The 57,671-nt window shown below is 45.5% G+C and carries 49 protein-coding genes, 1 tRNA gene and 2 pseudogenes (2 of these 52 cut by a window edge); 28 read left to right on the plus strand and 24 right to left on the minus strand.

All coding sequences use genetic code 11. The annotated features are described in order from the left end of the window. Nucleotides 1-1,057, plus strand: the 3' portion of a protein-coding gene (locus C942_RS20915; protein WP_007470019.1) for a SpoVR family protein. 473 nt of this gene lie to the left of the window's left edge; only the last 1,057 of its 1,530 coding nucleotides appear in the window; its start codon lies off the left edge, out of view; the stop codon is at nucleotides 1,055-1,057. Between the two features lie 158 nt (nucleotides 1,058-1,215). Here the strand turns inward: C942_RS20915 and fadR are convergent, their stop codons facing one another. After that, complete coding sequence (gene fadR, locus C942_RS20920; protein ID WP_007470021.1) at nucleotides 1,216-2,067, minus strand: fatty acid metabolism transcriptional regulator FadR; 852 nt, start codon at nucleotides 2,065-2,067, stop codon at nucleotides 1,216-1,218. A 461-nt stretch (nucleotides 2,068-2,528) separates the two neighbouring features. Between fadR and nhaB the strand changes: the two genes are divergently transcribed. Both nhaB and dsbB read left to right on the plus strand, forming a co-directional pair. Continuing rightward, nucleotides 2,529-4,121, plus strand: coding sequence for a Na(+)/H(+) antiporter NhaB (gene nhaB, locus C942_RS20925; protein WP_007470023.1), 1,593 nt, complete (start codon nucleotides 2,529-2,531; stop codon nucleotides 4,119-4,121). 122 nt (nucleotides 4,122-4,243) lie between these two features. After that, nucleotides 4,244-4,768, plus strand: coding sequence for a disulfide bond formation protein DsbB (dsbB, locus tag C942_RS20930; RefSeq protein WP_007470025.1), 525 nt, complete (start codon nucleotides 4,244-4,246; stop codon nucleotides 4,766-4,768). 93 nt (nucleotides 4,769-4,861) lie between these two features. On the opposite strand, the gene C942_RS20935 is transcribed toward dsbB, so the two are convergent. Continuing rightward, nucleotides 4,862-5,293, minus strand: coding sequence for a (deoxy)nucleoside triphosphate pyrophosphohydrolase (locus C942_RS20935; protein ID WP_007470027.1), 432 nt, complete (start codon nucleotides 5,291-5,293; stop codon nucleotides 4,862-4,864). After that, nucleotides 5,293-5,940: a YecA/YgfB family protein gene (locus C942_RS20940; RefSeq protein ID WP_036801364.1), complete on the minus strand. Its 648-nt coding sequence runs from the start codon at nucleotides 5,938-5,940 to the stop codon at nucleotides 5,293-5,295. Before C942_RS20940 ends, C942_RS20935 begins: the two co-directional genes overlap by 1 nt. A gap of 231 nt (nucleotides 5,941-6,171) precedes the next feature. Here C942_RS20940 and C942_RS20945 point away from each other — a divergent pair, with 231 nt between their 5' ends. Further along, nucleotides 6,172-6,870, plus strand: a complete 699-nt coding sequence (locus C942_RS20945) for an NAD(P)H-binding protein (RefSeq protein WP_007470030.1) — start codon at nucleotides 6,172-6,174, stop codon at nucleotides 6,868-6,870. A 100-nt stretch (nucleotides 6,871-6,970) separates the two neighbouring features. Next, on the plus strand, nucleotides 6,971-7,921 hold the full coding sequence (gene dusC, locus C942_RS20950) for a tRNA dihydrouridine(16) synthase DusC (RefSeq protein ID WP_036801366.1): 951 nt from the start codon (nucleotides 6,971-6,973) through the stop codon (nucleotides 7,919-7,921). A gap of 95 nt (nucleotides 7,922-8,016) precedes the next feature. Here dusC and C942_RS20955 read toward each other — a convergent pair whose 3' ends face one another. Further along, nucleotides 8,017-8,454 carry a YcgN family cysteine cluster protein gene (locus C942_RS20955; protein WP_036801368.1) on the minus strand — a complete coding sequence of 146 codons (438 nt, stop codon included), beginning with the start codon at nucleotides 8,452-8,454 and terminating at the stop codon, nucleotides 8,017-8,019. Between the two features lie 223 nt (nucleotides 8,455-8,677). On the opposite strand from C942_RS20955, the gene C942_RS20960 reads away from it, so the two are divergent. Then, nucleotides 8,678-8,926 carry a YkgJ family cysteine cluster protein gene (locus C942_RS20960; RefSeq protein WP_007470036.1) on the plus strand — a complete coding sequence of 83 codons (249 nt, stop codon included), beginning with the start codon at nucleotides 8,678-8,680 and terminating at the stop codon, nucleotides 8,924-8,926. A 44-nt stretch (nucleotides 8,927-8,970) separates the two neighbouring features. Here the strand turns inward: C942_RS20960 and C942_RS20965 are convergent, their stop codons facing one another. Next, nucleotides 8,971-9,216 (minus strand): TIGR02647 family protein, encoded by a 246-nt coding sequence (locus tag C942_RS20965; RefSeq protein ID WP_007470038.1) that lies wholly within the window; start codon nucleotides 9,214-9,216, stop codon nucleotides 8,971-8,973. Between the two features lie 193 nt (nucleotides 9,217-9,409). Beyond that, the gene (locus C942_RS20970) at nucleotides 9,410-10,279 is read right to left on the minus strand and encodes a Tim44 domain-containing protein (protein ID WP_007470041.1); all 870 of its coding nucleotides are present in this window, start codon (nucleotides 10,277-10,279) and stop codon (nucleotides 9,410-9,412) included. Between the two features lie 262 nt (nucleotides 10,280-10,541). Here C942_RS20970 and C942_RS20975 point away from each other — a divergent pair, with 262 nt between their 5' ends. The 3 genes from C942_RS20975 (at nucleotide 10,542) to C942_RS20985 (ending at nucleotide 13,714) form a co-directional block, all read left to right on the plus strand. Then, nucleotides 10,542-10,937, plus strand: coding sequence for an NINE protein (locus C942_RS20975; protein WP_007470043.1), 396 nt, complete (start codon nucleotides 10,542-10,544; stop codon nucleotides 10,935-10,937). A 288-nt stretch (nucleotides 10,938-11,225) separates the two neighbouring features. Beyond that, the gene (locus C942_RS20980; RefSeq protein WP_007470045.1) at nucleotides 11,226-11,822 is read left to right on the plus strand and encodes a TetR/AcrR family transcriptional regulator; all 597 of its coding nucleotides are present in this window, start codon (nucleotides 11,226-11,228) and stop codon (nucleotides 11,820-11,822) included. 17 nt (nucleotides 11,823-11,839) lie between these two features. Then, nucleotides 11,840-13,714 carry an MFS transporter gene (locus tag C942_RS20985; RefSeq protein ID WP_007470047.1) on the plus strand — a complete coding sequence of 625 codons (1,875 nt, stop codon included), beginning with the start codon at nucleotides 11,840-11,842 and terminating at the stop codon, nucleotides 13,712-13,714. Between the two features lie 80 nt (nucleotides 13,715-13,794). On the opposite strand, the gene menE is transcribed toward C942_RS20985, so the two are convergent. Genes menE through C942_RS21015 form a run of 6 tightly spaced genes read right to left on the minus strand, consistent with a single transcriptional unit; the run spans nucleotide 13,795 to nucleotide 20,897 of the window. Beyond that, nucleotides 13,795-15,198 (minus strand): o-succinylbenzoate--CoA ligase, encoded by a 1,404-nt coding sequence (gene menE / locus C942_RS20990; RefSeq protein ID WP_007470049.1) that lies wholly within the window; start codon nucleotides 15,196-15,198, stop codon nucleotides 13,795-13,797. Next, nucleotides 15,186-16,160, minus strand: a complete 975-nt coding sequence (menC, locus tag C942_RS20995) for an o-succinylbenzoate synthase (RefSeq protein ID WP_007470051.1) — start codon at nucleotides 16,158-16,160, stop codon at nucleotides 15,186-15,188. Before menC ends, menE begins: the two co-directional genes overlap by 13 nt. 15 nt (nucleotides 16,161-16,175) lie before the next feature. After that, nucleotides 16,176-17,042, minus strand: coding sequence for a 1,4-dihydroxy-2-naphthoyl-CoA synthase (menB, locus tag C942_RS21000; RefSeq protein WP_007470053.1), 867 nt, complete (start codon nucleotides 17,040-17,042; stop codon nucleotides 16,176-16,178). A 3-nt stretch (nucleotides 17,043-17,045) separates the two neighbouring features. Further along, on the minus strand, nucleotides 17,046-17,852 hold the full coding sequence (menH, locus tag C942_RS21005; RefSeq protein ID WP_007470055.1) for a 2-succinyl-6-hydroxy-2,4-cyclohexadiene-1-carboxylate synthase: 807 nt from the start codon (nucleotides 17,850-17,852) through the stop codon (nucleotides 17,046-17,048). Further along, nucleotides 17,836-19,587: a 2-succinyl-5-enolpyruvyl-6-hydroxy-3-cyclohexene-1-carboxylic-acid synthase gene (gene menD, locus C942_RS21010; RefSeq protein ID WP_007470057.1), complete on the minus strand. Its 1,752-nt coding sequence runs from the start codon at nucleotides 19,585-19,587 to the stop codon at nucleotides 17,836-17,838. The genes menH and menD overlap by 17 nt, the downstream gene beginning before the upstream one ends. Beyond that, entirely contained in the window at nucleotides 19,584-20,897 is a 1,314-nt protein-coding gene (locus C942_RS21015; protein WP_007470059.1) for an isochorismate synthase, read from the minus strand. The genes menD and C942_RS21015 overlap by 4 nt, the downstream gene beginning before the upstream one ends. A 436-nt stretch (nucleotides 20,898-21,333) precedes the next feature. On the opposite strand from C942_RS21015, the gene C942_RS21020 reads away from it, so the two are divergent. The 13 genes and pseudogenes from C942_RS21020 to C942_RS21080 all read left to right on the plus strand — a co-directional run bounded on the left by C942_RS21020 (nucleotide 21,334) and on the right by C942_RS21080 (nucleotide 38,459). Beyond that, nucleotides 21,334-22,548, plus strand: coding sequence for a pyridoxal phosphate-dependent aminotransferase (locus C942_RS21020; protein WP_007470061.1), 1,215 nt, complete (start codon nucleotides 21,334-21,336; stop codon nucleotides 22,546-22,548). A gap of 201 nt (nucleotides 22,549-22,749) precedes the next feature. Beyond that, nucleotides 22,750-22,980 (plus strand): annotated as a pseudogene (gene yfbR / locus C942_RS21025) (5'-deoxynucleotidase); the annotation flags it as partial. Nucleotides 22,981-23,079: 99 nt separating this feature from the next. Continuing rightward, nucleotides 23,080-23,676, plus strand: coding sequence for a 5'-deoxynucleotidase (gene yfbR / locus C942_RS21030; RefSeq protein WP_007470065.1), 597 nt, complete (start codon nucleotides 23,080-23,082; stop codon nucleotides 23,674-23,676). A 20-nt stretch (nucleotides 23,677-23,696) separates the two neighbouring features. Then, a complete protein-coding gene (locus tag C942_RS21035) occupies nucleotides 23,697-25,541 on the plus strand; it encodes a hypothetical protein (protein WP_007470067.1) in 1,845 nt (614 codons plus the stop codon). After that, complete coding sequence (locus C942_RS21040) at nucleotides 25,541-27,505, plus strand: tyrosine-type recombinase/integrase (protein ID WP_036801373.1); 1,965 nt, start codon at nucleotides 25,541-25,543, stop codon at nucleotides 27,503-27,505. Before C942_RS21035 ends, C942_RS21040 begins: the two co-directional genes overlap by 1 nt. Beyond that, nucleotides 27,505-28,605 carry a helix-turn-helix domain-containing protein gene (locus C942_RS21045; protein WP_007470071.1) on the plus strand — a complete coding sequence of 367 codons (1,101 nt, stop codon included), beginning with the start codon at nucleotides 27,505-27,507 and terminating at the stop codon, nucleotides 28,603-28,605. The genes C942_RS21040 and C942_RS21045 overlap by 1 nt, the downstream gene beginning before the upstream one ends. Before the next feature lies 1 nt (nucleotide 28,606). After that, entirely contained in the window at nucleotides 28,607-29,884 is a 1,278-nt protein-coding gene (locus C942_RS21050; protein ID WP_007470073.1) for a site-specific integrase, read from the plus strand. Then, nucleotides 29,877-30,356 carry a VPA1267 family protein gene (locus C942_RS21055; protein WP_007470075.1) on the plus strand — a complete coding sequence of 160 codons (480 nt, stop codon included), beginning with the start codon at nucleotides 29,877-29,879 and terminating at the stop codon, nucleotides 30,354-30,356. Before C942_RS21050 ends, C942_RS21055 begins: the two co-directional genes overlap by 8 nt. Beyond that, nucleotides 30,353-32,497 (plus strand): AAA family ATPase, encoded by a 2,145-nt coding sequence (locus C942_RS21060; RefSeq protein WP_007470077.1) that lies wholly within the window; start codon nucleotides 30,353-30,355, stop codon nucleotides 32,495-32,497. Before C942_RS21055 ends, C942_RS21060 begins: the two co-directional genes overlap by 4 nt. Nucleotides 32,498-32,767: 270 nt before the next feature. After that, entirely contained in the window at nucleotides 32,768-33,289 is a 522-nt protein-coding gene (locus tag C942_RS21065) for a hypothetical protein (RefSeq protein ID WP_157372670.1), read from the plus strand. A 166-nt stretch (nucleotides 33,290-33,455) separates the two neighbouring features. Then, nucleotides 33,456-36,179: a tetratricopeptide repeat protein gene (locus C942_RS21070; protein ID WP_007470079.1), complete on the plus strand. Its 2,724-nt coding sequence runs from the start codon at nucleotides 33,456-33,458 to the stop codon at nucleotides 36,177-36,179. 553 nt (nucleotides 36,180-36,732) lie between these two features. Then, nucleotides 36,733-37,092: pseudogene (gene yfbR / locus C942_RS21075) on the plus strand (5'-deoxynucleotidase); the annotation flags it as partial. Further along, nucleotides 37,092-38,459 (plus strand): anti-phage deoxyguanosine triphosphatase, encoded by a 1,368-nt coding sequence (locus C942_RS21080; RefSeq protein WP_007470083.1) that lies wholly within the window; start codon nucleotides 37,092-37,094, stop codon nucleotides 38,457-38,459. The pseudogene yfbR (C942_RS21075) and the gene C942_RS21080, both read left to right, overlap by 1 nt. Nucleotides 38,460-38,552: 93 nt before the next feature. Here C942_RS21080 and C942_RS21085 read toward each other — a convergent pair whose 3' ends face one another. Then, nucleotides 38,553-39,164 (minus strand): tRNA-uridine aminocarboxypropyltransferase, encoded by a 612-nt coding sequence (locus tag C942_RS21085; RefSeq protein ID WP_007470086.1) that lies wholly within the window; start codon nucleotides 39,162-39,164, stop codon nucleotides 38,553-38,555. Between the two features lie 10 nt (nucleotides 39,165-39,174). Here C942_RS21085 and rrtA point away from each other — a divergent pair, with 10 nt between their 5' ends. Then, nucleotides 39,175-39,750 (plus strand): rhombosortase, encoded by a 576-nt coding sequence (gene rrtA, locus C942_RS21090; protein WP_051035884.1) that lies wholly within the window; start codon nucleotides 39,175-39,177, stop codon nucleotides 39,748-39,750. Nucleotides 39,751-39,821: 71 nt separating this feature from the next. On the opposite strand, the gene C942_RS21095 is transcribed toward rrtA, so the two are convergent. The 7 genes from C942_RS21095 to tig all read right to left on the minus strand — a co-directional run bounded on the left by C942_RS21095 (nucleotide 39,822) and on the right by tig (nucleotide 48,817). Then, nucleotides 39,822-40,082 (minus strand): ComEA family DNA-binding protein, encoded by a 261-nt coding sequence (locus C942_RS21095; protein ID WP_408633482.1) that lies wholly within the window; start codon nucleotides 40,080-40,082, stop codon nucleotides 39,822-39,824. A 183-nt stretch (nucleotides 40,083-40,265) separates the two neighbouring features. Further along, nucleotides 40,266-42,155 (minus strand): peptidylprolyl isomerase, encoded by a 1,890-nt coding sequence (gene ppiD, locus C942_RS21100; RefSeq protein WP_007470092.1) that lies wholly within the window; start codon nucleotides 42,153-42,155, stop codon nucleotides 40,266-40,268. Between the two features lie 219 nt (nucleotides 42,156-42,374). Then, the gene (gene hupB / locus C942_RS21105; protein ID WP_036801403.1) at nucleotides 42,375-42,647 is read right to left on the minus strand and encodes a nucleoid-associated protein HU-beta; all 273 of its coding nucleotides are present in this window, start codon (nucleotides 42,645-42,647) and stop codon (nucleotides 42,375-42,377) included. A 224-nt stretch (nucleotides 42,648-42,871) separates the two neighbouring features. After that, nucleotides 42,872-45,244: an endopeptidase La gene (gene lon, locus C942_RS21110; RefSeq protein ID WP_007470099.1), complete on the minus strand. Its 2,373-nt coding sequence runs from the start codon at nucleotides 45,242-45,244 to the stop codon at nucleotides 42,872-42,874. Nucleotides 45,245-45,381: 137 nt separating this feature from the next. After that, nucleotides 45,382-46,662 carry an ATP-dependent protease ATP-binding subunit ClpX gene (clpX, locus tag C942_RS21115; RefSeq protein WP_007470101.1) on the minus strand — a complete coding sequence of 427 codons (1,281 nt, stop codon included), beginning with the start codon at nucleotides 46,660-46,662 and terminating at the stop codon, nucleotides 45,382-45,384. 116 nt (nucleotides 46,663-46,778) lie between these two features. Then, nucleotides 46,779-47,402 (minus strand): ATP-dependent Clp endopeptidase proteolytic subunit ClpP, encoded by a 624-nt coding sequence (clpP, locus tag C942_RS21120; protein WP_007470103.1) that lies wholly within the window; start codon nucleotides 47,400-47,402, stop codon nucleotides 46,779-46,781. Between the two features lie 107 nt (nucleotides 47,403-47,509). Then, a complete protein-coding gene (tig, locus tag C942_RS21125; RefSeq protein WP_007470105.1) occupies nucleotides 47,510-48,817 on the minus strand; it encodes a trigger factor in 1,308 nt (435 codons plus the stop codon). A gap of 464 nt (nucleotides 48,818-49,281) precedes the next feature. On the opposite strand from tig, the gene C942_RS21130 reads away from it, so the two are divergent. Further along, nucleotides 49,282-50,031: an SDR family NAD(P)-dependent oxidoreductase gene (locus C942_RS21130; protein ID WP_198287506.1), complete on the plus strand. Its 750-nt coding sequence runs from the start codon at nucleotides 49,282-49,284 to the stop codon at nucleotides 50,029-50,031. 105 nt (nucleotides 50,032-50,136) lie between these two features. Here C942_RS21130 and C942_RS21135 read toward each other — a convergent pair. Further along, nucleotides 50,137-50,213, minus strand: a tRNA-Arg gene (locus C942_RS21135). Between the two features lie 347 nt (nucleotides 50,214-50,560). Between C942_RS21135 and folD the strand changes: the two genes are divergently transcribed. Next, the gene (gene folD / locus C942_RS21140; RefSeq protein ID WP_007470108.1) at nucleotides 50,561-51,418 is read left to right on the plus strand and encodes a bifunctional methylenetetrahydrofolate dehydrogenase/methenyltetrahydrofolate cyclohydrolase FolD; all 858 of its coding nucleotides are present in this window, start codon (nucleotides 50,561-50,563) and stop codon (nucleotides 51,416-51,418) included. 114 nt (nucleotides 51,419-51,532) lie between these two features. Here the strand turns inward: folD and galU are convergent, their stop codons facing one another. Together galU and rfaH are read right to left on the minus strand one after the other, a co-directional pair. Continuing rightward, on the minus strand, nucleotides 51,533-52,450 hold the full coding sequence (galU, locus tag C942_RS21145; RefSeq protein WP_007470110.1) for a UTP--glucose-1-phosphate uridylyltransferase GalU: 918 nt from the start codon (nucleotides 52,448-52,450) through the stop codon (nucleotides 51,533-51,535). A gap of 79 nt (nucleotides 52,451-52,529) precedes the next feature. Beyond that, nucleotides 52,530-53,027: a transcription/translation regulatory transformer protein RfaH gene (gene rfaH / locus C942_RS21150; protein ID WP_007470113.1), complete on the minus strand. Its 498-nt coding sequence runs from the start codon at nucleotides 53,025-53,027 to the stop codon at nucleotides 52,530-52,532. Between the two features lie 412 nt (nucleotides 53,028-53,439). Here rfaH and C942_RS21155 point away from each other — a divergent pair, with 412 nt between their 5' ends. Next, nucleotides 53,440-54,831 carry a peptide MFS transporter gene (locus C942_RS21155; protein ID WP_007470116.1) on the plus strand — a complete coding sequence of 464 codons (1,392 nt, stop codon included), beginning with the start codon at nucleotides 53,440-53,442 and terminating at the stop codon, nucleotides 54,829-54,831. Between the two features lie 136 nt (nucleotides 54,832-54,967). On the opposite strand, the gene C942_RS21160 is transcribed toward C942_RS21155, so the two are convergent. Beyond that, complete coding sequence (locus C942_RS21160) at nucleotides 54,968-56,017, minus strand: response regulator (protein WP_007470118.1); 1,050 nt, start codon at nucleotides 56,015-56,017, stop codon at nucleotides 54,968-54,970. A 346-nt stretch (nucleotides 56,018-56,363) separates the two neighbouring features. Between C942_RS21160 and C942_RS21165 the strand changes: the two genes are divergently transcribed. Further along, on the plus strand, nucleotides 56,364-57,239 hold the full coding sequence (locus C942_RS21165) for a LysR family transcriptional regulator (RefSeq protein WP_007470120.1): 876 nt from the start codon (nucleotides 56,364-56,366) through the stop codon (nucleotides 57,237-57,239). Nucleotides 57,240-57,530: 291 nt separating this feature from the next. Further along, nucleotides 57,531-57,671 carry the 5' portion of a Yip1 family protein gene (locus C942_RS21170; RefSeq protein ID WP_007470124.1) on the plus strand. Its footprint extends 459 nt past the window's final position, so only the first 141 of its 600 coding nucleotides appear in the window; it begins with the start codon at nucleotides 57,531-57,533; its stop codon lies beyond the right edge, outside the window.

The raw sequence follows: 57,671 nt of genomic DNA on the forward strand, positions 1-57,671 counted from the left end.
GAAATACGGTGTCGACGAGGTCGAAAAACTGCTCGATTCCTGCCATGCCCTGATGAATTACGGTGTGGACCGTTACAAACGCCCACAAAAAATTTCAATGGTCGAGGAAAAAGCCCGGCAGAAAGCCAGGGAAGACTACCTGCAAACTCAGGTCAACGCACTTTGGCGAACAATTCCAGTTCTTGAAGAAAAAGAAGAAAAAGCGGAAGAGATCCGTTTCCCGGAAGAGCCACAGGAAAATATCCTGTATTTTATCGAGAAACATGCGCCGCTTCTGGAACCATGGCAACGTGAAGTTGTGCGTGTTGTCCGTAAGGTAAGCCAATACTTCTATCCGCAAAAACAGACTCAGGTCATGAATGAGGGCTGGGCCACCTTCTGGCATTACACCATCCTCAATCATCTTTATGATGAAGGTCTGGTAACGGACAGATTCATTATCGAGTTCCTTCACAGCCACACCAATGTCGTGGCACAACCGGATTACAACAGCCCGTATTACAGTGGAATCAATCCATATGCATTGGGCTTTGCCATGTTCCAGGACATTCGCCGGATCTGTGAAAACCCAACTGAAGAAGACAAACACTGGTTCCCGGACATTGCAGGAAAAGACTGGTTGGAAACGGTTCACTTCGCAATGGCAAACTTCAAAGATGAGAGTTTCATCAGTCAATATCTGTCACCTAAGGTGATGAGAGACTTCAAGTTGTTTGCGGTAGATGATGATGACCGTCATAACTATGTCGAAGTCTGTGCGATCCATAATGAAGAAGGCTATCGGGCTATCCGTGAAAAGCTTTCATCACAGTACAACCTGAGTAACAACGAACCGAATATCCAAGTATGGAATGTTGCCCTCAAAGGTGACCGTTCGCTGACACTAAAGTACGTACCGCACAACCGTATTCCACTTGCGGATGGCTATCAGGAAGTACTCAAGCACCTTTACCGCCTGTGGGGATTTGATGTGACGCTGGAAGAGGAACTGCCGGACGGACGTACTCAGATCATCGGTACCTGCCCGGTTAGAAATCAATACAACTCAGAGATGTAGGTCCCGGACCTTATTAGATAAGGAAAGTTAAACATCTTTCAAAAAGATAAGTAAGTCAAATAAAGGTATAAATAAAAAAGGAGATGCCACCGGCATCTCCTTTTTAAATTCCGAAATACTGTTGTAAATACCCTCTTTTTTACAACAGAAAACAGTTATTACTGCTCTTCTTCATACAGGTAACGAGCTATCTCTTCACGATTGCTGTACCAGATTGCACCGCTCTCACGACCATATTTCTTGATGCGATCAGCAACCAGTTCAGGCTGGTTATTGTCACATAAAGTCTTCATATCACGGTAGAACTCAAGCGCCAGTTCACACGCTTCTTTAGACATGAAATAATAACCGCCAACACGGGTATATATCTTACGCAGACCGTTAATGGTCAATACATAAAGTGTATTACCGGACTTCGCCGCCATACCCTGAAACATGCGGTAATCGTAGTAGTTAAATGCACGTGCACGACAGATAGCTTCACAAAGCTCAGGCTGATCTTTACCGTACTTGTCAGTGATTTTCTTCACTTCCTGCTGAAGCTCAACTTTCACTTCACTCTGCTCTACAAACTCTTCAAAACTATCAATTTTCAATAGTTCTTCACAAGAATTAATAATGCTTTCAAGCAACTGGCTGGACTCTTCGCGGTTACCTTTAATCGCATAACGCATGTATACGCTACTGATATCGGTACGTGCAGAAAGCAGGTCTTCAAGAACACCCTGAACGTCCTGACCATCAAGGGTGATCAACGTATCCAGAATACTCAGACCAGAGGTATCCATGTAGTTATTTACACGGGTTGGTTTACCATGCTGGATTGTCAGCCAGCCATCACGGGCGAGACGCTGAAGTACTTCGCGCAATGTAGTTCGGGTTACCCCAATAAGTTCGGATAACTCTCGCTCCGCCGGAAGAATAGAGCCTTGTGGAAAATGATTATTCCAGATGCTCTCAATAATGTATTTCTCAGCAAATGTTGCTGGGCTATCAGCCTTTATAACCATCAGATTAGTTTTCCAATCGCTTCTTGCTTATATGTTATTGAACTCATCATACCACTAGTTATGCGTTCGAAGAAACTTTGCTGACTATGTAAATGAATTGTTTTAATTTGTATTACTAAATTTGATAATGCTCAACGTTTCATGAGAATTGTAAGAAAATATTTCAGAGCATGGTAATCTTATCGCCTTGATCTCCCGTTACGGGGTGAAAATACACCTAATTGACTTAATACTCATCCCACTACTTGACGGTTAAAGATCACACTGTAGAGTTAGCACAACAAAAAATTGGGAGCTGAATGGGTGCTGCTGCCTGCTTTAGTTAAAGACCATCAAGGACGTGATTTTTATCTTAAAGGGCTGACAAGAAAACTTACCATTTAGGTATTTATTCGCAGGCAAAAAGGTATGTGAGCAAGCAGCTCGTAGAATTATCCGCGTATTATAAGAGATCCAAGAACATGGCTATTTCGCTAGGGAACGCCTTTATAAAGAATTTTTTAGGCAAGGCGCCTGATTGGTACAAGGTTGCTATCATTTCCTTCCTTGTCATTAACCCAATCGTATTTTTTCTGATTGACCCTTTCGTTGCTGGCTGGTTGCTGGTTGTTGAGTTTATCTTCACGCTTGCAATGGCCCTGAAATGTTACCCGCTTCAGCCTGGTGGCCTATTGGCTATCGAAGCCGTTGCTATCGGGATGACCAGTCCAGAACAGGTAAAACACGAGTTGGTTGCTAACATTGAAGTACTGTTACTGTTGATCTTCATGGTTGCCGGTATCTACTTCATGAAACAGCTGCTGCTGTTTATCTTCACCAAGATACTGATCAACATTCGTTCAAAGACACTGCTTTCATTGTCATTCGTTATTTCAGCGGCTTTCCTGTCAGCATTCCTTGATGCCCTGACAGTTATTGCTGTTGTGATCAGTGTAACCGTAGGCTTCTACAGCATTTACCACAAGGTTGCATCAGGCCAGGAGCCCCATGCCGCCCACGACCATACTTCCGACAAACACATTCGTGAAGTAAGCCGTGACGACCTGGAAAACTACCGTGCCTTCCTGCGCAGCCTGCTAATGCATGCCGGTATCGGTACTGCTTTAGGTGGTGTAATGACCATGGTTGGTGAACCACAGAACCTGATCATTGCCGACCAGGCCGGTTGGATGTTTGGCGAATTTATTCTTCGCATGGCACCGGTAACTGTTCCTGTGTTTATCTGCGGTATCCTAACCTGTATTCTGGTTGAGAAATTCCAAATCTGCGGCTATGGCACAAAACTGCCAGAAAACGTACGTAAAATTCTAGTGGACTTCGATGACGAAGAACGCAGAACCTGGACTAACATCGACTACGCGAAACTTTTCGTTCAGGTAATCATCGCAGTCTGGCTGATCCTAGGTCTTGCCCTTCACTTGGCAGCAGTAGGTATTATCGGCCTGACCGTTATCATCCTGGCAACCTCGTTCACTGGTGTAACGGAAGAACATGCGCTGGGTAAAGCATTTGAAGAAGCCCTGCCATTCACCGCTCTATTGGCTGTTTTCTTCTCAATTGTTGCGGTAATTATCGACCAGCACCTGTTTGCGCCAATCATCAACATGGTGCTAGAGCTGGAAGGCAGTGCACAGATGACGATGTTCTACATCGCCAACGGCCTGCTGTCGATGGTATCGGATAACGTATTCGTTGGTACGGTTTACATCAACGAAGTGAAGACGGCACTGATGAACGGCATCATCACCCGTGACCAGTTCGACATGCTTGCGGTAGCAATCAACACAGGTACAAACCTGCCGTCTGTTGCTACACCAAATGGTCAGGCAGCCTTCCTGTTCGCGCTAACGTCGGCACTTGCTCCGTTAATCCGTCTGTCTTACGGCCGCATGGTTTACATGGCTCTGCCTTACACCATCGTCCTGACGTTCGTTGGCCTTGCAGGTATCGAGTTTATGCTGGTTCCGATGACAGAATGGTTCCATGACATGGGATGGCTTTCTCACCATGTTGCGGAAGCTGTATCACATATTGCTCCTGCAACTGGACATTAATTGAATCTTCCTTGAAGATAAGTGTCAGAAATGATGACATTAAAGCCCTGATTCGTCAGGGCTTTATTATAATACCAAGTCATATACATTGGGTTTGGTATAACTTGAAGTGAGATCAATCCATGCAATTTTTGTATACATTTTCTAAAAGCCGGCTGTCGTGGCTGCTTCTGTTTGGCTTCATCGTTTTCTTTGAGCTGTGCGCACTGTTTTTCCAGCACGTCATGAAGCTGGATCCGTGCGTAATGTGTATCTATGAACGAGTGGCGATGATGGGTGTTGGCTTTGCAGCCCTGATTGGCATGATTGCCCCTCAGAATGCAATTATCCGCTGGGCAGGCCTTGCCGCATGGGGTTACAGTGCTTACCGTGGTCTTGAGCTGGCTAAGGAACACGTCGGTTACCAGTTCAACCCGTCGCCGTTTGCAACTTGCGATCTGTTCGTGAAGTTTCCGGAGTGGGCACCGCTGAATAAATGGGTACCATGGATGTTTGAAGCAACTGGGGACTGCAGCAAAGTTGTCTGGTCTTTCCTTGGCCAGTCAATGCCTCAATGGCTGGTTATCATCTTCACCGCTAACCTTGTCGCTTTGGCTATCATTGCTGTAGCGCAGTTTTTGGGAAGTGTAGATAAGAAACAAAGCTAACGTTCAAAGCTTCAAATACACAAAAAAGATAAAGGCGGAAAACCTAAGTTTGCCGCCTTTTTTATTCTTATACCAAACTGACCAATGGGATGCTTAGTCCTTAGTCTGATTTTTCACACCCAGCGCATCCACTATCGGGTAATCCGCCGGGCAAAGCTGGTAGGTCGTCATCTGCGAATCTTCAACCCACACGGCATCCTGATGGCTGTGCAACGCCAACTCACCAGAACGCCAGTGGCTGACAAAACCTCGCAGGCGTATCACCTTGTCGCCATAATCAAAGACGCTGTCAGCGAGCCAGTCACCGGTTTCAGTTTCAATCGCCAGCTCTTCCTGCAGCTCGCGCTCAAGCGCTTGCTCCGGTGTTTCACCCGCTTCAACCTTTCCGCCGGGAAATTCCCACAAGCCGCCTTGGCTGGCATGTTCAAACCGCTGAGCAAGCAGGTACTTACCTTCTTTCTCAATCACTCCGGCAACCACCAGAATTTCTGGCTTATCTTGGGAAGCTGAGCTCAAGTCAGTCATTAATTACCACAGCATTGTTTGAATTTTTTACCGCTACCACAAGGGCAGGCATCATTACGACCGGTTTCTTTATACGGATTTACTGCCTGTGCACCGGCACCTTGCTGAAGTTCGTCGGCAGCCATCACCACTTCCGTCAACATCAACGGCAACTGAGCATAAAGCGACTCTGGTTGTGGCATACCTGTTACACCCGCTTCTTCCATCTGAGCCAGAGTTGAACTCTCATCGACCAGCAACATGCAGGTTGTCAGCAGTGCCGATAGCATACGCATCGTACCATCAGAAATCGGCTGTTCTTCCCAGTTAGGTTCAATGAAAGACCACACAGCTAAGAAACCTTCGGCAAAATGACTCAGGTCGTCAGTGATACCCGTTTCTTCTTCCCAGTTCACCTGTGAAGGAAGCACATACTCACCAGCTTTAATGTGACGGTATTGCATCTCAAAGTGATTCAGGATCGCCATTTTCTGCTCTTCGGCCACAGCTACCGGTTCGTCTTCATCAACGCCACCTGTTACCAGCACCGGCAACCATGTTTCCGGTTCCATCGGTTTCGGGTTGGCATTCGCAGCAAGTAAAGCACCTTCAATAAAAGCAGCTGGCATGCCATCCCAGTCGGCTGGCAGGGTCATTAATTCTGTCATCATATATTCCGGTTATCGAGCAAATCAGAAATAAGCCGCAGATTATATACCCAATAGACCTTTACCAAGAAGTAAAGTTACGCTGATGCCAAATAGCCCCAATGAAAGTAAACAGTGACGTTTTGCCATCATTTAACTATCAAACCAACAGAACCGAACTATTTTCGTTGAATTTTTCCTCGGATACTGGCAAAAAAGAATGTCGTAGCGACAAAACTCAGGAAGAAATTAATGTCTCAGGGAACAGCAAATGCAATTATTGCCGGAGCCAGTGGCTTAGTAGGAGATGAGCTCCTTCACCAGCTTCTTGGTCATCCGCATTTCCAGACTGTCTATTCTCTTTCTCGTCACGAACTCCCTTTTCACAGCAATAAGCTGGTTCAGATAATTCATCCTGAGCTAAGGATCACTTCCTGGGAAGACTCTGATTTAACCCCGACCATCGGTTTTATCTGTCTCGGCACCACCAAAAAACAAGCCGGTAGTAACAAAGCTCTGGAATCCGTCGACCTCCACCTTGTCAAAGAGGTGGCAACAACCATGCACCTGCTTGGCGTGAAGCATATCGTAGTAATTTCCAGCCTGTTCGCCAGCCGCTACTCCCCTTCCCACTATCTTCGCTGCAAAGGAAAAATGGAGCGGGCGCTGAAAAAGATAGGCTTTGACCATTGCGTATTTGTTCGCCCTGGCCCGCTCAAAGGTGAGCGCGTCAAACCACGCAAAGACGAACTGCTGGTTCAGAGTATTTTCAAACTGCTTCGCCCTATAGCGATTGGTCCACTGGCCCACCTTAACCCCATCCCGGCTGAAGATGTTGCCAGAGCGATGCTGGAGCTTGCTCTGTTGGCTGAAGATAACGTCCTGAGCAAAGTAACCATTATCTCCGGCAAGGCGTTATTTCCTGATCCGTTGGAACATCAAACTGACTAGAACTGATTAGAACTAACCAGTACTGACTAGGTGACAAGCCAGCCTTTCCGAACTAGAATCTCGCCTCTTAAACAGTCAATAGTGCATTACGAGACAGGCTATGCGAGTTATTTTAGGCCCGATGGAAGGCGTCCTTGATCACCTGATGCGGGAGATGCTCACCGAAATCAATGATTACGATCTGTGTGTGACCGAATTTGTTCGCATTGTCGACCAACTGTTACCTAACAGTGTCTTCTATCGCCTGTGCCCAGAGCTGCACAACGGAGGTAAAACCTCATCCGGAACTCCGGTCCGTATACAGCTACTCGGTCAGGATCCTCACTGGATGGCAGAAAATGCCTATAGAGCAATTGAGCTCGGCTCTCCCGGCGTAGATATCAACTTTGGCTGTCCGGCTAAATCGGTAAATAAAAACCGCGGCGGAGCATCTCTGCTCAAAGAGCCTGAACTTATCTACCAAATCGTCAAAACTGTACGTGAGGCTGTTGATCCTGCTAAGCCAGTTTCGGCAAAAATCCGTCTGGGCTGGGATGACCCGTCACATGGCCTTGAAATCACAGATGCGGTCGCTCAGGCTGGAGCAACAGAAGTCACCATTCATGCCCGCACCAAAGAAGATGGCTACAAGGCCGAAACCATTAAGTGGGAATACATTCGCGAAATCAAAGACAGGGTTGCCATTCCAATCATCGCCAACGGCGAAGTCTGGAACCACCAGAACGGCGAGGATTGCCTGAATGCTACCGGCGTTGACTCTCTGATGGTCTGCCGTGGCGCACTCAACCTGCCAAACCTGGGGAATGTGGTTAAACACAATCACCAACATATGAGCTGGGCTGATGTACTGACTCTGCTACTCCGCTATTCAGAATACGAAATCAAGGGTGACAAGGGCCTGTACTACCCTAACCGAGTCAAGCAATGGTTAGCCTACCTGCGTCATGAATACCCGCAGGCAAAAGAACTGTTTGCTGATATCCGCCGACTTAATAAAGCGGCACCAATTGTAGAAATTCTGCAAAGCGCTCAACAGAATCTGGCGGCATAGTAAAACCTTAGCCCTCTATTAAATGCAAAATTAAAAGCAAAAATCCCGGCGCAAGGCCGGGATTTTTCTGTCTTTTAGCGGGGTTATTACCCTTATCAGCAGCGATCAGGATGATTCAGGATGTGGTCTTCCCAATCAATCACATTGATTTCATAAACCACTTTATCGCGTACCGATTCATCAGCTTTATGCATCGCTTCTTTCGTGCCAGTTAGCAGCGGGTGCCATTCCGGCAGATCTTTACCTTCGGCCAGTAAACGATAAGCACAGGTTTCCGGCAACCAGACAAATTCATCAATGCGATCACGGGTCAGCTTCAGGCACTCTTCACCAGATTTAAAGCGGTTCGGGTAATCTTTACAGGAACAGGTTTGGTCATCCAGCAGACTGCACGCAACATTGGTATAGTAAATTTCGTCGGTATCATCATCGATCAATTTATGCAGGCAACATTTACCACAACCGTCACAGAGTGATTCCCACTCCTGCTCAGTCATTACCTCTAAACTCTTTTCTTGCCAAAAATGTACCATATACCCAGCCTTTTCTGTGTCACGTCTTACCTTTGTAAGGAGGCGGTTTTATAGCCCTCTGAACGGTAAAGTGCAAGCATTTAAGCGGGATCCGGGCCGAAAAGGCGCTGTAATAATAGTCATTATTATTTAGCGCAGTGATAACCAATATTTTTTGATTCGTCAGCTTATGAATGATAACTTTCGCAGCCGATTTAAGTGACAGATAAAGTATAGGTGAGTTATGGAATGTAGATTAGGCTGTGGTGCCTGTTGTATTGCCCCGAGTATCTCGTCTGCCATTCCGGGAATGCCCAACGGAAAGCCAGCGGGAGTACGCTGTGTCCAACTCAACGACGACAATCTGTGTAAGCTGTTTGGTAAACCGGAACGCCCGGCGGTATGCCACAAGTTCAAAGCCTGTCCGGATGTCTGTGGGAAAACGTCCCAACAGGCACTGGATAATATTACCGAACTGGAAAACATGACCTGAAGTCATGTTTTCCGAAAGCCTGTTTATTTTAACGATTATTGTCGTTATTCAGTCACTTCTCCGGTAAGAATACGTAATACCGATTTAGCGTGCTCAACAGCCTGATGACCTGAGTAAGTCAGGTAACCACCATCCTCCTGAGTAACTAATCCTTTCGAATACAGACGCTTTGCTGCTGCTACCATGTCCGGTGCAGCTGAACTATGCACCTTAATCCCTTCCATATTGCTGTGCATTGGAAATTTCACCAGCAGATTCATTTCTTCAACAAGTTCTGGCGTATACGGCATAGTAAACCTCTTTCTTTTTCTGTGATGAGTTAATACTAGCGGCTTGCCGGAAGAAAAGTAGGTGCCAAGATCATATCTGGTCGTGGTTACAGCAGCGAAAAAGCGACGTGCTTCAAAGAAATGCACATTTGTGAAAACAAAAAGGCCGCTGTTCTAAGCGGCCTTTGAGTTAATTTTTCTTATTGTTCAATAATTAAGCTTGGATACCAACAATCAGCCAAGGCGCATTCGGCGTCAGCAAATCACGCTCCAGGTGCCAGATATCAGTGATCTCTTCTTCAACGTCTTCATGACGATCTTTGTATCGACCAGAGAACTTCACACTCAACTGAGCAATGCTCACATCATAATCAGCACGAACCAGTTCAGCATCAACATACATTACTTCTGTATGCTGCTCACCTTCAAGTTTTGCGCGCTCAGCTACCAGATCATCAAACAATGCCGGGCTGACATACTCGCGAATTGTCTCCAGCTCGTTATGGTTCCATGCGCCCTGAAGAATACGGTAATGTTCACGGGAACCGTTCAGGAAGGCATTCATATTAAAGCCCGGAACCAGATTAAACGGCACATCGCTGTCTGAAGAAGCAAAGCCCTGTGATTCAGACGAAGTTGAATTCATTTCCGGTGCTGACTGGCGATATTGCTGATGCGGCGAATTTCCGGCATAAGCTTCACGGTGCCCCATTGGCGTTGATTTCGCTCCGCGCATGGATTTGAACAGCTTAAAGATCACAAATGCAATCAGGCCAATAATCAGAATATCCATGAACTGGATACCTTCAAAAGCGCCACCGAAGAATGCAGCCAACAGACCACCAGCCAGTAAGCCGCCCAGCAGGCCGCCCATCAGGCCTTTCTTACTAGAATTCTTAGCCGGATTAGCCGTCGGGTTCTGTTGTTTCAGTGTATCGGTCTGTTGTGGTTTCTGTTGTTTTACCGGCGCAGTTTTAAAGCTTTTGCCGAACGATTTACCACCACCAAATTTCTTTGCTTCCGCATGCGGTGTCATAAATGACACCGTCAGAATCAAAGCAAATACTGTGAAGAAGCGTTTCATGGATATGGATACCTTTGCCAAATTTATGCCCTTGAATCCTAGCGGGCAACAACTGAATGTCAACTAAACAGCATGAGCAAATTGTTACTAATATTTATCGCTTGAAAATTAGCTAATAAAACAGGTGGTAAATTATCTGTTTACATTCATATTAAACAGGCTCAAACTATCAATAATTCCATTATCCAATTGGTATTACAGCACTAATTGCTAATAATATCGGTAACAAGGATATCACCGATAACAACAGGACGTATTGGTCATGCAAGACACCCACAGCAAATTCATCGGTTACCTTCTTTGGATTTTTGGTTTCACTGGCGCTCATCGTTTTTATTACGGCAAGCCTGTTACCGGAACAATCTGGTTCTTAACTCTGGGACTTTGCGGTATCGGCTGGCTGATTGACCTTTTCCTGATCCCTTCAATGGACCGAGAGGCCGACCTTCGTTTTCAAAGCGGAGAAACCGATTATAACATTGCATGGCTGTTGCTTACTTTTCTTGGTGTATTCGGCGTTCATCGAATGTACATGGGCAAATGGCTGACTGGGATCCTCTATTTGCTCACCTTTGGTTTTTTCCTGATCGGTGTGCTTATCGATTTCTGGACATTAAATGATCAGATTTCCATTCGGAATGCAGAGCGAAGAAAATAAAGTGCACTGCCTCTGGTTTCAACAGAAGCCAATATTCAGCTTTAATCTAGTCGGAATTGTGCTCGCTTGTGTTTGATATAAATCACAAGTGACCGAGTAATCAGCAAAGTGACTTCCTTTAAGCTTGACCCTAAAGACGGATAACAACTAAAATATCGAACATCGTTCTATATTATATCCGTTCGGCTTAAGCTATCGGTATACATTATTACTTTGCAAACACCTGGCTGTGTTTATCCATATTACAATTAGCAAAGTAAAACTATTTTCAATTGAGAGTAAAATTCAATGGCAAGACGAAATGACCATACTCGTGAAGAGTTGGTAAATATGACACTGGAGCAAGTCAAAAACTTTCTCAATGAACACCCGCATCACGAGCTTAGCCTTCGCAAAGTTGCCGGCATGATCGGCTACGTGCCAAGCACCCTTGTTAACGTATTCGGCAACTACAACCTGCTGCTTCTTCACGCTGTCGCCCAAACTCTGGATGAACTTTTTGCTGAAGCTGAAGAGCAGATGAAAGATGTAACATCTCCTGAAGATGCTCTGCGTAAGCTAGCATACTGCTACCTTAATTTTGCAGCTGCACACCCTTATCGCTGGCAGCTGATTTTCCAACACACTATGCAGGGCGAAGAGCTACCGGAATGGCAGTCTGATCGTATCGACAATATGACGGGTATGCTGGAAGCACTGATCCGCGACATTACCCCAGAAAAAACAGATGCAGAAGTACTGGAAGCCAGCCGCGTATTGTGGGCAGGTGTTCACGGTATCACCCTGCTTTCTGTAGATGACAAGCTCTTTACCTCGACGCCGGTTGATGGCAAAGCACTGATCGACAACCTTATCGATACCTACCTCAACGCTTGGAAAGCTTAAGCGGAGTGTAGATTAGAATGAGTGTCCAGCCCCAGTCGCGCCTGTTAACAAAACGACGTTTTTTACCCTACTTTCTCACCCAGGCGTTTGGGGCTTTTAATGACAATGTCTATAAGAATGTTCTGCTCATTCTTATTGCCTTTGCCGCCCCTGGCACCTTGCCGATTGATTCCGATCTTATTATCAATCTTGCTGCAGGCCTGTTTATACTGCCGTTTTTCCTGTTCTCAGCATCTGCCGGCGTTCTTGCTGATAAGTATGACAAAGCGCTGATTATGCGCGTTGTAAAAATGGCTGAAATAGTCATTATGTCGCTGGCAGCCATGGCTTTTGTTACTGAAAGCTACATGGCCCTGCTGGTATTACTGTTTCTTATGGGATCTCAGTCGGCTTTCTTTGGCCCAGCCAAGTATGCCCTACTGCCACAGCACTTGGATAAATCAGAACTGGTATCTGGTAACGCCTTGGTTGGAACCGGTACGTTTCTAGCCATTCTGCTTGGCACTCTGCTTGCTGGTTTCATTGCCAACCAGCCGAATGCACCTGTAGTTGCGGCAATCAGTGTGATCAGTTTTGCTGTTATCGGTTACCTGAGTTCACGCTGGATCCCGGAAGCCAAACCGAGTGATCCTGACAAAGTATTCCGCTGGCGTCCCTACCGCCAAACACGCCATACCCTGTCAATTGCACACCGTGATAAAACCATTTTCCAGTGTGTTCTGGGCATCAGCTGGTTCTGGTTCCTTGGAGCCTGTTACCTGACCCAATTCCCGAACTTCGCCAAATTGCACCTGGGCGGCGATGCTGCATCAGTTTCCTTCCTACTGACTCTATTTTCGGTTGGTATCGCTATCGGCTCCCTGTTGTGTGATCGCTTATCCGGCCACCGAATTGAACCGGGTATCGTGCCGCTGGGCAGCTTGGGGATCACGTTATTTGGTGCCGACCTGATGTTTGCATCGCCTGATATCGTACCGGCAACCCAGTCGATTGTTGATTTTATTACCAACCCTGAACTGTTCAGGGTCTTTGTCTCGCTGACCATGCTTGGTGTCTCCGGCGGTATTTTCATTATTCCCCTCTATGCCGTAATGCAAAGCAGAGCAAAAGAAGAAGAGCGGGCACAGATCATTGCAGCCAATAATATCTGGAATGCCTTTTTTATGGTCTTCAGTGCCATTACCGCGATTGTCTTTTTGTCAGTTATCGAAGGAACAATTCCTCAGTTCTTCCTATTCTTGTCACTGCTGAATCTGTGTGTCGTGGTTTATATCTATACTCAGGTACCGGACTTTTTCTGGCGTTTTATGGTATGGCTGATCAGCCACACCATGTACCGGGTTAAGCACAAAGATATTTCCAATATACCGACTGAAGGCGGCGCGTTAATCGTCTGTAACCACGTCAGTTATATGGATGCCCTGTTGCTGGCCGGGGCCTGCCCGCGTCCGATCCGTTTTCTGATGGACAGAGATATCTATAACCTTCCGTTTATCAGGGCATTCTGCAAAGCCTGTAAGGTGATCCCGATAGATGCCACCGATCGCCGCTCAGTCCTGAAAGCCTTCACCAGAGTGAGCGGCTACCTGGAGCAAGGCGATGTGGTATGTGTGTTCCCCGAAGGCCAACTGACCTATGACGGCGAAATAGGCCCTTTCATGCGTGGGATTGATCTCATTATTAAACGCAGCCCGGTACCGGTAATTCCGGTTGCACTACAGGGATTGTGGGGTAGCTTTTTTAGCCGTGAAGGTGGATGTGCTCTACTCAAGTGTCCGAAACGCTTCTGGTCACGGGTCAACATTGTGGTTGGTAAGCCAATCAACGCCAGAGAAGCCAGCAGCGACCAACTCAGAGAAGAAGTGCTCGCGCTGCGGGGCGACTATAAATAAGGTCCTGAGAACTAGACACCCAATAAAAAAGCGGAAGCCAGTGGCTTCCGCTTTTTATTGAGTTGCTGAAAACGCCCTGATTAGCTAATTTCTGCTAACCATTCCGCCAGCTGCTTACGTGAGATTTTAATCCCCGTACTGCCCAGTGATTCAGGCAACGCCAAATAGTCAACAGGTCGACAGAGGCCGTTTACCTTCGACTGCATATAACCGCTAAGTTGCTCTTTAAGCAACTCATCAAGCCGTTGACAGGTTTCCACAATAGCAACAGGACGCTGGCCATATTCCGCATCTTCAATCGGCAGAATGAACGCCTGCTTCACTTCGGGATGTCCCAGCAGCACCTTTTCAATCGCTTCCGGCTGGATGTTCTCACCACCGGAGATAAACATGTTGTCGGCCCGACCAAGAATATGCAGCTCTTCATCATGCCAGCAGCCAAGATCTTTGGTTGCAAACCACTCATCTTCACCGACAGGAAAGATAGTCTTGTTGCGGTAATAGCCAATACACAAGGTTTTACCGCGAACCAAGATTTCGCCGTCGTGCAGCATCAGCTCCCTGTTTGGCAACGGGTTACCGACTCCGGCACTGGCATTAGCGCGCTTGGCTGTGACTGTCGAACCCATCTCAGTCATACCGTAACCACACCAGCAGTGGATTCCCGCCTCTTCTGCCTGTTCGGTCAGGCTCACTGGGATAACCGCGCCGCCAAGCAGTACCTCTTTTAATACCACAGGCTGTTTGTTGGCAGGCCGGGACGCCAGCAACCTATGTAGCTGAGTCGGTACTAAGGATGCGTGCGTGACTTCTGACAAGGCTTTATCAAACTGCGTCGGCTCCGCAACAACTAATTGGGCGCCCCGGTAAAGCCAGCGCCAGACAATCGCCAGTCCGGATATATGAAACAACGGCAGTGACAACAACCAGCTGTCCAGCTCACCAAAATCCATCCACGCTAGCAAACCTTCAGCACTTGCCAGTTGAGTTTGCGCCGAGTGAACAACCGCTTTCGGTGTACCCGTTGATCCTGAAGTCAGAGTCAGAGTTGCGGCACGGGTCGGCTGCCAGGTTACCGGTACAAGACGAGGACTGGGCGGCGGCAGCAACATCAATCGGGGATAGTCATCGAAAATATAGCTAGCTTTTGGCGGGTACCATAGAAAATCACATTGCAGCTGGTTTAATTGCTGCTCCAGCTCAGCCTGGGTATTTTTCGGATTCAAACCGACATAACGGGCTCCAACCCGAATAGTTGCCAGAATCAGCCACAGAACCTGAAGTGAATTCGGCGCAATCACACCAACCAGCTGGTCTCGTTTGACGCCCTGTTCAGCCAGCCCCTGGGCATATTCATCAACCCGGGCCGAGACTTCTGCCCAACTGAATGTTTGCTCACCAAAACGCAAAGCGGCCGCTGACGGCCGCTCTGTTGCCCAATGTTGCCAGGGCCAGGTAGCAAAGTAAGGAGTTACTCCTGCCATACCACCTCAAGATCTGACAACGGGGTCACCGCCAGCCCGCATTCAGGCCACGGTGTTTCAAGCTGTGCTTTAAATAACTGCATGGTGTCCAGCCCCGGAATAACATCCGGCGTCTGCCACGCAGCAAAACGAGCTAGCTGGTTCAGGCCCAGGCTTGATTCCATGCTTGAGCTAATCACAGCAGTCAGGCCAGCTTCGTGTGCCTGCTTCACCAGTTCCATACAACGCTGCACCGAGCCTACCATGGTTGGCTTGATAACAATCGCGGATACGCCCGGCTCAACCTTAACCTCAAAACCTTCATCACGCACAGTTTCATCCCAGGCAATGTTGATCCCGGTTTCCTGCGCAAACGCCAAACTGTCTTCCGGCGTCATACACGGCTCTTCAAGGAAAGCGATACCGCTGCGGTGTTCCGGTTTCACATACTTGGCAAACTGACGTGCTTTCACCGGCGTCCACTGACGGTTGGCATCCAGACGTAAGCGAAGGCCGGGAATGGCTTCAATGAACATATTCGCCACCATGCCATCACGAACAGCTTCGTACATGCCAACTTTGATTTTTGCCACCTTGTCACCCGGCATCTTGCTCAGGGCAACAACCAGGGCATCCGGATCACCGGCACACAGTGGAGCAGTCAGGTAATTACCTTCAACAGGCAGGCCTCCGGTAAGTTCCAGCTCAGCCATGCTCAAGCCGAAAGCGACAGACGGCAAGGCGTCAGCAAGCGCGAAAGCTTCACCTTTTACCCACAGCTCAAGCAGTGCCTGGGCCTTCTCTCCGGCTTCCGCCGCCGTTTCCTTACTGAATTCCGGCAATGGTGCAATTTCACCATAGCCGACAGCATCACCGTCACGCAGTTCCACAATCCAGCCTTCGCGAGAATCCAAACGCTGAGTGCGCAGGATCACGCCGGAATCCATCGGCAGAGAGTATCTGTATAGTTTTGCACTACGCATAGTCAAAGCCTCCCCTTACGGGTTGCGCTTGAACTTGGTGAAGTCCGGACGACGCTTCTCGTTGAATGAGTTACGACCTTCCTGACCCTCTTCTGTCATGTAGAACAGCATAGTGGCATTGCCGGCCAGCTCCTGAAGACCTGCCTGACCGTCACAGTCAGCGTTCAGGGCCGCTTTCAGGCAACGCAGCGCCATCGGGCTATGCTGAAGGGTTTCACGACACCAGCGAATAGTTTCACGCTCTAGCTCTGCATACGGTACAACGTGGTTTACCAGACCCATGTCCAGAGCTTCCTGCGCATCATAGAAACGACACAGGAACCAGATCTCACGAGCTTTCTTCTGACCAACGATACGGGCCATGTAAGAAGCCCCCCAACCGCCATCAAATGAACCCACTTTCGGGCCAGTCTGACCGAATTGAGCATTCTCAGCCGCAATAGTCAGATCACACATCATATGTAAGACATGGCCGCCACCAACCGCGTAGCCGGCAACAGAGGCGATAACAGGCTTAGGACAAGTACGGATCTGACGCTGGAAATCCAGCACGTTCAGGTGGTGCGTGCCTTCGTCGTCCTGGTAACCGCCGTAGTCGCCACGGATCTTCTGGTCACCACCGGAGCAGAACGCGTGCTCGCCCTGACCGGTCAGGATAATCACGCCCACATTCTCGTCATAGCGAGCATCTGCCAGAGCATTAATCATCTCTTTTACCGTCTGAGGACGGAATGCATTGCGCACTTCTGGACGGTTAATGGTGATTCGAGCAATACCATCAGCTGATTTTTCAAAAAGAATATCCTGATAACCTTCTGAACAATCAGTCCAATCTACCGGTGCGTACAGTTCTTCTTCAGTCAGACCTACGGTTCTAGCCATGATTTATTCCAATCTATCTAAAAAATGAGTGACAGCCATACCGAACTCATGAGGCAGTTCGACATGGACGTTATGCCCCGCTGACGGAATAATATTGATCTCTAATCCCGAGTCTTCAGCCAGGCTTTTGAATTTATTGTCGTTCTCTCCGCACAGGTAGAGAACAGGTAACGCCAGTTGTGCAACCTGCTGTTTCAGCTCAGGCTGCCTGGCCAGTGATGTAGCCAGTAGCATACGTGCTATACCGGCACCAAGGTTATCACTGCGTTTCTTAACTAAACCTTGTCTTTGGTCATGATTTAGTGACGAAAATACAGGTTGCTGATACCACTCGCCCAGAACATCAGCAAGCGGTTCTGCGGCAAAACGACGGGCCCAACGCTGATCATTTACCAGCCTTGCAGCCCTTTCGCTTTCCGGCAGACCCAAATGACCGCCTTCTACAATCAGACCGACCAGCTCAGCGTGACTATTTCTCTCTGAATCAGAGACCGGAACCTGATGGCACGCATGGTACATTGCCAGCCGCGCCCCCATCGAATAGCCTATCAGCACATAAGCACCGACATGACGATGCTCCAGCGTTTCTGTGATTTGCCGGTTTACCGACTCAAAGCCTTCCGGTGACACCATGCTGCTTTGCCCGTGGCCCGGTAAATCAATGGTCAGGCAAAAATGAGAACGCGACAACCGGTCTACTACATGACGCCAGTCTCGACCGGAACCCAGCAAACCATGCAGGAAAACCAATGTCGGGCGACTGTCATCATTTGCAGGACGACATCCGAATGTTTCAGAGTAAAGCGGCATGCTTAACCTCGGCAAACAGAGACTTCAACATCTGCCCACTCTGACCCGGCGGAGTCTGAACTTCAATCAGTGTCGCTCCCGGCTGAATCAGCCCTTGACGGCATGCCTGTTCGGCTTCAGGTAATGTTTCCGGCTTATGATAGTCCATCCCGAACATGGCAGCCGCATGGCTGAACTCCAGTCCGTGCGGCATCCGATACAAGGCATCTTTCTTTGCATCCGGAACCGGAAGCATATCAAAAATTGCCCCACCGTCATTGTTGGTAACCAGCACCACTATCGGACGGGGGCTGCTTTTCAACAGTGCTAACGAGTTAAGATCATAAAGCAGTGAAGTATCACCCAGCAGGCAAAGCAACGGAGCCTGACGAGCCCGCTGCACGCCGGCAGCAGTGGCAATCAGGCCGTCAATACCGGACGCCCCGCGGTTAGCGAAAGTGGCAGTTTGTGGCAACTGTCCACACATATCGAGCAAACGTACAATCAAGCTGTTACCCAAAAAGAGCTCGGTTTGTTCCGGCAACCATTTAGGCAGGTTCGCAGCCAGACTGATTTCGGTAAGCTGGTCATTCTGCTCTGCCAGCAAATGAAAGTAAGCGGAAGAGGCACGTTTCAAGCCTTCGGCCCAACCCACTGACGGAGATGTAAACACCTCACCCAATAACTCACAGGCCTGCTCGGCCCAGTTACCGATAGCAGCCTGAACTCTGTGGCTACGGCGATGAGCCGGATCCAGCCTTCCATCCAGCGGATCAACCAACCAATATTGCTGCCATTGATGAGAGCCGATGAACTGCAACAAACGCTTGGATACCAAACGTCCGCCAAACTGCAACACGACTTCAGCCTGTTCAATATGCTGGCGGCATAGTTCATTTTGCATCCAGACATCAAAACCGGCCCAGTCACTACTGCCACCGGCCTGAGGATCAGCCAGCAACGGCCAGCCCATTTTCTCGGCAAGTGCAGCAACAAGAGTCAGCTCTCCCGGAGCCATCCGGCCTGCAATCACCACGCCTTTACTGCAAGCAAACTCGGCCAGTGACTCCGGATTTATGACAGCCTGTTCCGACATTGCCTGGTGATAATGAGTGTAAGGCTTTCCGTCTGCCCACCAATCCTGAACCGGGGTTAGATAAGATGAAAAGTCTTGCTCTTCACCGTACAACGGCTCGGGATAATGACAGTTAAAATGAACAGACCCGCCACGCACCTTTTGCTGATACATGGCAGAATCAATCGTCGTCAGCAACCAACCAGGAGAGATATCCTGGGTAGGCGACGGCAAATCATGAAATTCAGTAACGTGATCAGAAAAAATACCGTGCTGGCGAATAGCCTGATTGGCACCACACTGGATTAGTTCATGAGGGCGATCTGAGGTCAGCAAAACCAACTTTTCGCCGGTCAACCCAGACTCAGCAACCGCTGGAAGCAAGTTGGCCACAGCAGTACCGGATGTTACCACCACGGCAACCGGCTCTCCGGAGGCCTTGGCAAGCCCAAGCGCCATAAAGCCAAGTCCGCGCTCATCAAAGTGAGTATGCAGTGTCAGCCTGTCATTATCAGACGCAGCCAGCGTAAGAGGCGTAGAGCGGGAGCCCGGCGCGATACACACATGCTTCACACCAAGACGGGCCAGCTCTTCGAGCATCAGGCCTGCCCACAACTTATTCAGAGCAGCACGGGCTGGCAGTGGCGATCCGGTGACCGACATCATTCCTGATTTGCTCATGCGCTTCTCCGCTCCAGCTCCGGTTCTTCCGAACTCAGCAGGCTACACAGTGTCGACGTTTTTCTGTCCAGCTCTTTCCACTCACTGTCTGCTGTCGAGCCCGGTACAATCCCGGCTCCTGCAAACAAGTGAAGCTCCTCGCCCATAATCAGGGCACTGCGGATAGCCACGCAGAACTCACTGCGCTGACGACTTAAAAAGCCGACGGCTCCGCTGTACCAACCTCGGGCAAACGGTTCATGCTCAGAAATAAAGTCCAGCGCCTTATCACGCGGCAAACCGGCAATTGCAGCTGTTGGCTGTAAACTATCGAGCAAGTCAGCGCTATACACCTGATCATTAAGCTGGGCATCAATACTGCGTTTAAGGTGCTGTACCTTGCGCAAGCGCACTAACTCTGGGGTCTGCGCGACATTCATCGATTCACAGCAGGTATTGAGACGACTGACGATATCATCAACCACCAGCCGGTTCTCATAACGGTTTTTGTTATCATCCAGCAACCATTGCGCCAGGCGATTATCCTCAGAAGGATCGTGGCTACGTCCTATTGTTCCGGCCAAGGCTTCCGTCAACAAATCGCGATTGTGGCGTAAAAACAGGCGCTCCGGCGTTGAACCGACAAAGCAGTGCTTTTCATCCATTGCCATCATGAAATGAAAGCTGTTCATGTTACTACCGCGGCTGGCTTTAAGAAGCTGGGCCGGAGACACAGGCGTATCGAGCTTCAGGGTTGTCCTGCGTGCCAATACCACTTTTTCAAATACTTTTTGCGAAATCGCTTCAAGGGCATTGCTGATCATCGTCGACCAGCCGGAAAAATCAGGTGCGTAAGTACGGCCCAAAATCTTGCTCTTGATAGCTGAGATTTCAGATGCTTCAGGTTTTACCTGTGCCAGAGTCTGTAATATTTTCTCTTTGTCATCAGACATATTGACAGCTAACTGCCAGCAGCCATCAAAACGGATGATTTCCAGCACAGGAAGGAAGAAAAAAGAAGAAAGGCAGCGACGGTTTCGGCTCGAACGACCATCAAAAGAGCGTCCGCCCCAAATTCGCTGATCATCCGACAACACCTTTTCCGCTGCCATCGGATCGGTAAATGTTTTTAGCTGGCCTAGTGCCACAACCTCTTCACGGCTATCGCGAGACTGCCAGTAAAATTTCGGGAAAAGAGGCTGAGACTCAATCCAGTCAATCAGGTCAGTGTTAGCCGGCAGATCCAGCTTCACCACTAATCTTTGAGTTGTTTTTGTTGCTGTTTGAATCTGTTCAATCAAAGACTCAACTGCTTGTTGTAACGCGGTCAAGGTAACCTCACTCAGCTCTAAGCACTGTAACGGCTCATCCCTGGCTGATTTTTAATATGCCTGTCACTTGGCACATAGTTCTACCTTTATGTCAGCTAACCTACCTGATTAGCTGCATAGTGAATCTGCCATTCTACCTCACTAAATCGATTCTGACTAATAAAGACATGACTCAACACTAATCTTCATATCTCAACATATTCCTTAATCAACCTTGTCTACAGGGTATATATTTCTCATCAAATAATACGTAACACTCTACTAACAGGAGAGCCTCCGAAAACAACGCTCCTACAGAGGATCTCACTTAGCAAATCAGAATTTAATTATACGAAATACTCTTCTTCATGATTTTTTTCTGTAGGGTATTTATTTTGTACAGATTTATAGTGTAATTTGTTGCCATAAGAGACAATTTTTGCGCAGGAACACAGCAATGCACAACATCGGGATGTCATCCAAATTAAATAACGTCTGTTACGACATACGCGGGCCGGTCCTGAAACATGCCAAACGCATGGAAGAGGAAGGCCATAAGATTATGAAACTGAATATCGGCAACCCTGCGCCGTTCGGTTTCGATGCCCCGGATGAAATCCTGGTAGACGTGATCCGTAATTTGCCTACCTCACAGGGCTACTGTGACTCCAAAGGCATTTACCCGGCACGTAAGGCCGTTGTGCAGCATTACCAAAAGCGCGGTATGCTGGATCTGGATGTTGAAGACGTCTACATCGGTAACGGTGTTTCAGAGTTGATCATGATGTCGATGCAGGCATTGATTAACAATAGCGACGAAATTCTGGTTCCGGCACCGGACTACCCGCTGTGGACCGCTGCGGTTTCCCTGTCTGGCGGTAAAGCGGTTCACTACATCTGTGACGAAGAAGCCGACTGGTATCCAGACCTCGACGATATCCGCAAAAAGATCACACCGAATACACGCGGTATCGTACTGATTAACCCGAACAACCCGACCGGAGCCGTATACAGCCGGGATTTTCTGCTGGAAGTGGTCGAAATCGCCCGTCAGCACAAGCTGATTATTTTTGCCGATGAGATTTATGACAAAATCCTTTACGAAGGAGCCCAGCATACATCTATAGCGGCCCTGGCACCGGATGTATTCTGCGTCACTTTCAACGGCCTATCGAAATCATACCGAGTCTGTGGTTTCCGCTCCGGCTGGATGATCCTATCCGGACCAAGGCACCTGGCAAAAGGCTACATTGAGGGACTGGAAATGCTCTCTTCAATGCGACTGTGTGCCAACGTACCAATGCAGCACGCAATTCAGACAGCCCTTGGCGGTTATCAGAGCATCAATGAACTGATCCTGCCCGGCGGTCGCCTGCTGGAACAACGCAATAAAGCCTATGAGATGCTGACGGCGATTCCAGGAGTGAGCTGTGTCAAACCGAAAGGTGCGCTGTACCTTTTCCCTAAACTGGATCAGAAGAAATTCAATATCATTAATGATGAAAGAATGGCGCTGGACTTCTTACACCAGGAAAAAGTCCTGATCGTGCACGGCACCGGCTTTAACTGGAAAAAACCGGATCATTTCCGCATCGTTACCCTGCCGCGAGTGGACGATCTGGAGGTGGCAATTGGTCGACTGGAACGCTTCCTGCACAACTACCGTCAGTAACTGTATTTCAGCTCTCATCATAAGCCTCAGTTTTACTGAGGCTTTTTTACCTCCACGATATTTCTGTTACCTTTATAGCTAGCTATAAGAAAAATGTTTAACCGATAACAGCAAGTTACCCGGGAAAACAATTGAAATGGGTCAAACGGAAACCACTATCGACCCGAGAATTATCGCTCCTGACTGCCAAGAAGTACCGATATGGAAAAAAGTCACTTTTTTGCCCACCTGGCACGGATGAAACTCATTCAGCGCTGGCCGCTGATGCGATGCGTTTCGTCTGAAAATATCTCAGAACACAGCCTGCAGGTAGCATTCGTTGCCCATGCCCTTGCTCTGATCAAAAACCGTAAATTCGGTGGCAACACTAACCCTGAGCGCGTTGCCCTGCTGGCAATGTTTCACGACAGCAGCGAAGTGTTAACCGGTGATTAGTTCGGTTTCTTATTTTTGCGTCGCACCTTGACTTAGTTCGCATTTACACAAACAGTTACGCGCTATAATACCAAGTGACTAACAGGAGGTTTAATTATGCAACAACAAAGTACATTCATGGCTTGGGTTACTCGGATGCCACTGATCAAACGTTGGGCGTTAATGCACTGCTTTCAGGAAGAAAATGTCTCTGAACACTGTCATCAAGTTTCAGTAATCGCACACTTACTCACCGTTATTAAAAATAAGCGGTATGGCGGTAATCTCAGCCCTGAGCGAGCAGCAGTTGTTGCGATCTATCATGAAATCTCAGAAACGAAACTTCAGGATATCAATTCTAAAACTAAATATCACAGCCCAGAGTTCACTACTGCATTTAAAAAACTAGAAGACTTGGCTGAGCGAGAATGCCTGGATACCCTGCCCGACGACTTACGCGAAGATTTTGCGGATTTGCTTATTCAGAAAAACGTCGATGCCGAGTACAAGGCCATTGTGAAGGCTGCTGATATTCTCTCTGCATACATCAAAACGATGAATGAGCTGAGGTTTCATAATGATGAATTCCACCACGTAAAAAAAGGCCTGGACTCTCGTATTAAAGAGCTGAAAGAGAAGATGCCTGAAGTTAAGGACTTCATGGACATATTCTGCGATAGCTGCACAACCACCCTTGATAAAATTTCCGGATAAAACAAACTGCACAGGTAAGCATGACAACCTTAAAGCAAGTGGCTGACAAGATATTTGATAGCACAAAACCTTCTTCAGGTGACAGAAGAGCTGCAATAGCTTTTCAAGATTACCTGTCACTAACGGGAAAAAATGATGTGTTGGCATCAGAGTTTGGTGAATTTCAATTTATTGAATTCATTCAACACTTAACTTCTCAAAAGTCAACAAAAGCCAAATACGCCATCAGTGTTGCTGTAAGGCGATTGCTTGGAAAAGAGCATAAAAATGAGGTGGTCTTTCCAACAAATCCTAGCAAATGGCCAACTCCGCAGAAGCCCGATGCAGAACACTTCGAACCTCTTTCTACTGAAGAGCTTGAGATACTCAATTCATTTATAAAAAAGCATATCGATTTGGCTTATCATAAAGAGGAAGTATTTAAGGAATCGCTAACCAAGGGCGTTGTTAACAAAAAAATTGGAACTGATTTCTGGCGTCGTGAGAATCCAGACCCTAGTTTAAAGCGCTTTAGTAAGTGGAAAGGAAATCTGCGGGATACTATTGCTACTCTATATTCAGGACACCCCGAGTTTCCTAATAATACTACCGATGATATGCAAAAAGTCGGCGGTAAGTACCACATCCCAAGAAATCTTGCATATACAGCGTTAAAGAACCCAATCACCACCGTCATGAAAAGATTGTCGGTACAGAACATTAATACATTTACACCGTTCATGACTGACGCCCCAAATCTAATTTTAGCCGACGTCCTAACATACATCTACCCAGATATACTGGAACTTGCGGCAATAAAAATTGCCATATGCCTAGAAACAGCTTGGTCTCCGGATATTGTAGAAAGAATTGATCCTAACGATTTCATCTATGATCCCATACCAATAGATGGCAACTGGGTATTCATAAAAGCCCCCAAAGAAAAGGGAGCTGCTATAAACACAAATACAAACATCCGCGAACAGCGCATCATGATTCACCCGAGCTCCAAGAGCAACACTCACAGCGCCTATAACTTAATTAAGCTTCTAGTTAAAAGAACATCTAGGTTACGCCATGGCTCTTTATATGATAAAGCAGTCAAAGAAATTAATGGGTATCCGTCATTCGTTAGTCTAACTACTAATGCTGGAATCAAAATTGTAGCTCAACATCCTGAACGAGGGGATATTAACAGAGGCGCACAAAATAAACAGGTTCAAAAAGAATTAGGATACAAGCTTGACCTTCGTCAACTTAGACCAACTCGATTATACCTTAATGAAAAAGAACATAAGCTTCCTCTACTATTACAAGTGGCCTTATTTGGACATTCATCATCTGCTATAACAGATGAAGTGTACAAAGGAAATGCACATTTCCAACAAATTAGAAAAGATAAACTAGCCGTTGAACTAAATGCTATTTGTGAAAGCATTGGCGACGGCTCTTTCAAAGGGAAACTCATCCCATTAAGAAGAAAAACAAGCATAAAGAAAAAGATATTAAATATTTTTACAAATCAAAATGGAGAATCACCGCTGGCTATCTGTAATGACCCTTTCTCCCCAGATTGGCAATTATCAGACGAAATAGGAGCTCGACCATCCCCAATGCCTTGTAAACAATTCAATAAATGTCTTATATGCTCTCAATCCTCAGTAACAAATGACAACATTCCGTTTGTAGTAGATAGATATCTTTACCTGGATCAAATTCGGCGCTCAATTCGAGCCGCCCAGTTTGATTCAATATACCGTGACGAGTACGAAGCAGCAAAAGAGGTTGTCGAATCATGGCCATACCAAGAAGAAATCAGCGAAGCTGAATTAAGAAATGCCATTGATGGATACTTGCTTCCACCCGTTATCTCGGAGTGTAACTAATGAAACTAGCGAATTTAATTAACTTTAGCGAAGCAGATTTAGAACAAGATATTGAAATCATGGATGGACTTTCCTTTCATGAAAATTTATGGAAAATTCAATATGCGCAATCAGAGCACATCACTATCAACTTCAAAAGGATTGTTGGGAATGGTGATTTATCTGATTGTCGAGATTTGACCATCTTGATAAAGATACTCACATATTATAATTTCCCAAAACTAGTCAATTTAAACTTAACAAGTTGGTCTACTACAGAGGGCCGTTTTTCCCATTTTGTAAACACCGCCAAACATTTCTTGTTGGAAAGTGGTTTTACATCAAGAGTGATGTTGTCAAACATAACGCTTGAACAATGCCAGAATTATATTGAAAAGTGCAAAACCCTTTGTGAGAGTAATGTTAAGGGAGCTGTTTTTAAATTTGATAGTGCAATTACGTTCTTTGACCAATGGGCTGAACTAACTGAACGAGGGCTATTGCCTGTCGGATTTAGACTTGAATATGACAAACATTCAATTCTGAGCAAGGACAAACGCTCAGAACTCTATAACTTTAGGGAAAGTTTGATTGATTCATGGTCACCGCTTGAAGCAGAGGTAATCAAACCAGTCTTCGATGAATCAGTCCGATATATCAGAGAGTTTGCTCCAACAATCATCAGTTGCTCCGACCTACTAAATGCTAGGGATAGAAATAGTGGTAAAGAACAAACACCAGTTCAAGTCCGAAAAGATGGGCGAACAAAAGAGTTGTTTAAAACGTTACGTAACATGTCTATTCCTGAACTCTCTGATGGAATAAAGCTTTTTAACTTTACCCCAATTACCCAAAGAGTTAAATCTGGAGGATATGCTTGCGGCTGGCAAGATCGCACAACGATTGAAATCGGTGAGGTACGGCCGGCAGTTATCAAACTTAAACGCTGTTGTGTATTTATCATTGGTCTATTCACCGGATTAAGACGCCGTGAAATTGCAGCACTATTAGCAAAGCCAGCTCACAAGAGAAACGATTCCATGTACCTGGATATTGTGCGCTTTAAAACTGCTTCAGACTCTGACGAAGAGGGTGAAGCCGACACTATCCCTGTTCCTGACATTGTTGCCGAGGCTATCGATGTATTAATTAAACTCTTTGCTGACAACCGTAAAGAGCTAAATAGCGAATACTTGCTAGTTACCGATATCATCACCAGAAAACGTTTTGAAAAGGTGAAAATAAGTACAATTTCCAAAGATATCCAAGGTCTTGTAGAAGAAGTTACTGGTAAAAGTGATGCCTCACCGCACCAGTTGAGGAAGTCTATCGCGTGGTTGCTGATTTCAAGAAGCGAATCAAATGTAGACTTGATTCGCCAACTGTTCGGTCACAAAAGTTATGGCATGACCTTGCGTTACATCATGCGAAACGATCTAATGGTTGCAAGTGTAATTGAGCTAATAGAGCACAATTATACCGAGGAGCTAAAGGATATTTTTGAAGCAATCAGTAACAACAAAACCTCCGGCGAGCTTTCAGATAAAATCAAAAAAAGAATGGAAGTGCAGCAATACAAAGGCCAGGTTTTGGCGACTGATATTGAAACATATGTCCGTGAATCCTTGCAGGCTGGAGTTCCCCTATTTGTGTCAAGGGTTCCAATTGGTGGTTTCTGCATGAAGTCTGGGGAGGAAGATACTCCCCCACCTTGTATGGCGAAAACAGGTTCGGGTATGCCGAAGGTAGAGTTCTGTGATTATAAGCGCTGCAAGCACTTGATTTATAATGAAGAATCAGTATCCAACATTCAATCTCAAATTCGTTACTACCAGCAAAAGTTGAGCTACCTAGATGAAAGTAGCAACGAAAGTGTTGTGGCTCATTATGAGAACGAAATCCTAGAGCACCAAGAGCTTCTTAAACGACTTGGCTCTCAGAAACCAGTGTTTGATGATGCAGAGCTAACTGTAGGAGCAGTGTAATGGATGTTCAAGAGCAGGATGTTGTAAGGGCGATTGATTTACTTAAATCCTTAGACACTTTCACTGTATCCAAACTTGCAGAACACCTTGGTGTGTCTCGATCTACTCTATACAAAGAATTCCGCCACCTGCTACCTGAGCGGTCTAATGTTACTGAGAACAAGGTGAAGAAGGCGGTGTTGACCCTGCAAGGACGAACGGGACGCACATCATTGACGATCTCAGAAGTCGCAAAGGAGGCAGGGGTTGCACGACAGAGTATCTCCAGAGACTATAAGCATCTTATCCCAATGATTCAGGGGAAAAGTCCCGTTGATGTTATTCCTGATCATAGTGTCAAACTAGAGGAAAAGGTGCGGAAGCTTGAGGGTGAGCTCCTTTCCGTAAAAGAACAGGGGGAGGAAGCTTTTGCTGACTTTCAACTAAAAGTCTATTCAGACCTAATGAAGCAAGATATTACCACTTTTAATGCCCAAAAGGACAAGGCAAGTGTCATTAAACTACAGAATCAGAACGATGAAATAACTCGCATTAATCGTGAACAATTAAGTGAGTTAGCTGAATTACGCTCTCAACTGTTGGAGTACAAAAGAAAGTCTCAACAAAACATATCAGGGTGCCATGTACTTGCTCATGTGAAAGCCGACTATAGCGCCATTTCTGCGCATATGGATACAGCGAGCACAATGAAACTGTTCTTTGAGGCTGAAGAACAAAATATACAAAAAGCCATCGATGCGTGCTTTGCGTCTAAACCTGATGCAATTGTCTTCTTTCAGCCGTTCCTGAGCTGTAGTTTTGACAGTCTGGGGATAGCTCTTACTGAAGGAGATGTAATTATTGTCGAAAGTAATTTCCCAAAAGCAAAGCACTTCCAGGCCCTTCTAAAGAACATTACCGATATACCTGTTCATGCCATCTCTGCAAAAGGGCATGAAACCAACTTAGCGAAATTTTATTGCCGTCAGCATTACCAAAACATGTTCAATGACGAATTTATTGATCGGTTATATCAGCTTCTTGCTTACCCAGAACAAGAGGATGGCTTTAGATCTGTCACTAAAGTGAAACCAAAACCTCAACTGACAGTGGTGGCTTAAAATGAATATTGAGCGCCCATTAATCACATATCAGCACGAACGCAAAGAAGTAACTCATCACATCCTGACATTGCACAGCGATAACACCATCATCTTAATGAGTGCTGTAAATCTTTTTCTCAAAGAGAAAGCATATAAAAGCGTTAAAACCAGTGAAAGATATTCATCTGCAATCAAACGATTTTTTGAGTTCATCATCAATAACAATGAACAAGCATCACTCAACTTTTGGAGAGAAGTTCAAGAAGGTGACATTCGAGAGTGGCAAGGTTCCATAGTACAGAACAGAGACAAAAGCCATAAACAAAAGCCAAGTGATAAAACAATATACGCAGATGCATGCATTGTGTTTGACTTTTATTGTTGGGTACGGAGGAACGGATTCCCCACCCTTATTAATGAATCAGAAACCGAATGGAAGTATAACTACAGAGATGAGAGCAGGCTTTTATCGAGCAAAAACATCTTGTCTGGAAATAACCCAGGCTATGCAAATATCGACACTGGTAATAAGCGAAGCCGCAATTCTGACAGTAACAAAAAAGTAACCATTATGAGCACGGAGAATATAAAACAATTATCATTAGCATATAACGATCCAGTTTACTCTGTAATGTTTCTTTTAGCTCTGGCAACCGGAATGCGCGAACAAGGCGTTTGTTCTTTTCCATACATTGGATACGGAATCAATGGACACATTCGACCATATCCAGATATTACAAAGACAATCCCAAAAGATCCAAAAGGCAAGCATCCCAAAACTTTCGATTTCACTGTCATTGAAAAAGGAAGCAAGATTAGAACATTAAAAGTCAATATGGCTGCATGGAAAGTAATTTGCAAAACTTACATGCCTTTATATTACGAAAGAAGAAAATTGTTCGAGAAAAAACATCCAGACAAAAATGCGAATGCTTTTTTCTTCCTCAATAAGGCTGGAAATCCAGTAACACCAAAAATGGTCGCTGATAGGACTTATACTGCGAAGCAAAAACTTGAACATTTCGACTGGTCATTTCATAGCTCTAGAGACTGGTACGCAACCATGTTTATTATCAAACATCTGACTAGGGATAAAATTGACGCATCACACTATGATGCTGCTATCGAAGACGCTTTAAGAAGGCAATTGGGTCACAGCGATATCAGGACGACGTATATGAATTATGTACGAACCGCCTCTATATTATTAGCTACGCAAAATGGTGATCTCGATTTTTCATTGGGCAAAGGTGATGATTTCTGGGGAGATATTACTAAAGGGGCGACCAATGGCTAACGGACAAGAGCTAGCAAAAGAAAACGTCGACAAATTCAATGATTGGCTTAAGAGCATGACCGACGATGATTTCCGTGTGATGGAGCATCGTGGGAGCCTCAAGCGAAAGCTTGTGGCAAAAGGTTGCGGTTTTGCAGTTTCTGTTTTGCGTCAGAACCCTAAAGTCAGGGCGCTTTTCGTAGATCTAGAAGATGACCTTCGCAAGCGCAGCATCCTTCCTCCCCTCAAAGAAAAAGAGTCTCCCAACAAAGATGAGTCTCAAGAATTAGATCAAGATGAAGCCAAGCGTGGGACGCAAGCAGCTCATGCAAACCGCCTGGAGCAAGACAATATTGAGCTAAAAGCGAAGGTTGCTAAGCTAACAGCGGAAAAAGAAAAGTTAGAGCAAGAGTTGGAAAAAACAGGGCGAAAATTGAATAGGCTTGATGCATTCAATACAGCGCTTGCCGAAGTCGGGAGGTTGCCACGATGAGCACCTCTAGTCGCTTTCATCTTCGAGTAAGAAAGGTTTGGAGCACTAAAGGCAAGAAAGTGGTTTTTAGTGCCATGCCGTTAAAAGGCGCTCTAAAGGCTTCTGCAAAGAAATACTTTGTAGTGCATGCGAACCTTGACGATTTGCCTGTAATGCCCGTGAAGGGCCAGGAGTGGCGTATTTCAGGCACAAAAACGGAAACAGCTGACAATTCAAAAGAGTACAAGCAAACTCGTATAGATATTCAGGCAAAACGCCTGAGAGTCACAATGCCAAATAACGGTGACAATTTTGTTGAGTTTGTAGCTGAAGATAAAGAGTTCGTCGGTATCGGCCCTGTCTTTGCCCGTAAGCTATGGGACAAGTTCCAAGAGTTACAATTGGACATCTACCAAACCCTCAATGACGGCAAAACCGAAATGCTTGAACTGGTCTTGACGCCTAAAACTGCTCAAACCATGGTTGATGCCTGGAAAAAATACTCAAACTTAAAACACTTACATTGGTTTGCAGAGCATTCGGTACCGCCTTACATCAGCTCGAAAATCATGAAGCATCATAGCGAGGAAGCTGTTGAGCAAGTCAAAGCTAACCCATTCATCCTGCAAGCCTTTGGTATGAGCTTTGATGATATAACTGTGCTAGCAAGAGAGCATTTTGATATTGAGCGGGACGACCCGCGACGTCTTACTGCAGCTGTTGCAGAGGCACTTTACAAGTTCACCTCAAAACGAGGCCACACTGTTGCCACTCATCGCGACCTAAAACGCTTACTATACAAGGTCTTAAACTGCGACGTTCTAGCAAAGCAAGCACTGATGACGTCGCATGAAAACAGTGACTTTATTATCGATGACGACGGTAATTATCACCCAACCGGCCCGTTGGTGATGGAAAAGGTTGTGGCACAACGCTTTCTCCATTTAGCTAATCACAAAGACACTTGGGATGGTCGCTTTGATGAAGCTCTAGCCCATGGTCTAAAGGACTTAGCCTTTCCACTGATGGAGCGCCAAGCTGAAGCCGTTTGCTCAAGCTTGATAAATCCAATTTCAGTACTCACAGGCGGGGCAGGAACAGGTAAAACCACGGTACTACGGGTAATCCTGCGGGCCTACGAAAAGTTGGGATACAAGACTTACCCAATGGCGCTGGCTGGCCGTGCTGCCAAGCGCATTAAAGAAGGTACGGGTTATCATGCAAGCACCATTGCTGGCTTCTTGAAGAACGTTGAAATCAAAGACGATGAGCAGGCCGTTATCGTTATTGATGAAGCATCTATGGTTGATCTTAAGACAATGTTCCAATTGGTGATGGCTCTACATGATAACGTTCGAATCTTGTTAGTTGGTGACCCAGCCCAGCTATCACCTATCGGCTACGGACTTATCCTACACGATGTCGTTAAAACGAACTCTATTGCTAACACAGAGCTTAATATTGTTAAGCGGCAAAAGGGGTCAACAGGTATACCTGAGTTCACCCTGGCGGTTCGGAACGGTCAAATCCCGGAAATTAATACTCCAAACATTCGATTTCATTACACTGATAAGCATCAAATCAATGACAAAGTCGCGAGCCTATATGCTCAAGACCCGCTGAATTCTCAAATTGTCGGTGCAAAATACAGTATTAAAGACGGCGGCATTAATCATATCAACCATATCTGCCAAAAGGACTGCAACCCTGAAGGTCAGCGCCTTGAATTCGAAATGTTTGGAGAGTCAAGGCACCTAAACATTCGTGTGAACGACCCTATAATCTTCACTGAGAACTCCTGGGATGACGATATTCAAAACGGGACGATGGGACGTTTGATTAGTGTTGGTGGCAAATCAGAATTTGGTGCAGTTGAACTGGATGATGGTCGTGTAATTGAGCTTAACGAATCATTAATCCTCATTGTTCAACCAGCATATGCAGTAAGCTTACACAAAGCTCAGGGAAGCCAGTTCCCAAGAGTAATTATTACATTGATAGATGATCCAATGCTTGACCGGTCTTGGATTTACACCGCTCTGACCCGAGCAGAACAGCAAATTGAAATTGTTGGAACGCCTGAGCAATTTGAAGTAGCTATACGACGTCCAAGTGCTGCAAGCCTAAGAAAAACGACGTTACATAAGTTGTTAGCTGCATAGCCTTATCGCGAAGCGATGTTAGGGCGGAAAGAACGCTTGAGAGAAAGTCGAAACCAATTCCGCCCGAAGCCCTGCATTGTATAAAAGGCAAAGTTAGATGCGCAGCATGCGCCTCCTGCAAGACCAAAACAAAACAACAGCGCTCTCCTTTGTCACTGTTATATTAGCTTTATGTTATATCTAACTCGCAATTATTGCTCACTCTTTTATCAGCGGCTTTCTTATAGAATACACTAAAAGAATGCAGGCTAGAGTACAAGGAGAATACATGTGAACTACATAACAACGCAGATGTGTAACTATCAGAAAAAACGTGTTGATTTTATCGCTGAGCACAAATTCAAAAGCGCTAACGAACTTCCATTTTCTCATGACGTTCTTACCGACCTTATTGAACTAAAAAAAATCATCTACATGGATTTTGGCGGGAAAAAGCAATTCCCAACATTTCAATTCAATAAGTCAGGGCAAGTTTACCCAGTCCTCCAGACTCACCTTCCACAGTTGCTGAATTCAGACTGGAACGTTTGGGAAGTATGTTTCTGGCTCTATCAAGAACGTACTGTTACTCTGAAACGACTAAAGCCTGACGCTCGCCTACTCAAAAAAGTTTCGCTCCACCATATGTTGAAAATAGCAAAAAAAGCTAGAGAGTTAACGGAGACATGCGTAGCAAAGCCAATCGACATTGTAACTACAGGTGACAATAGGATGTTTAAAGCGTTTGTTGAAGATTGGCTTACACCAGACCATCGAACAATACCAGAGCCTGACGTATCGATTGAACCCTGAATAGCTTCTTTGCTGTTACAACGTTCAAGAAGTACTAACTGATGAACAAAAGTTAGAGACATAGATTTCATCAGTGTATTCCTCCCCATAATGTACAACCTTTATGGCATATCTGTACAAAAAGGTATGCTATGATGTCTTGTTTTCTACACATTGAGGGCTGGTTATGTCTGACGACAAATTAAACAAAAGAAAATGTCGAATGGTACTTTTTGAGCTAGAAGAAGCTCTTGGTAACTATGTTCAAAAACATGCTAAAGGTGATGTACTAAACCTATCTACAAATAAAGTTAACACAGATCTTGTTAGCGTCACTGACGCGGTCGAGTCTGCTTATCTTGATGATATATTTAAGTTCAGTCTCGCTGTATCAAAAGATACAGCGGATTATAGTCACATTGTAAACTTATATAATAAATTCAAGGTGTTAGATTTATTCCAAGTTCGCAATGCCTCGGCACATCCAACGCGACCATTCAATGTTCACTATTGGTATAAATTAGCAACAGTTGCTAGTGATCCATCGATACATGCACTTGAATTAACAGAGGTGACCAACGCACTTGTTAGCGCTGAAAGTGGACAACTTATAGATCCTCCTGAAGATTGGTTAGAAAAGTATAATTTCAAAATAACAAACAATTTACCCGAACGCGTTGAGCACTCAATTACAGGTCTTGTTGGAAGAAATAAAGAAATACAAGTCCTCAAAAAAAATCTTAAAAATGAAAGGCTAAAAGTCAATGCCATTGTTGCACCGGGTGGTATGGGTAAAACGGCACTTGCATTAGAGTTACTTTCAGACATAGTAAGAGATCCATGTAACAGCGAATGGTGCGATGGAGTCTTCTTTTCAAGTATGAAGACTGAAAAGCTGACTAGTGAAGGCGTAATCAGTTTAACTGCTGCAGAAACTATTGATGAACTTAAAGAAGAACTAACTCATATATTCAGCGAATACTATGATGCAGACTACTCTAACTTTGAGGAAGTAATAGATAGTTTAAAAAATCAGAAAATCCTTCTATTTTTAGATAACTTAGAAACTCTATTAAGAGATAGTATTGATGCTTTCGAGGAACTAAATGAAAGTCTACCTGTATCTTGGCAAGTACTAATTACAAGTAGAATCACTGTTCCTCATAAAGTTATTCCACTAGAAGAATTGTCAGAAACATCTTCTGTTGATCTAGCCAAGCGATATATAGCTTCTCGTGACATTATTGAACTATCTTATCAAGATATAAAACATATCTGTAGCCAATGTTTCTACAATCCTCTCGCAATAAGATTAACGCTTGACTTGATAATGAATGGTGGAGAAATACCAAATTCAATATCAGTTGCTAAACGAGATATCTCTGAATTTTCATTCTCGAACCTTATTGATTGTTTGGATAGAAATGAACTAAAAGTTCTAGAATGTATATTCGTCGAGCATAGTTCAACAAGACAATCTATTCACTCAATATTGAAATTAGGCTTTGATGATATCGCTGCATCAATATCAAAACTATCTAAAACAAGTTTAATCGATAGAAATATTGATGGCGATAATGAAAACTATAACCTTATTTCTTCTGTTAGAGAGTTGCTACTTCGAACCCCTAAAGACTTATCCCTTCGTTCTGAAATTAATGAAAGGTATACAGATATAATTGGGAAAGCAAAAGAAGTTGATTTAAATCAGATGAAATCAAACACCAGAAGCTTTCATATTACATATATACCTGATGGTGTTAGTAATGACCTAAAAGTTCTTTGTACTGAATTATTTAAACTATTAAAGCTTCGCTTTAATAGTGTTGATGTTATGTTGGGTCGCAAAGGTCTTTCATCAGAAAAACTTACAAAGATGTATAAAACCTTCATTGATTCAAAGAGTGCGTATGAAAATTATGCCTTGTATCATAGAAGTATGGCAATGTTATTATCACAACTACGAGACAGTAAAGAAGCAAAGAATTACCTTGAAAAGGCAATTAAGGTTGATCCTAAAGATTACGCGTCATACTTACTTCTTGGTCGTCTGTTGATGAATAACAGTGAATATCTGGATGCTTATAATCTTTATAATGATCTGCTTAATCTTTTACATCCAGATGAAGCGGATGATGAAATGTATGCTAGATCTTTATATAATGGGTTATATCTTTCTCTGCTTTATCAAAATGATTATCAAAAAATCATCGACGTTTCAACAAAATGGAAAGAGCTTAAAGTTGGGAAGTCAACGATTGGCCTTCTAAGAGCAACAGCTTACAAAAGAATATCTGAAAAATATGCAACAAACGAATTATCACTTGATGAATTTTTAAGCAAGATGATTAGTGCTGTAGGAATTATTAGTGAAGTGTATAGAGATTTCGGTCACTTCAAAGGAGCTTCTGATGTTGGCGCAAAAATAATTGATGAATTTTGTTATCATTTAGACAGGCTTAAACATGTTGACGATAAGCGAATCGATCAGCTACTTAATTTCTGCGAAATAAATATAAGGGAGATAAGCTCTTCTGTAAATGATGATGTATCATCAGAAGTTAAGTCTTGCCTTAATAAACTTATAGATTTTGACCATAAAAACAACCCATTTAATGAAAGAAGCTGGCGTTTATACTTAAATCAAACCGATCCAGGAAAAATTAACAAAGAAGAAGCTATAGATATCGGTTTAACAATAGCCACAGTTGATAAAAATGTTAAACGTAAGGATATTCTGTTCTCATATGACCAATCTGGAAATAGATATTTCTCACACTTGAAATGCTATAAAGGTACAAATACAGACAACTGGTACAACCTCGAAAGAGACGATGAAATTGCAATTCGAATCGACTACTCAATTAAAGGTGAACTACCTGTATCATCTGAGCTATATATTATAGAATAACTATTAGGGCGATTGGAAACAATCGCCCCCCTTCCGGCACATCATAACATATAAATTAAAATAATATTTTTACCATAATGCATGGCATTAGACTGACTTGTGTAATACTTCCTTTAACTTAATTTATAAGGCCCTCTAGTGATGCTTTGCATCATTAAATGTTTGAGTACTCATCTTAGAAGGGAAGTGTATAAAATACGATAAGTAGCAGTGTATTAAACTTCAACTATCCAATAGCGAAAGAACTATCCTCTCAATAGCTAATAAACTCAAACCATCACCGATGCTTTATACGATGCATTGATTATGGTTTAATCTCCAATTACAACTATCACACAAGTGCCACCCCAACCAACAAATGTTGCAAAAGAGGCGTCAATGACTACAACCCGAGTGAAACATTTGTCCTCCGAGTACAGTTGTTGCCGTGTCTATATTTGTCTTCATTGGACAATGGAAAACACTGTAAACAACCAACTATACTCCTTAGAGCGCCTATCTTTCACTCACTCACTCACTCACTCATAAAAGACTTATTTTGGTACGAACTAACGGTGATATGCCAACCCCGATTAAGTACTACAACCCGGCCATTGCCGAGGAATATAAGAAAATTGAACTGGCTGCCGAACAAAAACTGATTTCCATGCTGCCGGAAGAGTTTCAGGATGATTACGCCCCGCTGCTCGACAGTCACAAAATCAACCAGGAAGACTATGCAATAGTGAAGCAGGCTGACAGCCTGTGCGCTTATCTCAAATGCCTGGAAGAACTCAATGTCGGTAACCACGAATTTGCCCAAGCGAAGAAACGGCTCGAGCAAACGCTCTCCGAACGCTCCACGCAGGAAATGGAATATTTCCTTACGACCTTTGCCGACAGTTTTAACTTAACGCTGGATGATATCAGCTAATGACAGAATTCAATCTTGCTCCCGGCTGGGAAAGCCGCCAAAGCAATGAACAGAAAATGCGCCGTAACGACCACCGTTCGGCTTATCAACGCGACCGTGCCAGAATCCTCCACTCTGCTGCATTTCGACGACTTCAGGCTAAAACCCAGGTCCACGGTGCCGGGCACCACGATTTCTACCGTACCCGCCTGACCCACTCGCTTGAAGCATCCCAAATCGGTACCGGTATTGTCGCTCAGTTAAAACTGAAACATCCCAATTTCAGAGAATTACTATCATCCACCAGCCTGATGGAAAGCCTGTGCCTGGCTCACGACATAGGCCATCCACCTTTTGGTCATGGTGGTGAAGTCGCCCTGAACTATATGATGCGCGAGCATGGCGGCTTTGAAGGTAATGCCCAGACATTCCGCATCGTTACACTGCTGGAACCATATACCGAACATTTTGGTATGAACCTATCACGTCGCACCCTGCTCGGATTGCTGAAATACCCTGCGCTGATCAGCAATACCCGGGCAACAGAGCTGCCGGCAGATGTTGTCAACTTCCGTCATCTGAAGGCCAAAGACTGGCATCCGGCTAAAGGCGTCTATAACGACGATACAGAAACTTTCGAGTGGGTTCTGGCTTTGCTCTCAGAGCATGACCGGGAACTGTTCAGCCAGATGCGTCACGAACGGGAAAATCCAACCCAGCATTTGAAGACGCGCTTTAAATCGCTGGATTGCTCAATCATGGAACTGGCTGACGATATCGCCTATGGAGTCCATGATCTAGAAGATGCGATCGTCATGGGGATTATCACCCGAGAGCAATGGCAAGAAGCCGTAGCCAGTAAGCTAGCTGACTGTGGTGAGCCCTGGTTTGAAGAGAAAGTCGATAAAATCAGCCAGCAACTGTTCGGCAATCACCATGAGCGTAAAGATGCCATCGGTGCCATGGTTAATGCCCTGCTGACCTCGATTCACATTGCTCCTGCAATCCAAAACGGTATAGACAGCTTTGACGAGCCTTTGCTGCAATGGAATGCCTTCCTGTCGGAGCCAATGGAAAAAGTCCTTGAAGTCCTCAAACAGTTTGTCAGCGAATACGTGGTAAAAAAGCCGGAAATACAGCTGCTGGAATACAAAGGACAACAGTTGGTTATGGAACTGTTTGAGGCTTTCGCCTCCGACCCTGAGCGCCTGCTACCAGCCAATACCTGCGATCGCTGGCGACAAGCAACCAGCAACGGAGAAAACGCACATCGCATCATTGCCGATTACATTTCCGGAATGACCGATGGTTTTGCCCAACGACTCTATAGCACCCTATTCCAGCCGACTACTGCGGTAGGTGTGGGTAATGAGGGGCATGGATTCTAGGAACAAATAGGGGTTAGTATCGAGATACGAGGTGAACGAAGCGAAAAACTTACGTCTCGTATCTCTAATCTTATATATTCACACTCTCACCTACTACTTATAGTTTCTCTCAAACACCCCTTCAGGCATCTGACGGATCTGGTATTCAATCATCCGACTAAAAACATTGAGCAAAGGTTCAAATTTATTACTGTCGCCTTCTAATGCGCTCAGAGCAAGATATCCGGCTTCAACGGTCGAAACACCCTGCTCTTTCGGTGATTTGCGGATCCGATAGTTTCCCTGCTCAGCATTATCGAGCGACACCGTTGGCAATTGGTGAAGATTACCCGACAGCTGCCACATTTTGTAAGCCTTCTTCCAGGTACCGTCGAGCAGGATTAGAGTGCGAATTTTCTCTTTGGTTACAACAGAATCAGTCAGCTCTGAAACCGGAATCGCACCTTCGCCAGGATAGATCAGGTAAACATCTCGCATTGGATCATTGAGCAAGACATTAAGCTCATAATGCTCAGAAAAATCTTCTCCAACAAAAAGTTTTGCATTGGGCAGCGACAATGTCAGGATTCGCGCTGTACCAATTGCCCGTTTTACCTCCGACGGGTGTTGTAAAATCAACAATTCAGTTTTAGCATCAATAACTTCAATCCAACTACAGATGCAGGCCTTTTTCGCCTTACCACACTGTTCGCAATATCTGCTCATTGAGGTGACCTTGTCTTTTCGTACCTATTTAATTTTCGCCATCAGTCTGTTGTTCATTACCCAATGGCCAACAGTGCAAAACTGGTTAGCATGGGATCGTAGCGCAATTTTCAACCATGGCGAAGTATGGCGGCTCCTTACCGGTAACCTGACTCACACTAATTGGCCGCATATGATAATGAATAGTCTGGCGCTGGCAATCATCACTTTCATCTTCCGCTGGCATTTTTCCGCCCGTCAGTTCACTTTCCTGCTGCTGACACTCTCCGTCGCAGTCGGACTTGCAATTATTATTACCGACATTCAGTGGTACGCAGGCCTGTCCGGTGTTCTGCACGGCTTGTTTGGCTGGGGAGCAATAAAAGATATTGAAGGGAAACACAAAGGGGGATGGCTGTTACTGTTTGGGCTAGCAGGAAAAATTAGCTGGGAGCAGATTTTTGGCGGTTCCGTAAGTTCTGCAGCCCTGATAGGTGCGAGAGTCGCGACAGAAGCTCACCTTGCCGGTGGTATTGCAGGTATCACAATAGCGTTACTCCCTCTGCTATACCGTAAATGGAAGCAGAGTAATCCGGTGAAAAACTGAGATAAACGAAGGAGAACTACTCACCTCTCTCCTTCAATTTACTGTCTGTCAAACTATGGTTATGATCCTGTTTAGAGCTTAATCCGTTCCCGGTTTTTATCGACTGTCGCTGGACCGATTCCCTTCACATTCACCAAATCGTCCGCCGCAGCAAACTTTCCGTTAATATCACGGTAATCCACAATTCTAGCGGCTTTTTCAGGGCCGACACCAACAAGCAGTTTATCCAACTCTTCTACATTAGCCGTATTGATGTTAACGGTGATCTCTATACCTTCATATTGGTCTGTTTCTGCGAAGCTGACCGGAACAGCCCCCAGCATCGCCACCATAAACAACACACGCACAACGAATTTCATCTCGTATCTCCTATAACTGTTTAATCTTGCATTATTCCACAGCAGTGTGGTCAGCATAACGGAGCAAAAGCGGAGGTAAATACAAAACAAATTCGGGAAAGTAAAAAAACAACGGGCCGCACAATGGCGGCCCGCTAATTCACTAATCAATTACAATTAGTTTTCTGATTCGTCCAGCAATGGATAGCTTACTTCAGCAGTATTACGCAGCACTTCCAGCGTAGCCATTACATCTTGCTGAGCATTCATCTGTTCAACCTGGCCAGCCAGTTGGCGGTTTACTGATACTGCATCTACGTCAGCTTCAATCACCTTGTCCAGAGCAATAATCAACACATTGCCCACCATGTCACGGGTCATACCGTAAACAGGCTTTTCATCAGCAGGCTTCGCCAAGCCAAAAGCAACATCAGCAATCATGCGATCAGCACCGATACGACCGATGGTTTCAGCGTCAGAGAAGTTCACAGATTCTTTTTCCAGAATCTCAGTATTGCCTTCACGCAGTGCCGCGATGATTTCGTCAGCTTTCGCCTTGGCATTCTGCTCACCCTGACGGGCCGCCAGCTGCTGCTTAGCTGATGCAGATACTTCATCGAATGGCAGTACCATTTCTTCACGAGAGTCTTCTACACGAACAACCACAACATGCTCTGGACCAACTTCAATCAGGTCAGAGTTCAGGCCGTCTTCACGAACTTCAGGGCTGAATACCGCCTGAAGTACAGCAGGGTTTGCCAGTACGCCAGGTGCATCGTTACGAGAGAAGAACTCTGTCAGCTCAACTTTAGCGTTAACTGCATTCGCCGCATCATCCAGAGAGTCCGGCATTTCAAACGCAGTTTCAGCCAGCTTAGTCTGCAGATCATAGAAAGCTTCTGCTGCACGCTGTTCGCGAACCTCAGCCAGAATGTCATCTTGAACTTCAGCAAAAGGCTTAACCTGAGATGCTTTCACGTCATCAAGCTTGATGATGTGGTAACCGAAAGAAGACTGAACAACCGCAGAAGTTTCGCCTTTCTCCAGCGCAAATGCCGCATCTTCAAATGCAGGATCCATTACACCACGCTCAAACCAATCAAGCTGGCCGCCGTCCTTCGCACTGAAAGTATCGTTAGAAGATTCTTTCGCAAGCTGTGCAAAATCAGCACCGCCATTCAGTTGTGCCAGCAGCTCTTCAGCTTTTGCTTTCGCTTCATCACTGTCGCCTTCAATCAGGATATGGCTGACTTTGCGCTGTTCAGCCGTAGAGTACTTCGCCTGATGCTCATCATAGTAAGCCTTCGCGTCTTCTTCAGACACTTCAAGCGAGGTCTTCAGGCCTTCACCTGAAAGTTCAACATAAGCCACTTTCACTTGATCGGGACGAGTGAACATCTGTGGGTTTTCATCGTAAAACTTCTGAACTTCTTCATCAGAAATTTCAGCTTTCTTAGTGAACTCAGCTACATCAAGTGTCAGGCTACGAATCACACGCTGCTGCTTTTCCAACTTAGTCAACGCTGCCAGCTCATTGTTCAGAGTGAAGTCACTGCCCTGAAGAGCAACAAGCAACTGCTGGCGAAGCAGGTCTGTACGCATAGATTCAGCAAACATATCTGGCGTGAAACCAGAACGGCGTAGAAGCGTGTTGTAGATTTCGTTATCAAATTTACCGTCACGCTGGAACTGAGGCATAGTCAGAATTGCATTACGGATCTGCTCATCGCTGATTCGCATCCCAAGCTCATTGGCACGCTGCTCAATCAGCACATCGTTCACCATGCGATCAAGCACGCTACGACGGAATTGCTGCACATAAGCAGGATCACCCATCAGCGTTGAGAAATAATCGCCCAGCTGAGCCTGCATGCGATTACGCTCATTCTGGTAAGCCTGCTCAAACTCACGCTGACTGATTTCTCGATCATCAATCTTTGCGGCTGGCTGCTGACTGCTTCCAGCCAGGTAGCTGCCTACTCCGGCAAAGACAAAAGAAAAAATAATTAAGCCAAGAATAACCTTAACCCAAATGCTGCTTGCGCCTTCGCGCATTCGCTCCATCATAATTTGCCGTATCTCCTACTTATTCGATCTGGCATGGTGTTTTGAAGAATGCCTTCGTATACCGATCCAAGGGATGTTTGGTTGCGAAAAATATCACACAGTTACAAAGTAAAAAAAGCGCATCACCTGATGCGCCCTTATTTCATGCCAGGTTGCCAGTAACTCTGACAACCCGCATCGATGTTTGTTCAATACAAACAACGGGCTAATGCCCATCAATTAGTTTACAGAATCCTTAAGCGCTTTACCCGCTTTGAAGCCTGGTACTTTTGCTGCAGCAATCTGGATCTCTTCGCCAGTCTGAGGATTACGGCCTGTACGAGCAGAACGCTCACGTACAGAGAATGTGCCGAAACCAACAAGTGATACCTGATCACCTTCTTTCAATGTTTCAGAAACTGCGTCGATGAATGCATCTAGCGCACGACCAGCTGACGCTTTAGAAATATCTGCATTTTCAGCAATTTTATCAACTAACTGAGTTTTGTTCACGATTTCATCCCCTCTATGAACATCATCCGTATGCAAGCTCATCAATTGAGCAGTTACTTTTACGGATAATCAAGTTGTATCAGGCTTTAATTATATAAGCACCGAACGCCTTAAAAACGTGTAAGCCTTGATATTATTGAGCTTACGGCGAATTAGACCTATCTTATAGCTATACAAAAAAACGCTGACAAGGCTTTTCGCACTTGAAAGCGTTTTTTCTTTAATTAACTTTGCTGCATGTCACTGTTTTGAGCGTTAACCAACTCAATTCCAGTCGGATTGTTCTGTAGCGCTATTGTCAGCACCTCGTCAATCCAGCGAACCGGACACACTTCCAAATCAGCAATAACGTTATCTGGGATCTCTTCCAAATCACGCTCATTCTCTTTCGGAATCAGTACCGTCTTGATACCGCCACGATGCGCAGCAAGAAGTTTTTCCTTCAAGCCGCCTATCGGCAGAACTTCACCTCGCAGGGTAATTTCACCTGTCATTGCGACATCAGCTCGAACCGGGTTACCCGTCAGGCTGGATACCAAAGCGGTACACATCGCGATACCAGCACTTGGACCGTCCTTCGGTGTTGCACCTTCAGGTACGTGAACGTGAATATCACGCTTCTCGTAGAAATCTGCTGCGATACCCAGACGCTCAGCACGAGTACGAACTACAGTCATTGCCGCCTGAATTGATTCCTGCATCACATCGCCCAGAGAACCGGTAAACGACAACTTACCTTTACCCGGCATAGATTCAGTTTCAATGGTCAACAAATCGCCGCCAACTTCAGTCCATGCCAGACCGGTAACCTGACCGATACGGTTGCTCTCTTCCGCCTTGCCGTAATCATAGCGCTGAACACCCAAGTAATCCTTCAAGTTATCCATCGTGATGGACACTTTCTTGGTTTCAGTATTTAGCAGGATCTCTTTTACTGCCTTACGGCACAATTTAGAGATTTCACGCTCAAGGCCACGAACACCCGCTTCGCGTGTGTAGTAGCGGATAATGCCAGTCAGAGCAGAATCATCCACTTCGATCTCATCCAGCTTCAAACCATTACGCTTGATCTGTTTTTCCAGCAGGTGACGCTTGGCAATATTCAGTTTTTCGTCTTCTGTGTAACCTGAAAGACGAATTACTTCCATACGGTCAAGCAGCGGCCCCGGAATATTCATTGAGTTCGAGGTTGCCACAAACATCACGTCAGACAGATCGTAATCAACTTCCATGTAATGGTCGTTAAAGGCATTGTTCTGCTCAGGGTCAAGAACCTCCAGCAATGCTGATGAAGGATCGCCACGCATGTCAGATGACATTTTGTCGATTTCATCCAGCAGGAACAGCGGGTTCTTAACACCAACCTTAGACATCTTCTGAATCAGCTTGCCTGGCATCGAACCGATGTAGGTACGACGGTGACCACGGATTTCAGCTTCATCACGGACACCACCCAGCGCCATACGGACATACTTACGACCAGTTGCCGCAGCAATCGACTGACCCAGAGAGGTTTTACCAACACCAGGAGGACCAACAAGGCAAAGGATCGGACCTTTGATCTTGTTAGTACGGCTCTGAACTGCGAGATATTCCAGAATACGCTCTTTCACACGCTCCAGACCATAGTGGTCAGAGTTAAGCACTTCTTCAGCTTTTGCCAAGTTTTTCTTAACTTTAGAGCGCTTGTACCAAGGTACACTCAGCATCCAATCGATGTAGCCACGAACAACCGTTGCCTCAGCAGACATAGGCGACATCATTTTCAGCTTTTGCAGTTCCTGCTCGGTTTTCTCACGAGCTTCAGCCGGCATTTTGGACTCTTCGATCTTCTTCTTCAAAGACTCGAACTCATCCGGCGCTTCATCCAGCTCACCCAGTTCTTTCTGGATAGCCTTCATCTGCTCATTGAGGTAATACTCGCGCTGGCTCTTTTCCATCTGCTTTTTGACGCGACCGCGAATGCGTTTCTCAACCTGAAGCAGATCGATTTCCGATTCCATCATCGCCATCAGGAACTCAAGACGCTCCGTCACGTCAATAATTTCCAGCACTTTCTGCTTGTCAGCCAGTTTCAGCGGCATGTGAGCAGCAATGGTATCAGCCAGGCGTGCAGCTTCATCAATACCATTCAGCGACGTCAGTACTTCCGGCGGGATCTTCTTGTTCAGTTTGATGAAACCTTCAAACTGGTTGATCGCCGTACGAACCAAAACTTCCTGCTCGCGCTCATCCATATCCTGAGTCATCAGGAACTCTGCTTCTGCGCTGAAAAACTCATCATCACGCAGCTTCTGGACCTTAGCTCGCTGCTGGCCTTCAACCAATACTTTTACCGTACCGTCCGGCAGCTTCAGCAACTGAAGAATAGTTGCAACCGTACCGACATCGTAAAGATCATCGATTGAAGGCTCATCGGTAGCCGCTTCTTTCTGGGCTACCAATAAAATTTGCTTGTTGTCATCCATTGCCGATTCCAGACAACGGATGGATTTATCCCGGCCTACAAACAATGGAATAACCATATGCGGGTAGACCACCACATCTCGCAGTGGCAGAACGGGGATCTCAAGGCGTTCCGAACGCTCCAAGTTCATATTCTTCTCTCTTCCGTTCAATCTCTTTAATGAGTATATGGGGGTAAAGCAGAAAGATTCAACGGGATAACCAACAGAAAATAAAAAAGGAGGCAAAAGCCTCCTTTTTTCATGCTTTATGAGCACTTATTAAACAATCATTCAGCACCAGCTGCCTGATTTTCGGTATTTTCGTAGATCAGTAATGGGTCAGATTCACCCTTAATTACCGATTCATCAATAACGACCTTGCTCACACCTTCGGTAGAAGGCAGCTCATACATCGTATTCAGCAATACTGCTTCAACGATTGAGCGCAGGCCTCGAGCACCAGTTTTACGCTCCATTGCCTTACGGGCAATCGCAACCAGAGCATCATCGCGGAACTCAAGCTCAACATTTTCAAGCTCAAGCAACGCAGCATACTGCTTGGTCAGTGCGTTCTTCGGTTCACGAAGGATCTGCACCAGTGCGTCTTCATCCAGCTCATTCAGAATCGCTGTCACAGGCAAACGACCGATGAATTCTGGGATCAGGCCATATTTAACCAGATCTTCCGGCTCTACCTGTTCGAACAAGTCGCTCAGAGTACGAGACTGATCTTTGGAGCGAACGTCAGCGCCAAAACCAATACCGGTACCAGTAGAAACTCGCTGGTCAACAACTTTATCCAAGCCAGCAAATGCACCACCACAAATAAACAGGATCTTAGAGGTATCAACCTGTAGGAACTCCTGCTGTGGGTGCTTGCGACCGCCTTGAGGCGGCACTGATGCCACTGTACCTTCAATCAGTTTCAGCAGCGCCTGCTGAACACCCTCACCCGATACATCACGAGTGATTGACGGGTTGTCTGATTTACGTGAAATCTTGTCGATTTCATCAATGTAAACAATACCACGTTCCGCTTTTGCTACATCGTAATCACACTTCTGCAGCAGCTTCTGGATGATATTTTCCACATCTTCACCAACGTAACCCGCTTCAGTAAGCGTTGTTGCATCAGCCATTGTAAATGGCACATCCAGCATGCGAGCCAGTGTTTCAGCCAGCAAAGTTTTACCGCTACCGGTCGGACCGATCAGCAGAATGTTACTCTTGCCAAGCTCAACACCTTCACTGTTGGTGTCGCCATTACGAAGACGTTTATAATGGTTATATACCGCTACCGCCAGCACCTTTTTAGCATGGCCCTGACCAATAACGTAATCATCCAGGTTTGAACGAATTTCCTGTGGCGTCGGAAGCTCACTGCCGTCACGCTTAGGCATCACTTCTTTTATTTCTTCACGAATGATGTCGTTACACAGATCGACACACTCATCACAAATATATACAGAAGGGCCTGCAATCAGCTTGCGAACTTCATGTTGACTTTTGCCGCAGAAAGAGCAGTACAGCAGTTTTCCACTACCACTCTCTTTTCGCTTATCTGTCATTCGCTAACCTCTTTATCGGGTCTCACCCCATCATTGCCTTGTTTTGAGTGTATAACAACTCTTGTCTTTTTGCTCCGCGGCACCGCAAAGCTGTGTCGCGGAGTCAAAAAACAATGTTAGTCACGGTGTCTCAAAACAGCATCTACCAAGCCGTATTCTACTGCCTGCTCTGCTGACATGAAGTTATCACGATCAGTATCACGCTCAACCACTTCAAGAGGCTGACCGGTATGCTCAGCAAGCAAATTATTTAGCTTCTGCTTGATAGTTAAAATTTCTTGCGCATGGATCTGAATATCAGAAGCCTGTCCCTGGAAACCACCCAGCGGCTGGTGAATCATCACGCGTGAGTTAGGCAGACAGTAACGTTTGCCCTGCGCGCCACCTGCCAGCAGGAATGCACCCATTGAACATGCCTGACCCATACATACAGTGCTCACGTTTGGCTTAATGAACTGCATGGTGTCGTAGATTGACATACCAGCTGTTACCGAACCACCCGGTGAATTGATGTATAGGAAGATGTCTTTATCCGGATTTTCAGACTCCAGGAATAAAAGCTGTGCAACTACTAGGTTGGCCATATGATCTTCAACCTGGCCAGTCAAGAAAATCACACGCTCTTTTAGTAGTCGGGAATAGATGTCGTAGGAACGTTCACCACGAGAAGTCTGCTCGACCACCATAGGAACCAGTGCATCCATGATCGGTGACATGGCGTTTTTATCTTGGTAGTTCATAACGTTATTTCCCTAAAATAAATGGCCCGAATGAAATTACTCTCACACGGACCATTGTTAGCAGAAGATTTGAAGCAAAGTCAAATCCCTACAGTAATTTCAGCAAATTAAGCTACTGGCTGCTGTTGGTTCATCAGCTCGTTAAAGCCAACTTCTTTCTCAGAAACCTGTGCTTTAGCAAGAAGCGCATCGATAGCCTGCTCTTCAAGAGCAACATTGCGCATGTTGTTCATCATCTGCTCGTTCTTTTCGTAGTAAGCAACTACTTCTGTTGGATCTTCGTATGCAGAAGCCATTTCAGTGATGATTGCTTTAACGCGCTCGTCATCTGCTTTCAGCTCTTCAGACTTGATCACTTCACCCAGAAGCAGACCAACAACTACGCGACGCTTAGCTTGTTCTTCGAACAGTTCACGTGGCAGCTCTGGAGCGTTCTGAGCATCACCGCCGAAACGCTGAGTCGCCTGCTGGCGAAGAACGTTGATTTCCTGGTCGATAAGTGCAGCAGGAACAGTGATGTCGTTCTGTTCGATCAGACCGTTAAGAACCTGGTCTTTGATGCGACCTTTAACAGCTTGCTTCAGTTCACGCTCCATGTTCTTGCGAACTTCAGCTTTAAGAGCGTCAACAGAACCATCTTCGATGCCGAACTTAGCAACAAACTCTTCAGTCAGCTCAGGTAGTTCCTGTGCTTCAACTTTATGTAGTTTGATAGCAAAAGATGCTGCTTTACCTTTCAGGTTTTCAGCGTGGTATTCTTCTGGGAAAGTCACTTCGACAGTGAACTCTTCGCCAGCTTTCTTACCAACGATACCGTCTTCGAAACCTGGGATCATGCGGCCCTGGCCCATTGCCAGTGCGAAGCCTTCAGCTTTACCGCCTTCGAATTCTTCACCGTCTACAGAACCAGTGAAATCGATAGTTACGCGGCTGTCTGCAACTGCTGCTTCTTCAACTTCTTTCCAAGTAGCCTGCTGCTTGCGCAGAGTTTCCAGCATAGTTTCAACGTCTTCGTCTTTAACTTCTGCTACTGGTTTTTCAACTGCGATCTTGTCCAGACCTGCAAGTTCGATTTCAGGGAATACTTCGAAAGTAGCCTTGAATACCAGGTCTTTACCTTCAGCCATTTCGACTGGAGTGAAAGTAGGTGCGCCAGCTGGGTTAATTTTTTCTTTAACGATCGCTTCGATGTAGTGACGCTGCATCACTTCACCCAGGATATCCTGACGTACAGATGCGCCAAACATACGAGCAACCATTTTCAGCGGAGCTTTACCTGGACGGAAACCATCGAAACGACGATTCTTAGCAATTTTCTTCAGTTCAGCTGTAACTGCATCTTCGATGTTTGCAGCTGGAACTGTGATAGTTAGATGGCGTTCTAGACCTTCAGTGGTTTCAACGGTAACTTGCATTTTATTTAACCTCAAAACTTACTCAGTGCTATCTGAGTGGTGTTGCCGATCAGCCCTTGCTGACGGTGGCATCCTTTCGTGTTATGGCCGGTCTATGCCGATACCATAACGCCTTAATTCTGATAATTTCTGTTTCTACTGGCCAATAAAGCCACTGAACCAAAAATTAAAAACGCGGTATTATAGCGGCCCTGCACGCTGTCGTCGAGACAGATAAACCGCACCGCAATCAAACCTTTCACACAAAATAGGGGCAAAAAATCCATTTACAAGGGTAAACGGCAAAATTTTCCGTCCTTTTTGTGTTTTTTTGACAATGAACTGAAATTATCAACGTGATTTGAACCCATGGTGATTCTTTTCTGTTCAATTCATTTTCAACTCAGCGACTATATTTTAGACGAGAACTTCTACGAGAGCTCCCAACTCAAACCCGGCCTGTTACATCCATGCATACGGAGGAAATGATGAATTTTTTAATTTTTGGTGCTTCCGGTGGAATAGGGCTAGCTCTAGTCGAAAAGTGTATTCAAGCCGGGGACTCTGTTACCGCAATAACCAGGAAGCAATCTGATAAGCTGCAACAACTAAAACAAGCAAACCCGGCACAAATTACGATTATCCAAGCTGAAGTTTCGGACTGGCAAGCCAGTCTGACTCACCAACTAGATACTCTGTTTCAGGCCCATGGCCTTCCGGATATTGTTATCAATACAATAGGTCTTCTTCATGACAAAACTGCGATTGCAGAACTGATGCCTGAAAAACGGCTGCAAGAAGTCAGGTTTGATTTCTTCCAACAAAATATGACTGTTAACTGTTTTACCTGTTTATTAATCACACAATATCTGTCACGACTTTATCGAAATCAGGATAAATTCTGCTTTACTGCACTTTCCGCCCTGGTCGGTTCAATATCAGAAAATACATCCGGTGGATGGTATAGCTATCGTATGAGCAAAGCAGCACTACATATGTTCATCAAAACACTGAGCATTGAATGGAAAAGGCTCTATCCCAACGCAACAGTACTGGCGGTGCACCCGGGGACTACTGACACCCCGCTATCTCAACCATTTCAGGCAAACATAGATAAAGACAAACTTTATTCTCCGGCAGAGACAGCAAAACGGATAATCAACATAGTCAAAAATGCAGAGCCTTCACAAAGCGGCTGTTTTTTGTTCTGGGATGGCACACCAAAGGACTGGTAGGGGTAACTTCGATTATGTCTGTAAAAAACAAATATCTAGGACTATTATCTATAGCCTAAGAGGCATTTAAAGGAAAGGAGATGAGAAAGAAGTAGAAGGAGGAAATGGCACGCCCTGCAGGATTCGAACCTGCGACCACATGCTTAGAAGGCACGTGCTCTATCCAACTGAGCTAAGGGCGCATCATTAAGTGCGTAACGTTAAGTTACGGGACGGGATTATACGTGGTCAGAAAGTGACGTCAACGCTTTTCCCCTCATTTTTCAACAAGTACGGCTCAAATGCTCAAAGTAGCAACAATTTGCATTAAATTCAGTAGGTAATGCCCTAAATCGCAACCTGAACGCCGACACTCATAATTACAATACTTCAAGCTAACATCACAACATTAGCTGCCGATCACAACACCTCCTTAACATCCTTATATAAAATATATACAGAACCACAAAGCAAACGTTTGCGCTATAGATCTTAATCACATTCTTTGCGACAATGTCGTCGCTCATCACAACAAGTCCAAAGGAAAAACATGGCCGCTCAAATTATTGATGGAAAACTTATATCTCAGACAGTCCGACAAGAAGTTGCTGCCCGTGTAAAAGCACGCGTTGAAGCGGGATTAAGAGCACCGGGCCTTGCCGTCATTCTGGTTGGCCAGGATCCGGCATCTCAAATATATGTAGGCAGTAAGCGCAAGGCTTGTGACGAAGTCGGCTTTATATCTAAATCTTTCGACCTACCGGCAACCACTGACGAGACAGAACTGCTTGCCCTAATAGATGAGCTTAATAACGATAACACTATCGATGGCATTCTGGTTCAACTCCCCCTGCCTGCCGGTATTGATACAACAAAAGTGATTGAGCAAATCGATCCGGAAAAAGATGTTGATGGCTTCCACCCCTATAATGTGGGCCGTTTATGCCAGCGAATTCCTAAACTTCGAGCCTGCACACCGAAAGGCGTAATGACGCTGCTGGAACGCTATAACATTTCAGTCCGTGGTCAACATGCTGTGATTGTCGGCGCATCCAATATTGTCGGCCGCCCGATGACATTAGAGTTGCTGTTAGCTGGAGCGACTACCTCAACCTGTCACCGCTTTACCCAAGATCTCGAATCCCATGTTCGTCAGGCTGATATTTTGGTTGTAGCTGTAGGTAAACCCAACTTTATTCCTGGTGAGTGGATAAAAGAAGGCGCAACGGTCATCGATGTAGGGATCAACCGCTTAGACAGTGGCAAACTTGTTGGTGACGTTGAATACGACTCAGCCAGAGGAAATGCTCGCCATATAACACCGGTACCTGGCGGCGTCGGCCCAATGACTGTGGCAACACTGATTGAGAACACGCTTCATGCTTGCGAGCAATATCATTCGAAGTAAGAAACGAAGAGTTTGAATTTCATCATTGAACAATTACAAAAGCGAGAGGCTACCCCCCTCGCTATTCTATTCGCTGATCTCAAAACTCACCTCTAGGGCAAGTTCCTATAAAAGTTATAGCGATGTCACTACATCTTTTAGATAAGCCCTAAAATCATCACCCAGCGTTTCATGGCGCATACCATACTCAACAAACGCCTGCATATAACCTAGCTTACTACCGCAGTCATGACTCTTACCTGACATGTGGAACGCATTAACCTGCTGCTTTTCCATCAGCATATCGATGGCATCCGTCAACTGGATTTCATCACCGGCACCAACAGGTGTTTTCTCAAGCAAATTCCAGATTTCAGCTGGTAAAACATATCGACCAACAATCGCCAGATTTGAAGGAGCTTCTTCAACAACAGGCTTTTCAACAACCTTAGTCATTGGTGCCGTTTCACCAGGTTTCAACTCAGCGCCATTAATATCCGCCACGCCGTAGCTGGAAACTTCTGACATAGGAACAGGCTCCACCATTACTTGGCTGATCCCTGTTTCATCAAATGCCTTAACCATCGCAGCCATATTATCCTTACGAAGATCACTAGCAGCGTCATCAAGGATGACATCAGGCAGAACCACAGCAAAAGGCGCATCACCCACCAGCGGGTGCGCACAAAGCACTGCATGGCCAAGACCTTTTGCCTGCCCCTGACGGACATGCATAATAGTCACGTCTTTCGGACAAATATGCTGAACTTCATCCAGCAACTGACGTTTAACACGCTTTTCCAAAGTTGCTTCCAGTTCAAATGATGTGTCGAAATGGTTTTCAATTGAATTTTTCGACGAATGTGTAACCAGAACAATTTCTTTAATACCCGCAGCGACACATTCATTAACTACATGCTGAATTAAAGGCTTATCAACAATTGGCAGCATTTCCTTTGGAATGGCCTTCGTTGCAGGCAACATACGAGTACCCAGACCAGCAACAGGGATGACAGCTTTACGAACAGATGACAAAGGGGAAGTTGTAGTCATTTTATATTCCATTAATCTCAATTCAGACGGACTATATCAAACAGGTCAAAACGTCGCGACCTGTAACCCCATAACTTGCTTATTTCTTGACGATATCTTCATTTTGTACACTAACCTTAACTGGCTTACCAAGCAGGTTAATCAACATGAATGAGCGTTTTTCACCATCCGGTTCCTGGTAAATCGCATCCAGACCCTTGAACTGTCCCTGCTCCAATTTAAGGCTTTCACCCGGCAAAGGCAGATTTGACAGCTTTGACTGATACTCTTCACAGTCTTCATTCATCATCAGGCCATAAATCAAATCCGGCTGAACCATCTGTGGCTTCGCTCCCTGACGAATAAAATCTGCAACCCCTCGGGTCGAGCGTATTGTTGTGTAGCTGATATCCTCAGGATCGAAGTACACAAACATATAATTTGGAAACAAAGGCTCATAACTCTCCACCCTTTTCCCACGAACAATTTTTTGTACTGTCACTTGCGGGTAGTAACATTCCACCCCCTGGCGATCAAGATTGATCACTGCTCGCTCTTGCTCACTTCGCTTGCAATAAAGAAGATACCAATCTTTCATAAGAATCTCTGTTTAACTATCGCCCAAAAATACTGGCTCCAATTATAAGTACTGGAAAACAAAGAACAACTTTTCCCGAAGAGATGAAAATTAACTACCATTCCACCTCTCCGCCAATCACATTTTGTAACATTCATTAAAAAACAATAATCTTGGTTATTGAAGCCAAAATATAACCAATAAAAAAGATGATAGCCCAAAATTGAATTGATTTTTAGAGTTTTTAACTGACACCCATAATAAAAAATGAGATTCCACTCTTGCACAACAAAAGCACAACCCCTTATTAATCAACAACTTGTGTTGTTTTCATTTTGTTCTGCAAATGTGAATATTTGCAGTTTAAAAATTTGTCCTTTATAAAAAGAACAAAATTAGCAAACACACATACATTCGAATACAGAGTATAATTATGAGCAATCTCAATAGTGGCACTCTTCTGGGCCACCCTAAAGGTTTGTTCTTACTGTTTGGTACTGAACTGTGGGAACGATTCTCTTATTACGCTATGCGCGCCATTCTGGTGCTTTACCTTACAGATAAAACAATTAACGGCGGCCTTGGCTGGTCAACCCAAGACGCGCTAAACCTTTACGGCATCTACACCGGTCTCGTTTACATCACTCCTCTTATTGGTGGTTGGATTGCCGATAACTTCCTAGGCCAGCGTCGTTCGATCATCATCGGTGGTATTCTGATGGCCCTGGGTCAATTCACTCTGGCTCTGCCTAACAGTATGGTTGATCCACACGCAGTTACTGCATTCTACCTGGGTCTAGGCCTGCTTATTGTTGGTAACGGTATGTTTAAGCCAAACATTTCTACCATGGTTGGCGACCTGTACGAAGAAGGTGATAACCGTCGTGACGGCGCATTCACTATTTTCTACATGGGTATCAACCTGGGTTCCCTACTTGCTGGTATTATTGCCGGTACAGCATCTGCAACATACGGCTGGAAAGCAGGCTTCCTAACTGCTGGTATCGGTATGCTTCTTAGCCTGGTAGTCCAACTATTCTTCGCTGAGCGCCTGCTGGGAGATATCGGTAAAGTTCCTGCAGCTAAGCGTGCTGCTGAGATGAATAAGTCAGGTAAGAAAGAACCTCTTACTAAAGAAGAACGTGATCGCATGAAAGTGATCATGATCATGGGTACATTCGTTGTAATCTTCTGGGCTGGTTTCGAACAGGCCGGTGGCCTGATGAATATCTTCTCTCAGGAATACACTGATCGTATGATTGGTAGCTTTGAAGTACCAGCTGCATGGTTCCAGTCTCTGAACCCGTTCTTCGTTATCACACTGGCACCGGTTATCGCTTCCATCTGGGTGAAACTAGGTCCTAAAGAGCCAAGCTCTCCAATTAAGTTTGCCTTCGGTCTGTTCTTCCTGGCAGCTGGCTTCCTTTGCATGATTGGTGCAGTTCTACAGCAGGGCGGCGACGTTACTGTTAAAACATCTATGATGTGGCTGGTAGGCGCATACTTCTTCCACACACTTGGTGAGCTATGTCTGTCTCCTATCGGCCTGTCTATGGTTACCAAGCTTGCTCCTCTTCGCCTGGCATCTCTGATGATGGGTGTTTGGTTCGGCTTCAATGCTGTTGCTAACTACGTTGCCGGTATCATCGGTGCACAGGTTGGTGAAGCGGGCCCAATGGCTATCTTCAGCGGTATTGCAGTTGCAGCTACCATCGCAGGTGTACTGCTTGTTCTTTGCTCAAACCAGCTAATTCGTTGGATGCACGGTGCCGAAGGCCACGTTGCTGAAGAAGAAACAGCAGAAGCTCAGCCAGTTGAAGCATAAGCATCAAGCGCAAATTTAAAGAGGCAAGTTTCTAAATTAGAAACAAGTATCAACGAAAAACGGGAGCCTCTGGCTCCCGTTTTTGTTGGATTCTACAAGATAACGCCTACGCTACTTATCTAGTGAAGCTCACAAGCTAAAACCCGCAACGCTTCAATGTCAGACTAAAACTCCCCGCCCTCATCTCGCTCAATGACAAACGGCCTCCCGATTCAGAAAGCTGCAGCCGCGCAACATCGTTATGCTTAGCATTTTCGCCCAGCCAAGATTGCACCGGAATATTGTGGTTACCATCACTGGTTTGCAGCATAGCTCCCAATCCGGATGAAACCACAGATAGACTTTTATCACACGCATCAAAAATACCAAACAAGGCTTTGATGGGTGATGCATAACCTGAATGCTTCATCCCTTTTTCTATCAGCTGAACCAGGCTGGAAATATTGTTCTCATCTGCCATACGAGTTCGCAGATAATCATTGAAAAAGGCGCGAACCAGTAAGGTAGTTGCAGTGCCATTATCAGGATCAGAAGACGAGTCGATCAGATAAAATGCTAACCGCCCATCCATTAGCCAGGTGTAATCAAGCAATACAGGAGGCACATCAGCAGCCTGCAACACACAATAATTCAATTGCCAATCACCCTGACTTGATTCCGTCTCTGGCATCAATCCCATCAAGAGTTCTTGAGCTGCCCGAGGATTGGCTTTGAGCTCCTCGATGTGCCATTCAAGCTCTTCGTCGATCCCACTTTCATCTTCACTGACGCCAAACCACTGGCTTGAGAAATCACGATTCTCATTCACCGTGTCCTGCGACTTGAGTACCTGTAGAATGGCTGATTTCAGAACCATGATGTTATCAAGAGGCTTGATCAAAAAGTCTTTCACGCCATGACGTAAAGCAGCAGCAACATCGCCCATATTACCGGTTCCTGAAATAACAATGACCGGCACCATTGGGTACTGCACCGCGATCTCTTCAACAAATTCCATCCCAGTCAAAATTGGCATTTCTAAATCGCACAGTAACACATCAGGAATCCCATCTCTGAGCGCCTGCAAACCAGCCAAACCATCCTCTGCTTCACGCACCTGACATCCTTGGCTTGTTAAGAAACCAGAGATCATAGTGCGAAAAACCGGATCATCTTCAACGATGAGAACGTCTTTATCCTCAAGCAAAGGTTGAGTCCTCCAGGAATGATGGGTTGCTATACCCTGCTTTTCATTAGGGGAATTGACTGGTTTATCTGAATAAGTGCGCATGAAAGCCCAACAGCTAATCAACCTCTCAAAAGCATAGGTCGGAAATTGTGTTCCGTCATTGCAAGAGTCACTTTCCAGGATATAGATAGTCTGATAATGCAACCAGGTTCAAAGAATTGTCTTTTCAGGACAAAATAGTGTGCTTATTAAAATTTAATGCAAGGAAATATTGATTTACAGCAAAACCTGTTAGGATAGTGACATCTTTTAACACATTTTGTTATACAATTCCCAATTATAAGTTTTCAGTTATTGTGTATCTATGAAGCTTGACGATTTAAATTTGTTTCGTATGGTTGTCGACAACGGCAGCTATACCGCCGCCTCGCGCAAAACTCAGGTTCCTGTCGCAACCCTAACCCGACGTATCCAGGCTCTGGAAGAATGCCTGAGTATTCGACTGTTAAACCGTCACGCCCGCAAGCTGTCACTTACGGAAGCCGGACAAAAATTCTATGATGAATGCAGCCCTATGCTCCAGCAGCTGGTTGATACGACCGAGCACATTAGCGAAGAATGCAAAGGAGCCGCGGGTAAACTAAAAATTGCCGCACCATCCAACCTGACGAAAGTGATGCTGCAACCAATGCTGAACGCTTTTATGTCGGAACACCCGGCCATAAACATTGAACTGCACATGAGCAGCGAACCAGAACAGCTTGACCCTACAGACTGGGATGTCATTTTCCGTGTCGGGCCGCAGCGTGACTCAACCCTGATAGCACGAAAAATCAGCGCTGTTAAAGATATTCTGGTCGCCAGCCCGGAATATCTAAAAAATAACGCAGAACCGAAACATGCTCAGGATCTCCACCAGCATTCATTGCTAAAAGGAAAGCCACTACTACGTTGGCGTCTGACCGACAGTAACGGTGAAACCATTACTGTAAATGAACGAGGCCGCTTTGAAGCAAACCAGCTAAATGTTGTTCGTAAAGCCTGTGTTAGCGGATTAGGTATTACTCTGATGCCGGACGTTATGTTGGAGAAATACATCGAATCGGGCGAACTGGTTCGAATTCTGGAAAACTGGTCAGCAAACCTACGAGAAGTTTACCTGCTATATAATCACCGAGACTATCAGCCAGAAAAGCTACGCTTATTCATTGAGTTTGCCAGCGAATACTTCAAGTTATAACACTCTCCCTCCCGTTTTTAGACCAGTCGGCCCTACCGGCTGGTCTTGCCAATTTCTTGCCAAGCCAGGTAACCCCGACTAAATGTTAATGTATTGAATAAGGGAATTATCTGTGCTTGTGTGTCTACTCTAGCCTGAAAATCAACACAAAATCCAGACATTAAAGAGCAGCCATCTAAGCTAAGTAAATACCTGTAATTTATCGCATGCGAACACCGATCGTGTCGTCGTCTGTTTTCAGGCACATAATCTGTTCGTGAAAACTAACGCACCTGATAACGAGGTAATGCTATGATTCTGGGACATTTATTTGGGCTGTACACCCACCCTAAACAAGAGTGGCGTACCATTGACAAGGAACACGAAGGTATTCAAAGCAGTCTATCTCACATCATGTTGATTGCACTGCTCCCTCCAACTTTTGCCTTTATC

This window comes from Photobacterium marinum (assembly GCF_000331515.1).
GTDB classification, from domain to species: domain Bacteria; phylum Pseudomonadota; class Gammaproteobacteria; order Enterobacterales; family Vibrionaceae; genus Photobacterium; species Photobacterium marinum.

Coding starts and splice junctions, on each gene's coding strand:
- folD (WP_007470108.1), top strand. CDS start 50,561: ATGGCCGCTCAAATTATTGATGGAAAACTTATATCTCAGACAGTCCGA.
- C942_RS21035 (WP_007470067.1), top strand. CDS start 23,697: ATGACAACCTTAAAGCAAGTGGCTGACAAGATATTTGATAGCACAAAA.
- C942_RS21165 (WP_007470120.1), top strand. CDS start 56,364: ATGAAGCTTGACGATTTAAATTTGTTTCGTATGGTTGTCGACAACGGC.
- C942_RS20955 (WP_036801368.1), bottom strand. CDS start 8,454: ATGGTACATTTTTGGCAAGAAAAGAGTTTAGAGGTAATGACTGAGCAG.
- C942_RS20935 (WP_007470027.1), bottom strand. CDS start 5,293: ATGACTGACTTGAGCTCAGCTTCCCAAGATAAGCCAGAAATTCTGGTG.
- dsbB (WP_007470025.1), top strand. CDS start 4,244: ATGCAATTTTTGTATACATTTTCTAAAAGCCGGCTGTCGTGGCTGCTT.
- menH (WP_007470055.1), bottom strand. CDS start 17,852: ATGCCGCTTTACTCTGAAACATTCGGATGTCGTCCTGCAAATGATGAC.
- C942_RS21045 (WP_007470071.1), top strand. CDS start 27,505: ATGGATGTTCAAGAGCAGGATGTTGTAAGGGCGATTGATTTACTTAAA.
- C942_RS20960 (WP_007470036.1), top strand. CDS start 8,678: ATGGAATGTAGATTAGGCTGTGGTGCCTGTTGTATTGCCCCGAGTATC.
- C942_RS20965 (WP_007470038.1), bottom strand. CDS start 9,216: ATGCCGTATACGCCAGAACTTGTTGAAGAAATGAATCTGCTGGTGAAA.
- tig (WP_007470105.1), bottom strand. CDS start 48,817: ATGCAAGTTACCGTTGAAACCACTGAAGGTCTAGAACGCCATCTAACT.
- dusC (WP_036801366.1), top strand. CDS start 6,971: ATGCGAGTTATTTTAGGCCCGATGGAAGGCGTCCTTGATCACCTGATG.
- C942_RS21095 (WP_408633482.1), bottom strand. CDS start 40,082: ATGGTGGCGATGCTGGGGGCTGTTCCGGTCAGCTTCGCAGAAACAGAC.
- C942_RS20975 (WP_007470043.1), top strand. CDS start 10,542: ATGCAAGACACCCACAGCAAATTCATCGGTTACCTTCTTTGGATTTTT.
- menD (WP_007470057.1), bottom strand. CDS start 19,587: ATGAGCAAATCAGGAATGATGTCGGTCACCGGATCGCCACTGCCAGCC.
- C942_RS21080 (WP_007470083.1), top strand. CDS start 37,092: ATGACAGAATTCAATCTTGCTCCCGGCTGGGAAAGCCGCCAAAGCAAT.
- C942_RS20970 (WP_007470041.1), bottom strand. CDS start 10,279: ATGAAACGCTTCTTCACAGTATTTGCTTTGATTCTGACGGTGTCATTT.
- C942_RS21055 (WP_007470075.1), top strand. CDS start 29,877: ATGGCTAACGGACAAGAGCTAGCAAAAGAAAACGTCGACAAATTCAAT.
- galU (WP_007470110.1), bottom strand. CDS start 52,450: ATGACTACAACTTCCCCTTTGTCATCTGTTCGTAAAGCTGTCATCCCT.
- menB (WP_007470053.1), bottom strand. CDS start 17,042: ATGGCTAGAACCGTAGGTCTGACTGAAGAAGAACTGTACGCACCGGTA.
- C942_RS21020 (WP_007470061.1), top strand. CDS start 21,334: ATGCACAACATCGGGATGTCATCCAAATTAAATAACGTCTGTTACGAC.
- fadR (WP_007470021.1), bottom strand. CDS start 2,067: ATGGTTATAAAGGCTGATAGCCCAGCAACATTTGCTGAGAAATACATT.
- C942_RS20985 (WP_007470047.1), top strand. CDS start 11,840: ATGAGTGTCCAGCCCCAGTCGCGCCTGTTAACAAAACGACGTTTTTTA.
- C942_RS21155 (WP_007470116.1), top strand. CDS start 53,440: ATGAGCAATCTCAATAGTGGCACTCTTCTGGGCCACCCTAAAGGTTTG.
- C942_RS21130 (WP_198287506.1), top strand. CDS start 49,282: ATGATGAATTTTTTAATTTTTGGTGCTTCCGGTGGAATAGGGCTAGCT.
- C942_RS21070 (WP_007470079.1), top strand. CDS start 33,456: ATGTCTGACGACAAATTAAACAAAAGAAAATGTCGAATGGTACTTTTT.
- C942_RS20945 (WP_007470030.1), top strand. CDS start 6,172: ATGTCTCAGGGAACAGCAAATGCAATTATTGCCGGAGCCAGTGGCTTA.
- lon (WP_007470099.1), bottom strand. CDS start 45,244: ATGAACTTGGAGCGTTCGGAACGCCTTGAGATCCCCGTTCTGCCACTG.
- yfbR (WP_007470065.1), top strand. CDS start 23,080: ATGCAACAACAAAGTACATTCATGGCTTGGGTTACTCGGATGCCACTG.
- C942_RS21085 (WP_007470086.1), bottom strand. CDS start 39,164: ATGAGCAGATATTGCGAACAGTGTGGTAAGGCGAAAAAGGCCTGCATC.
- rfaH (WP_007470113.1), bottom strand. CDS start 53,027: ATGAAAGATTGGTATCTTCTTTATTGCAAGCGAAGTGAGCAAGAGCGA.
- clpX (WP_007470101.1), bottom strand. CDS start 46,662: ATGACAGATAAGCGAAAAGAGAGTGGTAGTGGAAAACTGCTGTACTGC.
- clpP (WP_007470103.1), bottom strand. CDS start 47,402: ATGAACTACCAAGATAAAAACGCCATGTCACCGATCATGGATGCACTG.
- menC (WP_007470051.1), bottom strand. CDS start 16,160: ATGCGTAGTGCAAAACTATACAGATACTCTCTGCCGATGGATTCCGGC.
- C942_RS21050 (WP_007470073.1), top strand. CDS start 28,607: ATGAATATTGAGCGCCCATTAATCACATATCAGCACGAACGCAAAGAA.
- menE (WP_007470049.1), bottom strand. CDS start 15,198: ATGGCAGGAGTAACTCCTTACTTTGCTACCTGGCCCTGGCAACATTGG.
- C942_RS21060 (WP_007470077.1), top strand. CDS start 30,353: ATGAGCACCTCTAGTCGCTTTCATCTTCGAGTAAGAAAGGTTTGGAGC.
- C942_RS21040 (WP_036801373.1), top strand. CDS start 25,541: ATGAAACTAGCGAATTTAATTAACTTTAGCGAAGCAGATTTAGAACAA.
- ppiD (WP_007470092.1), bottom strand. CDS start 42,155: ATGATGGAGCGAATGCGCGAAGGCGCAAGCAGCATTTGGGTTAAGGTT.
- C942_RS20980 (WP_007470045.1), top strand. CDS start 11,226: ATGGCAAGACGAAATGACCATACTCGTGAAGAGTTGGTAAATATGACA.
- C942_RS20940 (WP_036801364.1), bottom strand. CDS start 5,940: ATGACAGAATTAATGACCCTGCCAGCCGACTGGGATGGCATGCCAGCT.
- nhaB (WP_007470023.1), top strand. CDS start 2,529: ATGGCTATTTCGCTAGGGAACGCCTTTATAAAGAATTTTTTAGGCAAG.